Below are 57,671 nucleotides of genomic sequence, written 5' to 3' on the forward strand. Positions count from 1 at the left end.
GGGGGGGTTGGGGGGGGGGGGGGGGGGGCCCGGGCGCCCCCCCCCCCGCCCCCCCCCACCGCCGATCGGCCCGTCGCGTCGCTCGCGAGCGGGGAGTTCGGCGCGCGTACCGCGATGTGTCACATGTGAGACACCCCCCCTTCCCTGACACTCGGTCCTCTTGGAACACTCTGCTGACCGTGGTTCGCCCACAGCCCCTCACAAGACGGCACAGCAGAGTCCCCCAATATCGCGAGCTTCCCCACACCCGAAGAGGTCCTCAGACTCATGCCTGAACTCAATCGGCGGCGTTTCCTCCAGATCGCCGGCGCCACCGCGGGTGCCTCCGCACTGTCGAGCAGCATCGCCCGCGCCGCCGCCATCCCCGCCAAGCGCCGCTCCGGTTCCATCAACGACATCGAGCATGTCGTGGTGCTGATGCAGGAGAACCGTTCCTTCGACCACTACTTCGGCACGATGAAGGGCGTACGCGGCTTCGGCGACCCGCGCCCGGTGACGCTGCCCAGCGGCAAGCCGGTGTGGAACCAGCCGGACGGCGGCAAGGAGGTGCTGCCCTTCCACCCGGATGCCGAGGACCTCGGCATGCAGTTCATCGCCGGCCTCGACCACGACTGGGCGGGCGGCCACAAGGCGTTCCACAACGGCGCCTACGACCAGTGGGTGCCGGCCAAGAGCGAGCGCACCATGGCGTACCTCAAGCGGCAGGACATCCCGTTCCACTACGCGCTCGCCGACGCCTTCACGATCTGCGACGCCTACCACTGCTCGTTCATCGGCGCCACCGACCCCAACCGCTACTACATGCTGTCGGGGCACGTGGGCAACGACGGCAAGGGCGGCGGTCCGGTCCTGGGCAACCAGGAGCTCGGATACGACTGGACGACCTACGCCGAGCGCCTGGAGGCGGCCGGGATCTCCTGGAAGGTCTACCAGGACATCGGTGACGGCCTGGACGCGGCCGGCAAGTGGGGCTGGATCGACGACGCCTACCGCGGCAACTACGGCGACAACTCGCTGCTCTTCTTCAACAAGTACCGCAACGCCAAGCCCGGCGAGCCGCTCTACGACAAGGCGCGCACCGGCACCAACGCCAAGGCCGGCGACGGCTACTTCGACCTCCTCAAGGCCGATGTGAAGGCCGGCAAGCTGCCGCAGGTCTCCTACATAGCCGCCCCCGAGGCCTTCTCGGAGCACCCCAACTGGCCGGTGAACTACGGCGCCTGGTACATCTCGCAGGTCCTGGACGCGCTGACGTCCAACCCCGAGGTGTGGAGCCGGACCGCCCTGTTCATCACCTACGACGAGAACGACGGCTACTTCGACCACATCGTCCCGCCGTACGTGCCGTCCTCGGCGGCGCAGGGCCTGTCCACCGTGGACACCGCCCTGGACTACTTCCCGGGCAACGCCTCGTACTCCGCCGGGCACTACGGCCTGGGCCAGCGCGTGCCGATGATCGTCGTCTCGCCGTGGAGCACCGGCGGCTTCGTGAACTCCGAGGTCTTCGACCACACGTCGATCATCCGGTTCATGGAGCGGCGGTTCGGCGTGCAGGAGCCGAACATCTCGCCGTGGCGGCGCGCGATCTGCGGCGACCTCACCTCCGCCTTCGACTTCAGCGGCAAGGACACCGACCCCGCCCGGCTCCCGGACACCGACGGCTACCAGCCGCCGGACCACGAGCGGCACCCCGACTACCTCCCCAAGCCGCCCGCCGACCCCGCCCTGCCCAAGCAGGAGGCCGGCTCGCGCCCCGCGCGGCCGCTGCCGTACGCCCCGCTGGTCGACGGCTCCGCGGACCCGGCGGCCGGGAAGTTCACCCTCACCTTCAGCGCGGGTGACGCGGCCGGCGCGTGCTTCCACGTCCGGTCGGGCAACCGCACCGACGGGCCCTGGACGTACACCACGGAGAAGGGCAAGAAGATCTCCGACACCTGGAACACCCAGTACTCCAAGGGCGCCTACGACCTGTCGGTGTTCGGCCCGAACGGCTTCCTGCGGACCTTCCAGGGCCCCGGCAAGACCGCCGGCCCCGAGGTGACGGCGCGCCACGACAAGGCGAGCGGCAACCTCAGGCTGACCCTGAAGAACGCCGGCGGCGCCGACTGCAACCTCACCGTCACCCATGCCTACGGCGGTGCCAAGGAGACGTTCAAGGTGCGCGCCGGCGCCACCGTCGAGCACACCGTGGACCTGCGGGCGAGCAAGCGCTGGTACGACCTGACCGTGGTGTCCGACACCGACCGCACGTTCCTGCGGCGCCTTGCGGGGCACGTGGAGACCGGCGCGGTCGGCGTGAGCGACCCGGCGATCATCACCGGCTGACCACCGGCCGCCCCGGGCCCCGGCCCCGCTCCCCGACAGAAGACGCCGGTCGACGGCGTCTCCCCGGGGCGCGGGGCCGGGGCCCGCGCGCTGTGCCGACTCGGCCGCCCTTGTGAACGGGCACCCACGGCCGCGCGCGACTTGCGTTGAAGCGCGCTCCAGCTCCTAGCGTGAAGCCACACGTCGAGCAAGGAGACGAAGGGAAGACCGTGCGCTACACACTGTTCGGCAGGACCGGTCTGCGGGTGAGCGAGCTGAGCCTGGGGACCATGACCTTCGGCGAGGAGTGGGGGTGGGGTGCCGCCAAGGACACCAGCCGCCGCATCCTGGACGCCTACGCGGACGCCGGCGGCAACTTCGTCGACACGGCCAACAACTACACCGACGGCACGGCGGAGCGGATTCTGGGGGAGCTGCTCGAAGGCCGCCGGGACAGCTTCGTGCTGGCGTCCAAGTACACCTGCGCGACCCGCAAGGGCGAGGTCAACGCGGCGGGCAACCACCGCAAGAACCTGGTCCGTTCGGTGGAGGAGAGCCTTGCGCGGCTGCGCACCGACCACCTCGACGTGCTGTGGGTGCACGCACGGGACAACTTCACCCCGGTCGAGGAGGTCATGCGGGCACTGGACGACCTGGTGCGCTCCGGCAAGGTGAGCTACGTCGGCGTCTCCGACTGGCCGGCCTGGGAGATCGCGCAGGCCAACACCCTCGCCGAACTGCGCGGCTGGACCGCGTTCGCGGGCTCGCAGCTGCGCTACAACCTGCTGGAGCGCACGCCGGAGCGGGAACTGCTGCCGCAGGCCCGCGCCTTCGACCTGGCCGTGCTGGCCTGGGCGCCGCTCGCGGCCGGCCGGCTCACCGGCAAGTACCGCCGTGGCCAGACGGGCCGGCTGGACACCGCCGGGAGCGTCGCGCAGGACCACAACCCGGAGGAGACCGTCACCGCGGTGCTGGAGATCGCCGAGCAGGGCGGCTGGAGCCCGGCGCAGGTGGCACTGGCGTGGCTGCGCAGCCGGCCCGGCAACGTCATCCCCATCATCGGCGCCACCAAGGAGAGCCAGCTCGCCGACAACCTCGCGAGTGTCGACGTCGAGCTGGACGCCGACGCGCTGGCGCGGCTCGACGCGGTGAGCGCGGTGCCGCTGGGCTTCCCGCACGACTTCCTGCGGGAACCGGGCATCATCGAGAACGTCTACGGCGACCGCTGGGCCGACGTCGACGACCGGCGCTCCACGTACCGCCGGACGACGATCGAGGTCCGCTGACCGGTGCCGTGTGCCGGGGCGGACACGACACACGCCGCCGCCCGGACGACCGGGCGGCGGCGTGTGCGGGGGAGAGCCGTGGGGCCTACTTCAGCGCGCTGCGCTGCTGCCACTGCTGCCAGGTCTCCTGCCAGACCTCCAGGCCGTTGCCGACGTCGGTCTTGTTGGGGTTGCTGGTGCCCTTCACCTCGACCGTGGAGCCGATCGTCAGGAAGTCGTAGACCTTCTTGGCGTCCGCGGTGGTCATGCCGAAGCAGCCGTGGCTGTTGTTGACCACACCGATCTGCTTGTTCCACGGGGCGGAGTGCAGGAAGGTCCCGGAGGCGGTGAGGTGGGTGACCCACTTCGAGTCCAGCATCCACTCGTCGCCGTGGCCGATGGTGGAGGAGTCCATCGTCTCGGCCGCGTTCTTGCTGCGTACGGTGTGCACCCCGCCGCGCGTCGGGTCCTGCGGGGAGCCCGCGGAGCCGGAGATGGTGCCGACGTTCTTGCCGTTCTCGTACATCGTCAGGGTGTGCGAGGGAACGTCGATGACGGCCTTGTGGTCGGCGCCGATCTTGAATCCGAAGTTGTAGTCCCGGGCGAACCAGCCGCCGTCGGCGCCGGAATCGATACCGCCCAGGGCGCCCTTGACGGAGACCTTGGTGCCGGCCGGCCAGTAGTCCTTGGGGCGCCAGTCGATCCGGTTCTTGCCGCTCCAGTCCTTGACCCAGCCCCAGGAGCCCTCGACCTTCGGCTGGGTGGTGACCTTCAGCGCCTTCTCGATCTCGGCGCGCTTGCTCTCGGCCACCGGGTGGTCGAAGAGGATCGATATCGGCATTCCGGTGCCGACGGTCTGCCCGCCGCCCGGGGTGTTGGTGAGCTTGTTGACCTTGTCGGCCTGCTCGGTGGTGAAGACCGCGGTGGCGGCGGACTCCTTGCCCGCCTCCGACTTCGCCTTGGTCTTGACGGTGTAGGTGGTCTGCGGCCTGACCTTGCCGTCCGACGTCCATGACCTGCCGTCACCGGCCAGCCGTCCGGTGACCTCGCCGCCCTTGTCGTCCTTGACCTCGACCGAGGAGAGCTTTCCGCGGTCCGCCCGGACGGATATCGGCGAGCCGAGCTTGGCCGACTTGGTGCCCGCGGCCGGGGTGACGGTCACCTTGGCCGCCGGCTCGTCCGCCTTCGACGATTCGGCACCGCCCCCGCACGCGGTCAGCAGGCCGGCCGCCGCTATCAGGGCGGGTATCAACCGGGCGGGGTGGCGACGGAGCGCGGCATGCACTGGGGACCCTCCAAAGCAGAACGACTGGCGTTGGCGGGGCCCGGCCCTGTGAGGGCCTAACCGTCAAAGGCTGCCAATGCACCCGCCGCATATGCAGAGGGGCTGTCCGCTGTGGTGGTTGTCCGGTGCACCGAATATTCAGGACACGTTTCGGTATCGAAGATGTCCGGTCCGGTATCGAAGCTGCGCGATCCGGTGTCGAAGGTGTGCGACGCGGGGCGCCGGGGGTGCGTCAGGTCGCCGGCGCGGTCCCTTCGGAGTGGGGCTCACCGCCGGGGGACCCGTTGCTGCCGGGGGTCCCCTCGCCCGGTTGCTCGACGTGGGGCGAGGTGTCCCCGGTGGTGCCGCCGGGGGGCGGCTCGGTCGTCCCGCCGGTGGTGCCGGTCCCTCCGTTGGTGCCGGTCCCGCCGGTGGTCTCCGTCCCGGGGCCGGTGTCCGGCGTACCGGGTTCCGATGTCGCGGTGCCGGTCTCCCCGGTGGTGCTCTCGGTCGGCGGGGAGGACTCGGTCGACGGGGACTCGGCGGTGGGGCCGCTGGGGGTCTCGGAGGGCGGGGCGGTCGGACGGTCCCCGGTGGGGCCCTCGGCGCCCTTGGGGCGCTTGAACCACTTGCCCGTCTTCGGGTCGCACAGGGTGAAGGAGCGGACCGTCCTCTTCGAGGGCTTCACGACGACCGCGTTGGAGGGCTGGTAGCCGGCCCACTTCTGACCGACCGTCCTCGCCCCCGTGAGGGCCTTCGGCTTCGTCAGCGGGTTCCCGCACTTGCAGCGCACCCGCGGCACTCCGTACGAGTCGACCAGGACCGCGGTGCCGGCCTGCAGCACCGACTGGAAGGGGTAGGCCTTGTCGTCCTTGTAGCCGTGGTTGGTGACCCGGGTGTCGTAGCGCAGCTGTACCGGCGTCAGCGACCGCAGATAGGCCGGGATGTTCTCCGGGGCCTGGCCCACGACGGCGGCGAACGCCCGGTTCTTCGCGGGGACGCTGCCCAGGTACCTGATCTGCTTCTCGATGTCGCAGCTCGCGCTGTTCTGGGTGCCGCCGTAGAGGCCGGGCATCGCACCCGAGATATTGCTGTTGGTGCCCTTGACCGGCTTTCTGGGGGTCTCGGACGGGGTGGGGCCGGACTCGGTCGCCGTCGACGCCGTGACGGGGTCCCGGCCGGTCGAGCCGGCCGGTTCGGCGAAGATCTCGGCCGTGCCGGCGCCGTCCGGGCGGGTGAGGACGAGGGTCAGGATGACCGCCGCGACCACGGCGGCCGCGATGATCGCGACCCGGGGCGCGGACCGCCACCAGGGGCCGCCGCCCCCGGGCTCGCCGCCACCACCGCCGCCACCGCCACCGCCCTTGCCGGGACCGCGGGGCGGGGGAGGCGGGCCCCCGGCCTCGGTCCGGGGCTGCGGCGTGTCCACCCGTGTCGGCTCGTGCGGGGTGTCGGACGGGGTGTCGGACGGGGTGAGCGGGCCAGCCGGCGGCCCGGTCGGGCGACTGTCGGGCGACGGTGGCGATGTCACGGGTCCCTCTTCCGGCGCGTGCGGGCCATCCGGCCAAGCGAATTGCCCTAGTTTGTCGATGTCCACACCATTGTGTGCTCCGGCCCGGCACTCTCCGCAAGCGGGGCGGTACGCGGCGTGCTTACGGTGGTGGGTGCCTGCGCCACATGCCGTGGCCGCGGCATCCGCAGCGAAAGGTCAGGAGAGAGCGTGAGCCAGTCGCGAGGCCCCGCGTCCACCGTTCCCCCCGGCCCGGTGCACACCCCTGGCGTACCGCCGGCCGTACGCGCCTGGGCCGAGGCGCTGGGCGCGGCCGTGGCGGGCATCGCCGCCATGCTCGTGGTCGCCGCGCTCGGCCTGTGGGCGGCCGGCGCGGCGGACCTGCCCGGCGGGGCGTTCCCGTCGGTGGTCGCGGCCACGGTCCTGAGCGCCGCCGGCGGCTCGGTCACCCTGGCCGGCGATGCCGGGATCATCGGCGAGGCGCAGGCCACCCTCGACGTCGTACCGCTGTCGGTCACCCTGGCCGGTGCGCTGGTGACCGGGGCCGTCTTCCTGCTGCCGCTGCGCCACCGAGCGGTCGCCGGCACCCGGGAGCTGCTCGGCCGGATCGCCCGTACGGTGGTGTGCTGGCTGGTGCTCCTGCTGCTCCTCACGCTCGCGGCCCGGCACGACTTCCAGATCTCGGTGGGCAACGACCTCGTCGACCAGATCGGCGCCGAGCTGGGCAGCACCCCCACCGTCGGTTTCGCCGCCAATGTGCCGGCGACGCTCGGCTTCGGGCTCTTGTGGGTACTGGCGGTGCTCGTGCTGACCTTCCTCGTCTCGCGCCGGGCGCCGCTCTCCTCCCGGCTGCTGCACTTCCAGGACTCCGTACGGCCGCCGGCCTTCGCGATGCTGCTGACGCTGCTGATCTACGTGGTGATCGGGCTGATCATCGGCATCGTCGAGCTGATCACCAAGGACCGTCCGGCCGAGACCCTGGCGGTGCTCCTCCTCGGGCTGCCGAACCTGACCTGGATGGCGCTGGGCCTGGGGGCCGGAGGCGGCTGGGTGGGGCATGCCGACAAGGCCATCGGGCTGCCGCTGCCGCACGCCCTGGACCAGGTGCTGCGCGCCCGGGGGCAGCGGACCCTCGACGTCGGCGCGATCGCCCAGCACGACGGTCGCGCCTGGCTGCTGGTGGCGCTGGCGGCCGTGGTGCTGCTGACCGCCGCCTTCACCGCGGCGGTCCGCTCCCCGGCCCGGCTGCCGGCCTGGCGGCACGCCGTGGAGCTGGCCGTGGCGCTGGCCCTGACCCTCCTCGTCGTCGGACTGCTCACCCGGATCGACGCCCACTACGGGCTCTCGCTGATCGGGGTCGGCGACCTCGGCGGCAACCTGGGCGGCGAGGTCACCGTGTATCCGCAACTCTGGCGGCTGGTGGGGGTGGGCGCCGCCTGGGGGCTGGTCACCGGCTTCCTCGGCAGCCTGCTGGCCCGGGGCGTACGGCACCCGGGCGAGGTGCCCGAGCCCTGAGGAACCGCCGGCCGGCGGCTAGGGCGTGTCCGATGGGTCATGGCCGGGTCCGCGGTGCCTGGCACGGCACCTCGCGGCGTTGCCGAAACGTCCCGAGAGCTCCGCTATCGAGACGCTCCGGCGCCTTGCGATGCAGCTCGGCATCCAAAGGAGCACATGAGGAGCCGAGACGGAGTTCGCGCAGCGAACGCAGTGCACCAGACGCCGCGGCCTTTCCGACCCTGACCCATCGGACACCCCCTAGCGCCGGCTGCTGTGGAACACCGGGGCCGCCCAGGCCGGAGGGCGCGGCGGTCCGGTCCTCACGGCGGCCTCCCGCAGCGCCGCCACAAAGCCCCGGCAGGTCTCGTAGCGGTCCTCGGGCGCCTTGGCCAGGGACTTGGCGAACACCGCGTCGACGTCCGGCGGCAGATCGGGACGCCGGTCGGTCAGGGCCGGCGGCTGGCGGTTCTGATGCGCCCACAGCAGGGCCAGGATGTCGTCGCACCTGAACGGCGGCGACCCGGTCAGCATCTCGAAGTGCACACAGGCCAGGCTGTAGATGTCGCACCGGCCGTCCACCGGGCCGCCCGAGACCTGCTCGGGCGCCACGTACTCCGGCGTGCCGACGACCTGCCCGATGGTGGTGACCCCGGACAGCGACATCGCCCGCTTCGTCAGCCCGAAGTCGGTCAGATAGGCGTGCTCGGGACTGTCGTAGTCGGTGCCCTGGGCGATCAGGATGTTGCCCGGCTTGACGTCCCGGTGCACCAGGCCGTGGGCATGGGCGGCGTCCAGCGCCGAGGCCACCTGGAGGCCGATCCGGCACGAGGTCTCCACGGAGAGCGAGCCGTCGCGATCGAGCAGCGCCGCCAGATCCAGCCCCTCGACGTACCGCATCGCGATGTAGAGCAGCCCCTCGGCCTCCCCGGCGTCGAAGACCGGCACGATGTGCGGGTGCTCCAGCCGGGCGGCGACCTGCGACTCGCGCTCGAAGCGCTTACGGAAGGTGTCGTCCCGGGCCCGCTCCGGCGCCAGCAGCTTGATCGCGACGATGCGCCCGAGACGCACGTCCTGCGCCCGGTAGACCACTCCCATCCCGCCCCGGCCGATCTCGTCCTGGAGCAGGTATCCGGCGATCCGGTGCCCGCGCAGCCCGGAGGAGTCCGGGGCGGTGGAGCGCTCCCGGTTGCGGTCGGCCGGCTCGCCGTTCACCGTGACTCCGGGTACTCCTGACCGGACGCGGGCCCCGGCCGCTCCCCGGAGTCCCTCGACGTCGGTCCCGAACTCACCGCGCACGTCTGCATCGACACCCCGTCGCAGTAGCACCACCGCTCGTGCCGGACGTCGTAGAGCCAGACCGCTTCGCCGTCCACGACCACGCCCAGCCGGGTGCCGCGGGTCCGCTCGGCGAAGGACTCGCGGTCGAGCTGCCCGGCGGCCAGCTCCTCGACCAGCCGCCGGTACCTGCCCAGTTCGTCCTCCGCCGTGCCCAGCAGCGACCGGGGGTCCGCGGTCCGGGCGGCGGGCTGCGCGGCGGCCGGCGGCTCGCGCGGCACGGTCAGCAACAGCCGGCCGTCGACCCAGGCCGACCAGCCGTTGGAGCACAGCGCCAGCGCCCAGTCGCCGCGCCGGTCGACGACCTGGACGGGCAGCAGCGGGTCGAGCGGGGAGCTGGGCAGGGTCGAGTCCGGGGCGGACCAGGTCGCCATGCCCTCCGGCGGAACGACATGGCTGGGGAGGAAATCCGGCGCGGTCACAGGCGGCTCCTCGGTGCTAGGTGCGCATGATCTCGGGTTCGTGCCGCCGCAGCAGCTTGGTCACCACGAAGCCGAGGACCAGCGAGAGGACGATCATCATGCCCATGTTGAGCAGCCAGACCCCCGGCGTGTGCCGGAACAGCGGGTCCGAGGCGCCCTGCGGCATCAGATGGCGCAGATCGATGGTGCCCGCCATGGCGCCGAGCGCCCATCGGGACGGCACCAGCCATGCCAGCTGCTCCAGCACCGGTACGCCGTTCAGCTCCAGCAGCGCACCGCAGAACACGACCTGAATGATCGCGAGGAGGACCAGCAGCGGCATGGTGACCTCCTCCTTGCGCACCAGGGCGGACACGAACAGGCCGAGCATCATGGCGGTGAACGCCAACAGCGCCACCGCGAGAGTGATTTCGATCAGTGGCGGCAGCAACACTCCTTTGCCGCCCGGCGCGTTCAGCTTGACCCCAATCAGCGCCACCAAGGTCAGCACCACGGCCTGGACGACCGTGATCAGGCCCAGGACCAGCACCTTGGACATCAGATACGCCGAGCGGGACAGGCCGACGGCTCTCTCCCGCTGATAGATCGTCCGCTCCTTGACCAGCTCCCTGACCGCGTTGGCGGCGCCGGTCAGCACCGCCCCGACGCACAGGATCAGCAGGGCGTTGATCGCCGAATCGCCGGTGAGCGCGGACCCGGCCAGCGCATGCGCCATCGCGCCCATCACGAACGGCAGCGCGACCATGATGATCAGGAACGTCCGGTCGGCGGTCAGCGCCGCCGCGTACCTGCGGACCAGGGTGCTCAGCTGCGCGCCCCAGCTCTGTGCCTTGTGCGCCTCCACCGGGCCCGTCGGCGCCTCCGGGGCGCGCGGGGGCTGGTGGGAGTCCATGGCGATATAGCGCCGGTGCTGCGGCGAGGCACGGTACTCGTCCGCCCAGGCCCGGCCCCGGTCGTTCTCGAAGGCCTCGAAGGCCTCGGGCCACTGCGCGTAACCGAAGTAGGGCAGCGCCTCCGAGGGGGGTCCGTAGAAGGCGATCGTCCCGCCGGGCGCCAGCACCAGCAGCCGGTCGCAGACGTCCAGGCTCAGCACGCTGTGGGTGACGACGATGACGGTGCGGCCGTCGTCCGCCAGGCCGCGCAGCATATGCATCACCGAGCGGTCCATACCGGGATCGAGGCCGGAGGTCGGTTCGTCGAGGAAGAGCAGCGAGGGCTTGGTCAGCAGCTCCAGCGCCACGCTCACCCGCTTGCGCTGGCCGCCGGAGAGGCTGTGGATGGGCTGGTCGACCCGCTGGTCGAGGCCCAGTTCGTGGATCACCTCGTCGACCCGCGCCTGCCGCTCGGCCTTCGCGGTGTCCTCCGGGAAGCGCAGTTGCGCGGCGTAGCCGAGGGCACGCCGCACGGTGAGCTGCAGATGCAGGATGTCGTCCTGCGGTACGAGTCCGATGCGCTGGCGCAGCTCGGCGTAGTCGCGGTAGAGGTCACGGCCGTCGTAGAGCACCGTTCCCTCGTCCGCGGGGCGCAGTCCGGTCAGCGCGTTGAGCAGCGTCGACTTGCCCGCGCCGCTGGGCCCGACCACGGCGAGCAGCGACTTCTCACCCACCGGGAAGGACACCCGGTTCAGCAGCGTCTTGCTGCCCTTGTCCACCCGGACGCTCAGGTCCTGCACGTCCAGCGACACCTCGCCGGTGTCGGTGAACTCCTGCAGCTCGTCGCCGACGAGGGCGAACGCGGTGTGGCCGACGCCGACGATGTCGCCGGGGGCCATCGGGGCCCGCTGCACCGGCTGGCCGTTGAGGTAGGTGCCGTTGTGGCTGCCCAGGTCGACGATCTCGAAGCCTTCGGGGCCCGCCCGCAGTTCGGCGTGCCGACGGGAGACCGAGAGGTCGTCGATGACCAGGTCGTTGTCGGGCGAGCGGCCGATCCGGGTGGTCCGGGCGGCCGGGATCGGGCGGATGGAGGTGGGGTGGCGGAAGGTATGGGTGCCGGCGGGGTGGGAGACGGCGGACGGCCGGTCGACCCGGCTCGGCCGCGGCACTCCGGAGAGCACCGCGCACGGCCCGTCGGCGGGGTTGCCGAACCGGATCACGCTGCCCGGCCCGACCCCGGACTCCTGTACGCGGCGTCCGTCGGCGAAGGTGCCGTTCGTGCTGCCTTCGTCCTGCACCATCCAGTGGCCGGCCTCGGCCCGCAGGACCGCGTGGTGCCAGGAGACCCTGGCGTCGTCCAGTACGACCTCGCTCTGCGGGTCCCGCCCCACGTGGTAGACGCGTCCGGGGCTCATCACCTGGGTGCCGCCGTCGGACTCGACGACGAGTTCAGGCGCGGTGGACGCGTCCGGCCGCTCAGCCATACCAGGATTTTACGGCGGCCGGGCCCGCCTCGCCTGTTCGCGAACCGGCGGCACGGCACACAAAGTCCCTGCCCAAAACGGCATTTCGGGGTATGACCGCCCCTTATGCGAGCGAATACGACCGGTTACTCGCGAGAAAGGGCGCAGGTCAACTAAGGTGAGCAATTCGATTAGTCGAACCTGTTAAATTCCATGGAAATACCGGAGTTTGCCGCGCTGATCGAAGGAAGTCCTGTCGAACCAGGACGCAAAGTGCAGAACAGGGCTACGTGGTGTCGGCAACACCGCTAAACGTCGGCTTTGTAGGACCCAGCCGGCCCGTCCGTCGTCCCGGACACGACGGCGCCGGTCCCTTCTTATTCACCTACCTCTAGAAGGCAAGGCAGAGATGGCACGAGTCTCCCGACAAGACCCCCCGCAGTTCCCCGGCCAGCGGGCGCACCCCGTCGACGAGGTCCTTCCCGTCGGCAAACTCACCCTCTACGGCTTTCAGCACGTCCTCGCCTTCTACGCGGGAGCGGTGATCGTCCCGATCGTCCTCGGGAACGCCCTGGGCCTGTCCCGTGAGGAACTCGTCTACCTGATCAACGCCGACCTGCTGACCTGCGGTGTCGCCTCGATCATCCAGGCCCTCGGCGTCTGGAAGATCGGCGCCAGGCTGCCCCTGGTCCAGGGCGTGACCTTCACCGCGGTCTCGCCGATGATCGCCATCGGGCTGGGGGCGGGCGGCGGCACCGCCGGGCTGCTCGTCGTCTACGGCGCGGTGATCACGGCGGGCATAGCGACCTTCCTGTTCGCGCCCTTCTTCAGCAAGCTGGTGAAGTACTTCCCGCCGATCGTCATCGGCACGATCCTCACCGTCATCGGCCTCACCCTCATCCCGCAGGGCCTGCAGGACGCGGCCGGCGGCGCGCAGTTGAAGGGGCACCCCGAGTACGGCGACACCAAGAACCTGCTGTACGCGCTGGGCACCCTGCTGTTCATCCTGCTCGTCGTCCGGCTCGGGAAGTCGTACCTGAGCAGCCTCGCCGTACTGCTCGGCCTGGTCGCCGGCACCGCGGTCGCCTGGGCCCTCGGCGACGCGGACTTCAGCGCGGTGGGCAGCGCCGACTGGTTCGGCGTCAGCACGCCGTTCCATTACGGAATGCCCAAGTTCGAGGTGTTCCCGATCATCGCCATGGTCGTCGTCATGCTGATCACGATGGTGGAGACCACCGGAGACGTCTACGCCATCGGGGAGATCACGCGCAAGAAGGTCGACAACACCACCGTCGCCAACGCGCTGCGCGCCGACGGCGTCGCCACCGTCCTCGGCGGCGTCTTCAACTCCTTCCCCTATGTGGCCTTCGCCGAGAACATCGGCCTGGTGCGGATGTCGAAGGTGATGAGCCGCTTCGTGGTGGTCGCGGCCGGCGGCTTCATGATCCTCATGGGGCTGCTACCCAAGGCGGGCAGCGTGGTGGCCGCGATCCCGCACCCGGTGCTCGGTGGTGCCGCGATCGCGATGTTCGGCATGGTCGCCGCGGTCGGCATCCAGATCCTGGGCAAGGTCGATCTGCGCGAGGAGCGCAACGCCCTGATCCTGGCGGTCAGCCTCGCCGCCGCGCTGCTGCCGGGCGTGGTCACGCCGTTCTTCGAGCGGATGCCGGAGGACGTCCGTGCGGTCCTCAACAGCGGGATCACGCTGGGCAGCCTGACCGCCGTCCTGCTGAACCTCTTCTTCAACGTCTTCACCGGCCGCAAGTCGATGGAGATCGACTGGGACGAGATCGAGGACGACGAGCCGGTGGAGGCGCACCAGCCGACCGGTGCGCACGAGCCGGCGGAGCCGTACGGCCGGCCGGGTCCGCACCAGCCGCAGGGTGCCTACGGCCCGCCGGCGCCGCAGCACCCCCAGGGCGGCGGTTACCAGGCGCAGGCCCCGCACGACCCGCAGGGCCCGCCCTGGGGGACCCCCGCCCGCTGAGTCCGCCGACGGCCGCGGGCGGGGAGGGAACCGGAAATCCGGTCCCTCCCCGCCCGCTCGCCTGCCGCCGCCGTCCCCGCCGGTGCCGTCAGTGCGTGGTCACGGTGTTGAAGGGCGGTGCCTCGCCCGCCTCGCCGATCAGCTCCCAGAAGTGGTCGGCGAGCCTGCGCAGATACGCCGAGCGCTCGGCCGCGACCTCCTTGAGCCGGGAGTCGTCGTTCCGCGCCACCACATGCCCCATGTAGCGCTCGGAGAACTCCGCGAACTCCGCGTGCATCGTGCGCAGCGCGTCGCTCACCCGGGTCTTGTTCAGCGTGGTGATCTCGGTGACCGCTCCGACATGCGCCTTCCAGCGCCCGTCGATGGCCGCCCGGATGTGTCCGGCCAGTTCGTCGTCCCGGCCCATCACCCCGATCAGCTTGCGCAGTGACAGCCCCAGCGCCTCCACCAGCGCCTTGGTCTGCCGGTAGTCGCCGCTCCACTGCTGTGCCGACTCGGCCGCCCAGTACCGGGCCGGGTCCATGCCGATCAGCTGCGCCAGCCGTTCCACGCTCAACTGGCGGGCCATCCGGTGTTCGGCGAGCGTCCGCGGCTCGATGCCCATCAGCACGGTCGGCGGGCACCACAGGACGTCGGCGAGGACGAACAGCTGCGGCTCGGTCGGTGCCTGGGAGCCGTACTCCCAGGCCTCGATCAGCTCGGGACGGACCGGCGCGCCGCACGCCGTCATGGCCTGGGCGACCTGAGCCGTACTCAGGCCCACCCGGGCCCGCGCGGATCTGGCCTCGGCGGGAGAGAAGGGAGTGCTGTACACGTACGGGACACCTCGCTGCACCCTTCGTTCGAGGGGTGCTTGGGGGGCGGGGGGCTGGAGGAACCTCCAGGGGCGGGCAGATTAACAGATGGTCCATACGTACGAAGCTCCAGTTCCCTTGGAGTCCAAGGTTCCGGGTCCGACGGACGGGCGGGCGCGAGAGATGTGCACTATCTGTCCTATTTCGCTCATCAACTCACTTACTGGGTATAGCCGATGCCTCGGTGCTTACCGGGCGGTAGCGCGTCACGAGATCGCCCGGACGGCGCTCTGTAATGAGAGCGTTACGTGGATGAGGGGGTGGTGTCACAGTGATCCCCGAGGCTGGCGTTGCCGACCGACCCCGTCCCGCGGAGCCGGCCGGCGGCACACCGACATCCGGTCCTCCCCCCACAATCCGATCAGGATGGGACCCCCTCATATGCGATCAGTGCTCGAACGCGTCTGTGCGTTCCCCAGCTTGGAGCCTGCCTTAGCGGCCCGCCGCCGCTCCCCCGTCCGTCCCGCGGAGAGACGGACGCCGAGAGCGACCGAGGCGTCGCGCCCGCGATGCAGCTGACGGCCACGCGGCCGGCGGCCGGCTGACGGCCGAAGGTCCGGAAAACGCCGCTTACCCGGCGACCGGATCCGCTTTCGCATGTCTCCTTGCACGAAAGGACATTCCCAGGTGCTCACTTCGCACCACGGCAACACCCAGGGCTCACCCCTGGCCCTGCTCGACGACGGGGACCGCGCCCCGCACGACTGCGCCGACCACAACCGCGACGGCGGGCACGTACTGGTCGTCGGCGCTCCGGGACCGCGCCTGGAGCGGCTCACCCGGACCCTGCGCGCCACCGGCCACGAGGTCAGCCACGCCCCGCCCGGCGAGGTCGACCGGCGCATGGGGCAGGCGCACCCGGACGCCGTCGTCGCCCTCGACGACCACGGCGCACCCCACGAGAGCGGCCTCGCGGTGATCCGCGAGGTCCGAACCGCCTCCGCGGGGCGGGCGCTGCCGCTGCTCATGGTCACCGACACTCCGGAGCCGTCCGGCGTGGTGGACATGCTGCGCCACGGCGCCGACGACTGCATACCCGAGGCCTTCGATCCGGGGGAGCTGTCCGCCCGTATCGAGGCCAAACTCCGCCGGGTGCCCGTACCGGTCGAGAGCCTGCCGCGCGATCCGCGCACCGGGCTCTACTCCCATCCGCACTTCCTGGACGAACTCGACCGCGAGCTGCAGCGCCCCGAAGCCGCTCGGCACGGCGGCGTGCTCGCCGTGGTCTCGGTGGCCGAGATGGCCGCCCTGGAAGCCCGGCTGGGGCAGCGGGTACGCCGGGAGGTCGCCGAGCGGCTGGCGGGTCTGGCCGAGCGGCTCGGCAGCTTCTGCGACCGGCTCGGCTGGGACGACGACGGCCATCTGCTGATGCTGCTGCCCGGCGTCGACGAGGAGACCGCCCGCCGGGGCCTGGAGCGGTTCGCCGCCACCGTGGCCGGCACCCGCTTCATCGTCGCCGACGAGAACGTCCGCCTCACCCCGGCCATCGGCTGGCTGCCGCTGACCGGATGCGCCGACGGCACCGAGGCCGTCGAGCAGGCCCGGGACGCCGTACAGGAGGCGCTGCGCCACCGGGATCTGCGGCCGGTGCGGTACGCGCCCTGGATGCGCGGCGCACCGCACCGCCACCGGCGCCGGCCGCTGAGCGCGCTGCTGCGTCCCGCCCTGTCGGCGCTCTCCCCGGTCCTGGCGCTGCTGATCGGGGTGGCCGTGCCGTTCCTGCTCTACCAGCAGACGTACGCGCTGGGCTGGGACCTGGGCTCGGCCATGTACTGGGTGGTGGTGGCCGGACTGGTGCTGTCCGCGCTGCTGATCGTGCTGGAGTGCCTCTTCTCGCTCGACGCCGGGGGCCGCCCCGAGCGCCCCGGGGCGCCGTACCCGCCGGCCAGCGCCGTCATCGCCGCCTATCTGCCCAATGAGGCCGCGACCATCGTCGACACGGTCGAGTCGTTCCTGCGGCTGGACTACCCCGACGAGTTGGAGATCGTGCTGGCGTACAACACGCCGCACCCGCTGCCCGTCGAGGACACCCTGCGCGAGATCGCCGCCCGCGACCCGCGGCTGGTGCTGCTGCCGGTCGCCGGCTCCACCTCCAAGGCGCAGAACATCAACGCCGCGGTCACCCGCGTCCGCGGCGAGTTCGTCGGCATCTTCGACGCCGACCACCACCCCGCCCCGACCGCCTTCAAGGACGCCTGGCACTGGCTGTCCAACGGCTACGACGTCGTCCAGGGCCACTGCGTGATACGCAACGGCGAGAGCTCCCGGGTCGCCGAACTGGTCGCGGTGGAGTTCGAGGCGATCTACGCGGTCAGCCACCCGGGCCGCACCCGGCTCTACGGATTCGGTGTCTTCGGCGGCTCGAACGGCTTCTGGCGCACCGACCTGCTCGCCCGCACCCGGATGCACGGCTCGATGCTGACCGAGGACATCGACTCCACGCTGCGCGCACTGGGCGAGGGCGCCCGGTTCGCCGTCGACCGCACCCTGATCTCCCGGGAACTCGCGCCCACCACCCTGAAGGCGCTGTGGAACCAGCGCTCCCGCTGGGCACAGGGGTGGCTGCAGGTCTCGCTCAAGCACCTGTGGCGCGGGCTGCGTTCACCGGTGTTCACGGCACGTCAGAAGCTCGGCCTGTTCGTCCTGCTGGGCTGGCGCGAGGTGCAGCCCTGGCTGACGCTGCAGATCCTGCCGATCCTGCTGTACTCGGCCTGGCGGGCCGGCGGTCTGCACAAGCTGGACTGGGCCGTGCCGGTGTGCGTACTGGCCGTGCTGTTCACCATGGCGGCCGGTCCCGTGCAGGCGCTCTTCGCCTGGCGGCTCGCGGTCCCCGAACTGCGCGCCCGCCGCCGGTGGTTCTGGTCGTACCTCCTCGTCTCGACCTTCTTCTACAGCCACTTCAAGAACATGGTGGCCCGCCAGGCCCATCTGAAGGAGGCGTTGGGCGACCGGCAGTGGCGGGTCACGCCGCGGGCCGCCGCCAAGGCGGTGGCCCGCCGATGAGCGCCGAAGCCGCCCCCGCCCGCGCCCGCGCGAGCGCCATCGACGGCTTCCGCGGGCTCGCCGCGCTGAGCACCGTCGTCTTCCACGTCTGGCAGCAGTACTTCCGCTACGACTCCGAGGGCGCCCACCCGCCGGTCGACGACCCGGCGCTCGGCGCGGTGCTGTCCCTCGAAGTGATCGACCTGTTCTTCGTGCTGTCCGCGTATCTGCTGACGCTGTCGTACGCGCGGGCCGCGATCGACGGGCGCTCGACGAAGCCCGCGCGGCTGTTCCTCTTCCGGCGGACGATCCGGATCCTGCCGCTGTACGTCCTGGCGGTCCTGGTCGTCTGGGCGATGCGCAACCCGACCCTGCCCGGCGACTGGCGGGACCTGGTCGAGCACCTCACCTTCACCCATGTCTTCGACCAGCAGCGGATCTTCTACACTCTGGGCCCCACCTGGTCGCTCTCGCTGGAGGTGCTGTTCTACCTCCTGCTGGTGGCGCTCGGGCCGCTGGCCGTGCGCGCCTGCCGGCCGCTGCGGCGGCGCGGCAGCCGGGTGGCGGTGTGCGCGGCGGGGTGCGGGGTGCTGTTCGCCGCGCCGCTCGCCTGGATCGCCGTCGCCCACTACGTGTTCGGCGTGCCGCACACGGACTGGGTGGTGTACTTCGGCCCGCAGGCCCGGTTCGGCGGCTTCGCGGCCGGGATGGGACTGGCCGTGGCGGTGGTCGCGCTCGGCGACCGGGGCCGGCTCGGTCCGCGTACCGCGCTGCCGCTGGCCGGGCTGGGGCTGGCCGGGCTGTTCGCCCTCTCCCTGGACTCCGGACCGGAGAACTTCACCTTCACCTTCTACCACCCGCTCGCCTCGCTGCTGTGGGCCGGGCTGGTCTTCGGCACCGTCCACGTACGGCAGCAGACCCGCTGGCACCGGATGCTGACGGCCCGTTGGATCACCGCCGTCGGGCTGGTCAGCTACTCGCTCTTCATCTGGCACGAGCCGGTGATGCTCCAGCTCCACAAGGCCGGGCTGCTGCCCGTCGGCCAGGCCGGCTTCCCGTCGGCCGTGCTGATCGTCTTCGCGGTGGCGCTGCCCGCGGCGGCGGCGAGCTACTGGCTCGTCGAATACCCGGCGAGCCTGCTCGGCCGCCTCAAGGACCACCGCGGGCGGCCGCGCGAGTTCTACCCGGAGCCCGCCGCCCGCTGACCGTCCTGGAGTCCGTCCGACCCTTCGCCGGGGACCCGCACCGTGCGCGCCGGGTCCCCGGCGAAGATCTTGTCGAGGTGGTAGTCGAGGGTGCGGCGTACGTCGTCCAGCGTGCGGCGGCGGTGCAGCACGTCGCCGCCGAGCCCGATCGCCCCGGAGACCAGCAGATCGGCCTCGCGCCAGGCGTCGAGGCCGGGCGCGGTCCGCCCGGCGTCCTGTGCCGCCCCGATGAGGTCGGCCACCAGCCGTTCCAGGGGCTGTTCGGCGGTGAGGAACACCTCGGCCAGCGCGGGATCGGTCAGGCTCCGGGCGTAGTAGGCGGCGAACACCCGTAGCGCGGTGGCACGTTGGGCATCCACCGGAAGGAACTCCTCCAGCACCGCGCGCAGCAGGGCGCGCGGGTCGGCGGGGTCGTGGGGGACCCGGGAGCGGGCGATCCGCGCGTTCTCCTCATGGAGCATGTGCAGTGCGGTGACCAGGAGATGGTGCTTGCTCTCGAAGTGGTACTGCACCGCGCGCAGCGACACACCGGCCTCGGCCGCCACCTCCCGCAGGCTCGCGGCGTGCAGTCCCCGCTCGGCGGCGATCCGCCACAGCGCCTCGGCCACCTGCCGGCGCCGGCGGGCCCGGGCGCCGGTCACCGCCGGTCGCTCGGCTGCCGGAGCCGGCGTCTGCTTGCGCCGCCGGTAGGCCTTCGCCTGGCAGCCGCGCGAGCAGTACAGCGCCGGCCGGCCGCGCCGGGGAGGGGGCAGCGCCGCACGGCACATCCGGCACACCGGCCCGGCCGCCGGCTTCTTTTCGTCACGCATCATTCCCCTTTCCCGCACCTGAAATTGTGTGACGAAAAGCGAATTCACCAGTGAATAACCCGTCAGTCGTCACTTTCTCGATGATACGTTCGTAACGTCCTGAGGGCGCGCAATTACCGATGCGCAAGGCGACAGGAAATCCGACGCGCAATGCGGCGCGGAACTCTACGAGGGGACTTCGGGGACACAGATGAAGTACGACATCTTGCAGGGCATCGGCGCCGTGGTGATGGTGCTCTTCGCACAGGGCGCCATCCGGCTGCTCGTCGACCACGACGACACCGGCCTCCTGGGCGGGCTCGGCGGCGGCTTCGGCGGCGCGCTCACCGCCCATCTGGCGCTGGTCGCCGTGGGCGTGCTGCTGACCGGCTGGTCGCACTCCAAGGCCAAGGCGCTGGGCCGACGCGGCTGAACCCGCCCGGCGGGCCGGCCGGGCGGGTTCAGTGGTGCGGGTGGCCGTCAGCCGACGTGGATGCGCGGGCGCCGGGCGAGATCGGGCTCGGCGCGGCGCAGGACCTCGCGGGTGACCGGGGCGACCTCGCCGTCGCCGAAGACCAGGAACCGCAGCAGATGGCTGAACGGGTGGCCCTCGGTCCAGTTGAAGTAGGCGTGCGGCACCTGCCCGGTGTGCTCGCGCAGCTGCATCAGCACGGCGGCGATGGTGTTGGCCACACCGGCACCCTCCACCCGCAGGATCTGCGCCCCGTACCGCTCCTCGCCCTGGACGTGCAGATTGCTGGTGAAGTCCGAGGAATCCCGGACGGTCACCTCCAGGAAAAGCACCGGACGGCCGTCGGGGATATGGGTCTCCTCGCGCTGGCTGTACTCCTTCTCCCGGTACTCCGCCGCGTCCCGCTCATCGGGCTCGTTGGCGATCACCCGCAGCGGCCCGGCCGCCGTCGCGGCCTCGATCAGGCGCACCGCGGTCTCGTCGAAGTCGACCTCCGTGGCGCGCAGTTCGAAGGCGCGGTGGACGCGGGAGGCGAACGAGGTCAGCAGGATGCCGAGAATGAACAGCAGCGCGATCTTCAGGCCGTCGGGCCGCTCGATGACATTGGTGACCAGGGTGTAGCCGAACACCACGGTGATGGCGCCGAATCCGATGGTGGCCGCCCGCAGCCGACGGTGGCGGGCGGCGACGGTGGAGGCGAAGGACGCCGACAGCATCAGCACCAGCACACCGGTCGCGTACGCCCCGCTCTGCTCGTCGACGCTGGCGTCGAAGACGACGGTGACGCCGAAGGCGATCGCCAGGAAGATCAGCACCAGCGGGCGTACCGCCTGGGTCCACTCCGGGGCCATGCCGTAGCGCGGCAGATAGCGCGGTACGAGGTTCAGCAGTCCGGCCATCGCCGAGGCGCCGGCGAACCAGAGGATGGCGATGGTGGAGATGTCGTAGACGGTGCCGAACGCCTCGCCCAGGTGCTCGTGCGCCAGATAGGCCAGGGCACGGCCGTTGGCCGAGCCGCCCGTCTCGAACTCCTTCTGCGGTATCAGCAGGGTGGTGGCCAGGCTCGACAGCAGCAGGAAGCAGCTCATGATCAGGGCCGCGGTGGTCAGCAGCCTGCGGGTGCCGCGGATCCGGCCCGCCGGCCGCGCGTCGGTGTCGGTGGCCTCGCCCCGGACCTGCGGCATGACGGCGACACCGGTCTCGAAGCCGGACATGCCCAGCGCCAGCTTGGGGAAGACCAGCAGCGCCACCCCCGCGATCGCCAGCGGTGAGGAGTGCTGGGCGCTCATCGCGCTCCACCAGTCGCCGACCACGACGGGGTGCGAGAGCACCTGCCAGGCCGAGGTGGCCAGCACGACGACGTTGAGCACCAGGTAGGTCCCGACGAGTCCGACGGCGATGCCGATCGCCTCCCGGAAGCCCTTGAGGAAGACCGCGCCCAGGGCCGCCAGCAGCACCAGCGTGATCCACAGGTTGGCGCCGTGCAGCGCTTGCGGAGCGAACGGGTTCTCCACCACGTGCGCCGAGGCGTCCGCGGCCGACAGCGTCATGGTGATCACGAAGTCCGTGGCGGCGAACCCGAGCAGCACCAGGACCAGCAGCTTCCCCGCCCACCAGGGCAGCAGCCGCTCCAGCATGGCGATCGAGCCCTCACCGTTGGGGCTCTCCTTGGCGACCCGGCGGTAGACGGGCAGGGCGCCGAGCAGGGTCAGCGCGATCAGCACGAGGGTGGCGAACGGCGAGAGCACTCCGGCCGCCAGCGCCGCGATGCCCGGCTGGTAGCCCAGGGTCGAGAAGTAGTCGACGCCCGTGAGGCACATGACGCGCCACCAGGAGTGCCCCTTGTGCTCGGCCGGCGGGGTGCCGTGCGGCCCGGAGTGACGGGCGGTGCGACTGCTCAGTCCGTCCAGCAGCCAGCCGCGCCACCGCTGGGCGGCGGGGACGGCAGGCGCGGGGTCCGCCTGTGTGGGGGTGGTCATGCGGATGCGTCCTGCCGTTCGTCGATCGCGGGTTCGGGCTGCCTTCGGCAACGAGCAGCGAGTATGCAACACCGTGCGCCCGGCGATCCGGCCCGCCCCGCGCCCGGCGACATCGGCGCCGCCGGCCCCGGGCGTCAAGGCCGTGTCAGAATCCGGCCGTAGTGCGTACGTACCGCGTCAACAGACGCCACCGCGGCGCTCGGACACCGCCGGGGCGCGCAGACTGACGGCAGGGCCCAGGCCCTACGGCAGGAGGTGCTTCCCATGGCTGCGCTTCACCCCCCGACGCCGCTCCGGCGCCCGCGCATCGTGCACATCGCCGGTTTTCCGCGCGCCGCGCTGCGCCCTCCGCGCGTCGCCCACCGGGCGCCGCCCACCCGCACCCTCGCCGGCGACCTCGCCGTGCCGCTCGGCGCCGTCGGCGCGGCGCTGCTGGCGGCCGCCCTGCTGCTGACCGGCCAGACGCCGCACACCGCCGTGGCGCTCGCCGTCTTCACCGTGCTGACCGTGGCCGTCTCCGCGCTGGCCAGACCGCTGCTGGTGCCCGCCGTCGCCCTGGTGTGCTGGCTGTTCTACGACGGCTTCGTGCTCAACCGGAGCGCGGACCTGGCCTTCCAACAGCCCGACCGGACGGGCCTGCTGGTGCTGCTGCTCGCCGGCCTCGCGGGCGCGGGCTGCGCGGCCGCCGTACGCGCGGTCCGCCGGCAGGCGGCGGCCGGCACCGGCCCCGACCCCGGCCGCTGAGTGGAGCCGCCGCACACGCGGCTCGGTGGCCAAGGAGGTGAAGCCAGGCAGGCGGCAGGGGAGGCCGGAGGCAGGGAGGTCAGTGGCAGTGGCATTGGCAGCGGCACCGGTGGTGGTGCCGGCGCCGGGCGGCGCACCGCCCGCGGCGGGCCGCCCGACGCGCTCTGCCCGACGCGCTCATGAGCCCCAGGCCGATCCCCAGCATCCAGGTGTCCTTGGCCATCGGCACCCCGTCCGGGGTCGGTCGCAGACTGCCCGGCTCCCGCATCCCGGGGACCCGCAGATACAGGCCGACCAGCCCGCCGGCGAACCCGGTCAGCGCCAGCCCGGCCAGCCGGGTCGGCACGAACGGCACGAGCAGCGCGCTGCCCACCGCGACCTCCGTGCAGGCCAGCAGCCGGGTGAACCGCTCGGCCGGAATCCTCTCCAGGAACGGATACGCCGTACGGGCCATCGCGTGCACGCCCTCGGCGGTCGCCCGGTCCGCCCGCAGCTTCGTCAGCCCGGTGTTCAGGATGAACGCGCCGGTGGCCAGTCGCGGGGCCACATCACGGGCTTGGGGCAGCGGCACCATCGAGCCTCCAGATCGGGTCGTCGGCCCCTTCACCGACCCTAGGACCACCGGGGTGGATCCGCTCGGGCTGTTCCACCGGAAGCGGCCCGGCCACCGGCGCCGGGCCCGCCTCACCTCGTGGGCACGTCGTCCCACTGGTCGAGGATGTCGTCCACCGACTCCGGGCCGGCTTCCGGTCCACCGCCGTCCAGGGTCTGCTCGGTCCAGATGACCTTGCCGCCCGGGGCGTAGCGGGTGCCCCAGCGCTCGGCGAACTGGGCGACGAGGAACAGGCCGCGGCCGCCCTCGTCGGTGGTCGCGGCCCGGCGCAGATGCGGCGAGGCGCTGGTGCCGTCGGAGACCTCGCAGATCAGGGCGCGGTCGTGCAGCAGCCGGACCCGGATGGGCTGGGCGCCGTAGCGGATGGCGTTGGTGATCAGCTCGCTGAGGATCAGCTCGGTGGTGAACGCGATCGCCTCCAGCCCCCAGGACTCCAGCCTGCGCAGGCAGGCGGACCGGATGGGGGCGACGGCCGCCGGGTCCGAGGGCACCTCCCATTCCGCGACCCGCGCGGGGTCCAGCAGCCGGGTGCGGGCCACCAGCAGGGCGATGTCGTCGCTGGGGTGCTCGGGCAGCACGGCCTCCAGGACCGCCGTACAGGTCTGCTCCGGGGTGCGGTCCGCCCCGGAGGCCAGAGCGGTGCGCAGCAGCTCCAGGCCGGTGTCGATATCGCGGTCGCGGTCCTCGACCAGCCCGTCCGTGTACAGCACCAGCCGGGAGCCCTCGGCCAGGGTGAGCTCCGCGGTCTCCACCGGCACGCTGCCGCCCAGGCCCAGGGGCGGCGAGACCGGCACCTCGGGGAAGGTGACGGTGCCGTCGGGGCGGATCAGGGCCGGCCCCGGATGGCCCGCCCTGGCCACGGTGACCCGGCCACCGACCGGGTCGTAGATGGCGTACAGGCAGGTCGCGCCGGTGATCCCGGTACGGCTGCCCTCCGGGCGGACGCCCTCGCCCTGGCTGCTGACGCCCGGCCAGAAGGCCTCGTCGTCCGCCGGGTTCCCCTCGCCCGCGGCCCCGCCGGCCGCCCGCGCCTCGTCGGTGTCGATATGGCTGACCAGTTCGTCCAGGTGGTTGACCAGCTCGTCGGGCGGCAGGTCGAGCGCGGAGAAGTTGTGCACCGCGGTACGCAGCCGGCCCATGGTGGCGGCGGCGTGCAGACCGTGTCCGACGACGTCGCCGACGACCAGTGCGACCCGGGCGCCGGGCAGCGGGATGACGTCGAACCAGTCGCCGCCGACGCCGGCCTGTGCGGGCAGATAGCGGTGCGCCACCTCCAGGGCGGTCTGCGCGGGCAGGGCCTGCGGCAGCAGGCTGCGCTGCAGGGTGACGGCGAGGGTGTGCTCGCGGGTGTAGCGGCGGGCGTTGTCGATCGAGACCGCGGCCCGCGCGGCCAGCTCCTCGGCGAAGGACAGATCCTCCTCCGTGAAGTCGCCGGAGGCCGCGGACCGCCAGAAGTTGGCCAGTCCCAGCACCACCCCGCGCGCCTGCAACGGGACGGCGATCACCGAGCGGATGCCGATGTCCAGGATCCGCTGGGTGGCCGTCGGATCCTGCCCCCGCCACTCGTCGGAGCCGCCCATGTCGTCGACGAGGACCGGGTGGCCGCTGTCCAGACTCGACGCCATCGGCGTGCCGGGCGGGAATCTGATGACCTCGCCGACCTGGTAGACGGGCGAGTCCTCGGTGACGCCCCGGACCGCCATCCGCCGCAGATCGGTAGCCGATCCGCTCTCCGGCTCGTCCCCGCGCAGCACCGGCTCCAGCAGCTCGACGGTGACGACGTCGGCGAACCGGGGGACCGCGACATCGGCCAGCTCCTGGGAGGTCTGCGACACATCCAGCGTGGTGCCGATGCCCAGCCCCGCGTCGTAGATCAGTTTCAGCCGCTCCTGGGCCACCGCCGCCGCGCCGGAGACCGCCCGCAGTTCGGTGGTGTCCCGCAGCGTCACCGCGCACCCGGCCGGGCCGCCGTAGGGGGCGGTCGGCCGGACGTTGACGGCGAGCAGCCGGTCGCCCGCCAGATGCACCTCGTCGGTCACCTCCCGGCCGGAGGTCAGCAGCGCGCTCAGCCGGGGCTCCAGGCCCAGGCCGGCGACCGGGAGCCGGTCGGCCACCGCGCTCTCGGGCAGACCGAGCAGCCGCCGTGCCTCGTCGTTGGCCAGCAGCAGCCGCCCCTCGCTGCTGATGATCAGCACGCCCTCCCGTACCGCGTGCAGCACCGCGTCGTGGTGGTCGTACATCCGCCGCATCTCGGCCGGGTACAGCCCGTGGGTCTGCCGCCGCAGCCGGCGGTTGATCAGCACCGCCCCGCCGGTGACCAGCAGCAGCGCCGCGGCCGCGAAGCCGAGCAGCAGCGGCAGCTGGTCGACCACCCGCTCGTCGGTCCGCTGGATGCGGATGCCGACGGACACCAGCCCGGCGACCGCGTGGTCCCGATCGACGACCGGCACCACGGTGTTCACCGCGGGGCCGAGGGCCGAGGGGACGGTGGAGGTGAACGCCTTGCCGTGCAGGGCCGGCTGGAAGGAGCCGCCGACGACATGCTTGCCGATCAGGCGCGGGTCCGGGTGGGTCCAGCGGATGCCGTCGGGACGGAACGCGACGATGTAGTCGACGCCGGAGCCCTTCCGCGCGGCCTCCGCCTGGGGCTGCAACACCGCGCTGGGGTCGGCGGACTTCATGGCGGCGAGGGTGCCCGGCGCGTGCGCGAAGATCTCGGCCCCGACGACCGAGCGCTGACGGGCCTCCTGTGTGAGCGCGCCCTGTGCCTGGAAGACCAGGGCCAGCACGGCCGCGACGACCAGCAGCACCACAAGGGCGAGCTGCAACACGAACACCTGGCCGGCGACGCTGTGCGCCTCCAGCAGCGAGCGGAGGGGTTGCCGGGGGGAGGGCGACGACCGCCGTGGGGCGTCACCCTCTCGCCGGAATTTTTCCGTCATGCCCCATATTTAGCATTCTGATGCACTGTGGGGTGATCAGCTGCGGCGGCGTTGTGCCGCCGCTTCAGGGGCGGCCGCCGGTCGATTCCCCATGGCTCCGGCCGGATTCCACCCCTCGTCCGACGTCCGGCGTCCTGGGCGCCCCAGGCCCTATTGAGCGATGCTTAGCGGCTCCCTATGCTCGGCAGCCATCGTTGCACCGTCCCTCGATGCACCGCCCCTCGATGCACCGCGTGATACGAGCCGCAGCCCGCCAGGAGCCCGGATGAGCTTCAATCTCGCGACCGCTCTGCGTGAATCCCGCCGATCCCACCCGGACAAGCCCCTGTGCCACATCGGGGAGCTGACCGTCAGTTACGCCCAGGCCGACCAGGCGTCCGGCCGCATCGCGGCCACCCTGCGCGCCCTGGGCCTCGGTCCCGGCGCCAGGGTCGCCGTCCAACTGCCCAACGTGCCGCAGTTCCTGTTCGCCTACTTCGGCATCCTCAAGGCCGGACTGGTCATGGTCCCGCTCAACCCGCTGCTGAAGGCCCCCGAGATCGCCTACCAGCTCCGCGACGCCGGCGCCCGACTCCTCGTCACCTTCGAGGAGTTCGCCGACCAGGCCGTCAAGGGCGCCGAGCTCGCCGACGGCGTCGCCACCTACGTCGTCCCCCTGCCCGGCAGCGACCGGACGATCGCCGGCACCCGCCCCTACGAGGAGCTGTACGCCGCGGACGACACCGGCGAGATCGCACCGACCGGCTCGGACGACACCGCCGTCCTGCTCTACACCAGCGGGACCACCGGTCGCCCCAAGGGCGCCGAGCTGACCCACTTCCAGCTCTATATGAACTGCACCGTCACCGGAGAGGTGTTCGGCTACCGCCCCGATGACGTCGCCCTCGCCGTCCTGCCGCTCTTCCATGTCTTCGGCCTCTCCGGCGTCCTCAACATGGCCGTACGTCATGGGGGGACCCTCGCCCTCGTGCCGCGCTTCGAGTCCGCGACGGTCCTCGACGCCCTCGAACGGCACCGCTGCACGATCTTCGCCGGCGTCCCCACCATGTACACCGCCCTGCTGCAGGCCGACATCGCCGGCCGGGACCTCGGCGCGCTGCGGATCGGCGTCTGCGGCGGCGCGCCACTGCCCGGCGAGGTCCTCCGCGCCTTCGAGGAGAAGTTCGCCGGCGTGGCCATCCTGGAGGGCTACGGCCTGTCGGAGACGGCCAGCACCACGACCTTCAACATCAGCACCGAGCAGCGCAGGGTGCTCTCCATCGGCAAGCCGATCTGGGGCGTGGAGGTCCGCATCGTCGACGACACCGGTGCCGTACTCCCACCGGGCCCCGACCACGTCGGCGAGATCCTCGTCCGCGGCCACAACGTGATGAAGGGCTACCACGGGCGGCCCGAGGAGACCGCCGAGGCGCTGCGCGGCGGCTGGCTGCACACCGGAGACCTCGGCCACCAGGACGACGACGGCTACTTCTTCGTCGTCGACCGCAAGAAGGACCTGGTCATCCGCGGTGGCTACAACGTCTACCCGCGCGAGGTCGAGGAGGTCCTGCACACCCATCCCGCCGTCGCCGAGGCCGCGGTCGTCGGCCGCCCCGACGACCGGCTCGGCGAGGAGGTCGTCGCCGTCGTCAGCCTCACCCCCGGCGCGCGGGCCACCCCCGAGGACCTCACCGCGCACTGCCGGCAGCAGTTGGCCGCCTACAAGTACCCGCGCGAGATCCGGATCGTCGACGAGCTGCCCAAGGGGCCCACGGGCAAGATCCTCAAGAAGGAGCTGCGCGCCCGCCTGGCGGCCCCCTGACGCGGCGGCGGCCCCGAGCGGGCCGCCCGGCGCCTCACACCGCCTGCGCCGGGCCGAGTTGGCGGTCGATGCGGCCGATCAGTTCGGCGCGGCGCAGCCGCAGTTCGGCCGGGGCGCAGGTGAGGGCGATGCGGTGCGCCTCGACCAGCGGGCCGAGTTCCGGGGGCGGCTCGACCACACCGGCGAAGAGCGGCGCCATCAAGGCCGCCGTCGGCGCCTGCACCGGCCCGTCGCCCGGGAGCGCCGGGGTGGGCGGCGTCGGACCGGCCTGGCCGTGCAGCATACGGGCGGTGAGGATGGCCGCCTCCCAGACGCGCATGCTCTCCAACCGCACATGGGAGGCCAGTTCGTCCCGCAGCGCGCACAGGTCGCTCCAGGCCTGCTCGTGCTCGCGCAGGGCCCGGCCGGTCCGCCCCACCAGCCAGGCGTACGTCATCCGGGTGCGCAGCAGACCGCGGCGGGCCTCGGCGGCGCTGTCCGCGTACGGGTTGTGCGCCACGACCTTCATGGCCACCGCGGTGATCGCGAGCACCAGCATCAGCACCGCGACCCAGCCGGGCGCGTACCGGGCGCCCTCGATCGCTCCCTCCTCCACTCCGGTGTCGCGGGCCCGCAGCACCGCCCACACGGTGACGGTGAACAGCACGGCGGCCAGGTAGAGACCGGGCAGGGTGAGCGAGCCGAGCAGCGCGAGCACGGGGCGGCGCTCGCGGAGCGCGTGCAGCCGTTCGCGTATCCGGTGCAGCGGGGCCGCGACGGCGTGCCCGGACAGCATCAGGGCCAGGGCCAGCACGACACCCGGCAGGAAGGAGACCGTCTGCTCGATCAGCGAGACGTCCTCCTCGCTGACGGTGAGGTACTGGAAGACCCGCATGAAGTACCACGCGTCGAACACGGCCATCGCACCGATGACCGGCCAGCGCAGCACCCGGATCCACATCTCGCGGCGGCGCCGGTCGTGGGCCCCGTCCGCCACATGGCGGGCCTCGACCGCCTCGTGGGCCGTCCGGGCCGTCCGGACGGAAGCGGCGGCCTCGAAGCGGGCCAGGGAGTGGAGCGTCTCCTCGGTTCTGGCGTGGGCGTCGATGGTGCGGGCCCGTGCGGCGGCGAGTTGCTCGCGGTTGTGGCCGACGAGTTCGGCGACCTCGCGGGCCGCGCGCAGCAGCATCCGCATCTCACCGTTGTCCAGGTGCTCGGGCTCCCGTTCGGGGCCCTGCTCGGCGCCCTTCACCAGGTGCCGGATGTCGCATCCGCACCCGTGGTGACAGGGGATGCCTCGATGGTTGTGGGACATGGACGAGTCCTTTGCTTCAAGAGCCGGGTTGCGTAGGGGAGTGAGGTGGCGGCCCGGGAGCCGGTCAGCGGCGCACCGTCACGGCGACCTCCACCCGGCGGTTGCAGGCCATGGCCGCGTAGTCCGGTACGCCGTCGCGGTATTCGGGGGTGCAGCTGGGCCGGTCGTCGGAGTAGCCGCGCACCGAGGCGACGGCGATCCTTCGCTGGACGAGCGCGGACCGGACGGCCTTCGCGCGGGCCAGGGAGAGCTGCCGGCCGTGCTGTTCGGTGCCGCGCGAGTCGGTGTGCCCGAAGACGGCGACGGACAGCGGGTGCAGCTCCCTCACCCGGCGTGCGACGTCGTCGAGCGTGCTGCGGGCCGCCGCGGACAGCTCCGCGCTGTCGGTCGCGAACAGGACGGAGCCGGGGAGGGTGAGGGTGGTGACCCGGCCGGCCGGCCGCTCCGAGACAGCGGGGAAGGTCACCTCGGGCTCGGCCCGGCCGGCCTTCTTCCCGGCCCCGGTGTGCTGTCCCGCCGCGTGGGACCGGGCGGTGGCGGCCACCTTGCACCGCGCGGCCCCCGAGGCCTGGCACAGCCGGGTCCACAGCGAGGTGAGCCAGGCGGTCTGCGGCGAGGACGGGGCCTGGCCCCGGGCGGTGCGGCCGATGCCGACCAGGCTCACCTCGGCGCCCTTCAGGTCGGGGAGTTCGCCCGCCGTGCGGCAGCGCCGCACCATGGCCTCGATCTCCGGCACGCCGTCGAATCCGGCGGAGCGCAGGTCGGCGCAGCCGGTGTTCGCCAGTCCGTCGGTCGCCATGACGATCCGGCGACGGCCGCCCGGGGCGAGCTGGTCGGCGGCCGCGGCGAGGGCGCCGAGCACGTCCGTACGATCGGCGCTCGGCTCCGCGGCGGACAGCTGCCGCAGCCGCTTCTCCAGGCAGCCGCGCCGGGCGTCGCGCCGGTCCTCCTTCAGCGTCTCGTTGCCCTTCGCCGGTGTGACGGAGACCCGGTCCACCTGCCAGTCCACGGTGGCCCGGGTGCCGTCGAAGCCGGCGACGGAGAGCAGCCCGCCCTCCAGCTCCGGCAGTGCGAGCCCCGGGGCGGCCAGCAGGGTGGCCGCCCAGTCCGGCACCCGGGCCGTCGACGCGGTGGCCTTGTCGGGCCGGGTGGAGGAGCTGCGGTCCACGAGCACGACGGTCTGCTCGCGGGCGCTGCCCGCGTCGTCGGAGACACCGGTCAGCCAGGTACAGGGCCGTGCCGTGGGCATGTCGAAGGCGCCGCAGCCGCTGCCCGCCAGGACGGCGGTCATGGTCAGGGCCAGGGCGACGAGGCGGCGGGGGGATATGTGCGTCAGGGTCATTACCGGGTTCTCCAAAAGTGAGCGGAATCCGCATTTGTGACTGTTGTCGGGCCACACCAGGGGAGTTACTGGGAGCCTTCGACCACCCGGCGCCAGGAGGCCTCCGTGTCCAGCTCCGTTCCCCCAGCCCCCCGCACCGCCGGAGGTTCCGGCGAGAACGAGGGCGGTGCCGCCGGCCTCCGGTCGGGGCTGGCCGTCTACACCTCGCTCCAGGCGTCGGCCCAGTTCGCCGACACGAAGGTCGGCATCCTCGGGGCCGTCCAGGTGGCGCTGGCGGCCACCGCGATCCCGCAGGGCGGCGTGGTGCGGGAGGCCTGGGGGCGCGGCGGCCCCGGAGCCTGGGTGGCGGTCGCCCTGCTCGTGCTGCATGTGGCCGCGTTCCTGCCGGCCGTGTACTGCGTCGTCCAGGCGCTCCGCCCCCGGCTGGGGCCGCCGCCCGCCCCGAACAGGTTCAGCCTGCCGCTGCTGGCCGCCGCCGACGGCAGCCCCCCGCCACCGGACGAGGACAGCGAGCGGGCGGAGATCTGGCAGCTGATCCCGGTACTGGCCCGGGTGGTGATGGCCAAGCACCGGTACATCGCCCGGGGGGTGGTCTGGACGGGGCTGATGGCTGTGGCCGCCGGGCTCTCCTTCCTCGCCGGTCCGCTGCTGGCCTGAGCCGCCCCGCGGCCGCTCAGGCCCGGGCCGGCCGCGGCAGCGGCTCGGCCGGCCCCTCGCCGGAGCCGTCCTCGCCCGGCAGGGCCAGCCCGAAGACCCGCATCGCATGGCCGAGTTGCTGCTCGTTCTTCGCGACGAACTCGAAGAGATCGCGCGCCTCGTACTCCTTGTGCTGCCGCCCCAGGAGCTTGACGTACCGGTCGAACTGCTCCTGGCGCAGCCGGAACATGCTGCCGACCTCGGTGGCGGCCTTGTCCGGCTGCTCCGCCAGCAGCACCGCCCAGGGCGTGAGCCAGGAACTGGTCTCGTCGTCGTGCCGCACCCCGGCCAGACCGCCGGCCAGGAACTCCCGCCACTGCTCGGCGACCTCGCCCAGCAGCCGCACCTGCAGCGCGGACTTGGCGTAGCGGTGCTCGATCTCCTGCATCTCCAGTGCCGCCCTGCGCTGCTGCTCCAGGACCTCGGGCGCGGGCTTGAGGATCGCCGTGGTGCGGCACCTGACCAGCCCGTTCTCGAAGCACTCGCCCTCGCGCAGGGCGTCGTTGACGGCGCGCTCCGCCTCCTCCACATGGAACGGCGCGTACCGGCCGGCGATGTCCCGGACCCGCTCGTTGAGCAGCTGCGGCATGCGCGCGCGGTAGCCGTCGATGGCGCGCTCCAGCGTGCCCGGGTCCAGCCGTCCCTCGGCGCACCAGTCGCAGCGGATCTCGACCTGGAAGTCGAATCCTCCGCCGCGGGCCGGGGTTTTGAACGACACGGTGGATTCCTGGTGCGCCACCTTCAGCTCCGGGACGTTCACCTCCGCGGACTCGAAGAGCGGGGCGGCGGCCTGCGGTTCGCGCCCGAGGAGGGCGCGCAGCCAGGTGAGCGGGCCGCGACGCGAGGTGCTGGTCATATCGACCACCTTTCGGTGACAAGAGAAGCGATGTGCGCGGCCGCGTCGACACCGACGCCCTGGTGCTCCCACAGCCGCAGGTAGAAGAGGAACCGCTCGCGCAGGCGGTCCGAGGGGTCGCCGGTGTCGGGCGGCAGCTCGGCGACGAACTCCGCCAGCGCGGTGTCCAGCCCCGGCTCGTCCGCGGTCCGCTCCACCCACAGCCGCAGGGTGTCCCAGCCCCGCCGCCAGATGGCGAGGTCGCGGCTGAGCAGCACGTTCCGGGTCAGCCGCAGCAGGTGCCCGCGCGGGACCGGCTCCTTGAGGAAGCCGGTGACCGCCAGCTCGCCGCGGAACCGGCTGAGCTGCTGAAGACACATGGCGGCGTCGTCGCGCAGCCGGTAGTGCGGTGAGAGCGACCAGTCGGCCAGCCGCTCCAGGGTCTGGATCCGCGACCCCGCGGCGTAGATCTCATGGATGGCGGCGCGCACGCTCTTCATCTGCGTCTGCGCGATCTGCTCCAGATTGCCCAGCGCCTCGGCGGGGAACAGCACGCCGATCTGGGTGCCGTACGCCGCCTCGGCGCAGGCCTGGTAGTCGCGCCTGCGGGACCAGTTGCGCAGCAGCCGCCGCACCCGGGGCGCGAGCATGTCGTCGTTCGCCGCCCGTTCCAGTGCCCACGCCGCGGCGAACCGCCGCCGGGCGGCGTGCTCCCCCTTGTCGGTCGCCCAGCGGACGAGCGGCTCCTCCTGGATGTAGGTCCAGTCGAAGGTGGCCAGCAGACCGACGGTCTGGGCCGCCGCGACCCGGATGTCCTCCTCGCCCCGGATCACCAGGCCGTCCAGCCACTCCAGCAACGGCCGGCGGGCCCCGCTGTGGTCGTGCCACAGCACCTCCAGCACGGCCTCGCCGAGACCGCGCTGACGGACCCGCACCCGGCACTCCGGATGCCGGTCCCCGACGGGGTTGCCCTCACGGTCGGTGAACTCCACGTCGGAGTCGTCCAGCCAGTCCTTCAGGCTCTCCTGGAAGAGCGGCATCTCCGGTACGGAGGACGGCGAGCGCACGCCGTGCAGCAGCTCCGCCAGCCGATGGGACTCCCGGCTGACCCGGCTCAACGGCGTCCCGTCGAGCACCACACAGGCCAGCAGGAACGCCCGGGACCACAGGGAGACCGGTGCCCCGCCGTCCCCGGACGGCGCCGGCGGACGCAGCAGCCGCTCCGCCCTGGCGCGCAGCCGGGCGTTCAGCCCCTGGACGATCCGGTCGGTGTCGTGGCCGTCCCGCTCACCCTGCGCCAACTGGCGGGCCAGGCGCGCGATCTCCGCCATGGACGTGCGTCCGCGCAACTCCTCGGCCAGGGCCTCGTGCTCCAGGAGCTTCCGGCAGCCCTCCGGCCGGTCGTCGAGCAGGACCGTCAGATGCCGCGAAAGCACCTCGAACCGCAGGTCCTCCGTGTTCGGGTGCTCGACGACATGGTCGTCGAGCCCGTCGACCGGCACCTGGTCGTCGACGATGATCACCAGCGGGGAGCGCCGGTAGGTCTCCGCGCGCAGGCGGTTGAGGAGCTGCCCGCGCAGCGCGGACGCCCAGGGCCTGCCGTCACCTTCGACGACATGGCCCCGGCCCGGCTGGAGGCCGCCGGGGCGGAGGTCCTTGTTCAGCAGCCGCTTGAGGTCGGCCTCCGGGTCCAGGTACACGACATCGGCGTCCATCACCTCCTGCGCGGTCAGCAGCGCCGTGGTGCAGCGCCCGGAACCGGGCGCCCCGCGCAGCACCGCGACACCGTGGAGCGTCAGCAGCTTGCGCAGCTCGCCGTGCGAGCGGGGCTCCACGTACAGCTCCCGCAGCCGGTCGAGGTCGGCCCCCGGGACCCGTCCGTCGACCGGGACGGCCTGCGGAGCGGTGCCGTGGTAGTGGTTGATCGTCCCGGCGGCGTCCCCGGCGCCGAAGCCGACGACCCCGCCCGACACGAACGGCGCGCGCAGGCCCTGCCGGCGCAGCCGGCGGATGTGGTCGGCCTGCTCGGCGAGCTCCTCCTCGGACCGGTCCTGCGGCCCCCGTCTCTCCTCGTCGTCGAATGCGCCGGACGGATCCGCGAACCCGTCGTCCACCGGCTCCTCCACGGGCTCGTCGGCGGAGCCAGTGGTGTCGTCCACCGCCTGACCCTCCCTCACCGGTAGTACTTCTTCTCGATGGTGTTGGCCGCGTCACCGCTTCCGAAGTGGACGACGCCGCCGTCGATCCGCCCCACGTGGTGGGTGGGCGCGGGCCCGCTTCCACTCGTGGCACCGTCCGGTTCCGGGTCGGCGACCAGCGGCCGCACCTCCTCGGGGCCGTGCTCCGGTACGTGGATCCAGCCGTAGCCGCTGAACTCCTTCTGCCGGATGTGCGCGCTGACGTACCGCTGCGGATCCAGGCCCTGCCCCCGCAGCCGCACGACGTCCTGGTAGAGCCGGTCGGAGACGATGACCACGAGGTCGGTCGAGTCCATGACCTCCAGCACCCGCTTCAGCTGGGGCGCGTTCAGATACCGGGCCACGGCTATCGGGGCGGGGCCGGAGTACCCGAGTGCGGCGGTGCGGGCCACGCCGATGTCGATCGCCAGCCGGAGCCGCATCCGGTCCCCTTCGGCGCGGTTGGCGTTGCGCTCGCCCAGCTGGACGGCCAGGTGCCGGACGAAGTCGCCCAGCACCACCGCCTCCGGGGTGTCCGGAGGCAGTACGGCGAACTCCTGGTCCCCCTGAGGCTGGCGGGACCAGGTCGTACGGTCGAGGCCACTGAGTACGGCCGCCTCCTCCAGCACCTGGACCAGGTCGGCCTGAACGGCTTCCTGGCTCGGAGTGTCGAGGCGGCTGTACTTCTCCACATCGGCCGCCATGCACAGATGGCGGGTGATGATCTCCTGAGCGTGCGGCTGCGGTTGGGACTGGGCGGGGGGCTGCGATGTCATGGGCTCTCGCCACCTGTCTGCCGTAGTTGACCGAGGTCGGGCGTCAACTGTGCGGCCGGAGGCGGGAAACACCGAGTGGGTCGTAGAAATACGGTTTTCGGCCGTAGTGGCGGGCGTTACGGAACGGCCGGGCCCATCCGGGCGACCTCCCGCAGCCGGCTCAGGTCGAGCACGGTGGTGCGCCGGTACCCCGTGGTGATCAGGCCGTCCTTGCGCAGGTCGGCGAGCGCCTTGTGGATCGTGACCTCCGCGGAACCGGTGAGCGCGGCCAGCTCGGGCTGGGTGAGGTCCACGCCGATGACCAGTCCACGCGGCACCGGATGGCCGTAGGAGCCCGCCAGCTCCGCGAGGACCCGGGCGAGCCGGACCTTGACGGGATAGCCGCCGAACTCGATGCGCCGGCGGTTCGCCCAGCGCAGCCGCTGGGCGACGATCCCCGCGATGGTCAGCGCCGCCTCGGGATGGGTACCGAGGAAGAACCGCAGGTCGGACTCGCGGACGATGCTGGCGACCACCTCTCCGCAGGCGGTGACCGTGGCCGACCTCGGCGCGTCGTCCATGGCCGCCATCTCGCCGACGATGTCGCCGCCCACACGGATGGCCAGCAGCGCCTCATGGCCGTTGTCCAAGCGCGCGGTGACCTTCACGAAGCCGGAGCGCAGCAGCACGACATGGTGGGAGCGGTCGCCCTCGCGTATCAGGATCTCCTGCGGCAGATAGCGGCAGCGGGTACCGAGCCGGAGCAGCTCGGAGCGCACGGCTTCCGACATACCGCCGAGGAAACTGCGGACGGGCCACTCCTCCCGACCCTGGGTTTCGAACTGTGTCGTCAAGGGCGTTCCTCTTCTCCTCAGCTGCCGCCGCGATTCGTCCGATCCGTACGAATCATCTGACACAGAAGAGCAGTTGGGAGAGCACCAGGGCAGAGAGTGCGCATGGCCGACTTGATGCGCTGGGCGCACGCTGGGGCGCACAGCGGATCACGAAAGCGCCGGGTGCCGACTCACCCCGGAAGCGGCTTCCGGAGGCCCGGATTCAGCAGGCGAGCAGGCATGTCCTGCACGACACGACACCGCTGGAGAAACACGACACGAAACCGCTGGAAAAAGGGTTGGCGCTGCTCCCGGCCGCTGCTCTACGCTCGGGATGTTCTTGACGGCGGCCCGGGGCTGCCGTCGTTCGGCCGTTGAGGAATCCCGGAGGTGAGTACTGGTGACTGTCATTGCGGTGGGCGCTGCCCGCATTCAGAAGGCCATCACTCTCATCCCCGCGGTCTCCGGCTGACTTCACCTCACTTCACTGTATTTCTTCGTGCGTTGCGCAGTGCGCGTCGCACGTGGTGCGCTGCGCACCTGGCCGGGGCCGCTTCTTCTCGAAGGGTCATCCCGTTGTTCGAGTTCAACCTTTCCGCTGCGCACCCGCTGACCGGCTACGGCTGGGACGAGGGGTTCGCGGAGAGCTTCACCCCCTTCGCCGGGCAGGGGTTCGTGCCCGGCCGGATCGTCCGCGTGGACCGCGGGCGGGTGGACGCCGTCGTGGCCGAGGGGGCCGGTGTGCGTACGGTGCTCGCCGACACCGCGCTGGTGGCGACCAGTGACCCCCTGCGGGTGCCGTGCACCGGCGACTGGGCCGTCATCGACCTGGAGAACGGCCGGGTGGGCGACCATATCGACGGTGTGGTGCGGGCGTTGCTGCCGCGGCGCACGTCGTTCGTGCGGTCGGCCTCGTCCAAGCGTTCCGACGGGCAGGTCCTGGCCGCGAACGTCGATCACGCGGTGATCGCGGTGTCGCTGACCGACGTGCTGGATCTCGGGCGTATCGAACGGTTCGTCTCGCTGGCCTGGGAGAGCGGTGCCGAGCCGCTCGTGGCGCTGACCAAGGCGGATCTGGCCGGGGAGCCGGACGGGCTGGCGCACCTCGTGGCGGACGTCGAGTCGGTGGCGCCCGGTGTGCAGGTGCTGGCGGTCAGTTCGGCGACCGGGGAGGGGCTGGAGGTGCTGTCCGCCGTGCTCTCCGGGGGGACGTCCGTGCTGCTGGGGCGGTCCGGCGCGGGCAAGTCCACGCTGGCCAACGCCCTGGTCGGCGAGGACGTGCAGGTCGTCCAGGCGATCCGCGACCGGGACGGCAAGGGGCGGCACACCACGACCACCCGGGATCTGCATGCGCTGCCCGGCGGCGGGGTGCTGATCGATACGCCCGGCCTGCGCGGCGTCGGGATGTGGGACGCGCAGGGCGGGCTCGCCCGGACCTTCGCGGACGTCGAGGAACTGGCCGAGGAGTGCCGCTTCCAGGACTGCGCCCATCAGGCCGAGCCCGGCTGCGCCGTACAAGAGGCGGTGGAACACGGGGAGCTGCCCGTTCGGCGGCTGGAGAGCTACCGGAAGCTGCTGCGCGAGAACCAGCGCATCGTGGCGAAGACGGACGCCCGGCTGCGCGCCGAGATCCGGCGGGACTGGAAGCAGAAGCAGGCGCTGGGGCGGCACATGGGCGAGCGGAAGCGGGGAGCGCGGAGGTGAGGTGAGCGGCCTCCCGCTGTCGCCTTCGGGGGCCGGCCGGTGTGGGCCGGCCCCCGAACGCCCTGTCCGATTTCCGCCAGTCACGGCGCCGGGCGCGGCGGACACTGGGGGTGTGATGGACGATGAGGCCAGGTACGAAGCGGTGTCCAGTCGGGACGGGCGGTTCGACGGGGAGTTCTTCTTCGCCGTGGTGACGACCGGTATCTACTGCCGGCCCAGTTGCCCGGCGGTCACGCCCAAGCGGGTGAACGTGCGGTTCTTCCCGTCGGCGGCCGCCGCCCAGACGGCGGGGTTCCGGGCCTGCCGCCGGTGCCGGCCGGACGCCGTGCCCGGTTCCGCGGAGTGGAACGTGCGGGCCGATCTGGTGGGCCGGGCCATGCGGTTCATCTGGGACGGCGTGGTCGACCGGGAGGGCGTCGGCGGGCTCGCCCGGCGGCTGGGCTACAGCCCGCGTCAGGTGCAGCGGCAGCTGACGGCCGAGCTCGGCGCCGGACCGGTGGCGCTGGCCCGGGCCCGCCGGGCGTACACCGCGCGGGTGCTGCTGCAGACCACCCGGCTGCCGGTCACCGAGCTGGCGTTCGCGGCCGGCTTCGCCAGCATCCGCCAGTTCAACGACACGATGCGGGAGATCTACGCGGGGACGCCGAGCGAGCTGCGGGCCGCGGTCGGGCGCGGGCGCGGCAGCGGCGGAGCAGGAGCCGGTGCCGGGGCCGGGGCGGAGCCCGGGAGCCTCGCGGCGCTCGGCGGCATTCCGCTGCGGCTCGCCCACCGCGGGCCGTACGCGGCGGCCGAGGTCTTCGACTTCCTGCAGGTACGGGCGGTACCGGGGGTCGAGGAGGTACGCGGCGACCGCGGCTCGCGTACGTACCGCCGCACGCTGCGGCTCGACCACGGCAGTGGGATCGCCGAGGTCGACGAGCCCGCCGGGCCGCGCGGACGGCACCGGCCGCCGGCCGGCCTGGTGTGCCCGGCCGCGCGGGGGACGGACGGCGGATGGCTGGAGTGCCGGCTGCGGCTGACCGACCTGCGGGACCTGCCGACGGCCGTCCAACGCATGCGCCGGCTGTTCGACCTGGACGCCGATCCGTACGCCGTCGCCGAGCGGCTCGGACCGGATCCGCTGCTCGGCCCGCTGGTGACCGCGCGCCCGGGGCTGCGTGCGCCCGGTGCCGCGGACCCCGAGGAGCTGGCGGTACGGATCGTGCTCGGTGGTGCGCCGACGCGCGCCGCCGCTCTGGTGCGGGCGTACGGAAAGCCGCTGGACGCGGCGGACGGCGGCCTCACCCACCTCTTCCCGACGCCCGCGGAGCTGACGGACGGGCAGGTCGCGGAGCCGGTGCGGACCCTGTGCGCGGCGTTCGCCGACGGGGTGGTCGTGCTGGACGCGGGCGCCGACCGGGACGCGGCCGAGCGGACGCTGGCCGCGCTGCCCGGGGTCGGCCCGCGCGCGGCCGCGTACATCAGGATGCGGGCCCTGGGGGACCCGGATGTGGGGACCGGGGCGGCGCGGGAGCGGGTGGGGGCGGGGGCGGCCGCGGCGTGGCGGCCCTGGGGGGCGTACGCCCTGCACCATCTGTGGAGCGCCGGGCTGCTCCCGGTGGGTGAGCTGCCGGGAGGCGGGGCACCGGGGGGCGCGGAGCCGGACGCGGTGCCCGAGCCGGCCGGGTACGCCGCCGTCCGGGCCGGGTGACCCCTCGCCACCGGTCTACGGCGGCCCGCGGCCCTCGGCGCCCGTCCCTCAGCCCACGACCACCGCCCCGGTCCACGCCCCGACCACCAGCAGACAGGCGAACAGCTCGATCAGCACGCTCAGCCCGATGGCGCGCATGGCTCTGCGGGTCGAGGCCCAGGCGTCGCCGTGGCCACCGAGCCGGACCCGTTCCAGCAGGTAGAGGCCGCCGATCGCGCCCAGCGGGCCGCCGATGACCGGGACCACGAAGAAGCCCACGATGCCGGCCGTGCCGGCCAGGAACAGTGTGCGGTACGGCGTGCCCGCGGCCCGCAGATCGCGGGCCGGCAGCAGCCATTTCACCGCCTGGTTGAGGAGCAGGAGGGCGGTGGCGCCGAACAGCACCGCCCAGGCCGCGGTGGTCGTCTCGGTCAGCGCCCACCACAGCACACCGGCCCATACGATCAGCGGCCCCGGGATGCCGGGTACCAGTACGCCGAGCAGTCCGAGCAGCATGACCGCCCCCACCGCGACCAACTGCCAGGCACTCATGCGCCGGCCGCACCCCCCGTGACGGGCCGTACCTCGCGCTCTCTCATGGCCCCAGCCTGCCGGACGCGGCCCCGAAGCGCTTGCCGGGGGTACGCACGCCCGTGCGCGCCCTGTTTCGGCGACCACCGCCCAGGAACAATACGGCCCATGACTCAGCAGGGGGCACGACGCGGCCAGGAGGACGACTGGTGGCGGCAGTTGTACGGGGAGGGCACGGCTGCTGAAGCCCCGGGGCGCGGCGCCGTGGACGATGCGGGTCCGGCCGACGCCTCGGACACCCTCGACGACCGGGTGGAGTCGGCGCTGCGGACGGTCGGGGCACCGGGGTGGACGGTCCCGCCCGCGCGGTCCGAACCACCCGCGCGGTCCGAACCACCCGCGCGGTCCGAACCACCCGCGAGGACGCTCCCGCCGCCGCCCGCACCCGCCGCGCCGATCCCGCTCCGGGCCACCGGCCCGGGACCGCGGCCACCCGCCCCCACGTGGGGCGTGCCGTCGTCGCCCGCCGCCGAGCCGGTCGCGCTGCCCGCCGCCGACCCCGGCGCGCTCGACGAACTGGTGCCCGACACCGTGCTGGACGGCGCCCAGTACGGCTCGCTGACCCTGCGTGCCGCCTCGCAGCGCGGCGCCTCGGCCCGCTACCGCGGTGAGGCACGCCGCGACGCGCTGCTCACCGCCCGCTTCGGCACCGGCCGGCACACCCTGATCCTGGTGGCCGTCGCCACCGGACTGCCGGCCGTCGAGGGCGCCCACCGCGCCGCGCACGACGCCTGCGCCTGGATCGGCGGCGCGGTGGGCCGCAGTTGCACCCGACTGGCCCAGGACATCCGTACGGACCATCGCGGCGCGCTCGTCTCCGGCCTGCAGCGGCTCACCGACCGTACCTACGGCAAACTGCGCGCCCGGGCGCTGGACCGGGGATCCGCGCCGGAGAACTACACGGCGGCCCTGCGGTGCCTGCTGCTGCCCGCCGACCCGGAGTGCCGTACCAGGGTGTTCTTCGGCGCCGGCGCGGGCGGACTGTTCCGGCTGCGCGACGGCGCCTGGCAGGACCTGGAGCCGGCCGCGACCAGCCGGCCGGAGCCCTTCCGCTTCCGTGCGGAGTTCGGCCGTCCGGGGGACACCCTGCTGCTGTGCAGCGCCGGCCTGGCGGAACCCCTCCAGCAGGAGCCCGACTTCGCCGCCCGCCTGGCGGCCCAGTGGTCCGCCCCCGAGCCCCCGGGACTGGTCCCCTTCCTCACCACCACCGCACAACTGCGCGCCAGGGGCCATACGAAGGACCGGACGGCGGTCGGCGTCTGGGAGTCGTAGGGCCGCACGGAGCGGGAAGCAGCGCGCGGCCCGCGAGGAGCGCCGGGCCCTCGACACGCACCCTCCGGAGGCGCGACCGGGCCCCGCGTGGGTTGATGGGAGGGACCCGGGAGCCGAGCCCCGACCCCGCACCCCGCCGAAGGAGCGAGCGCGACATGGCGAAGCAGACCGTGGCCGAGCAGTTCGTGGACATCCTGTCGCGGGCGGGGGTGCGGCGGCTCTACGGGGTCGTCGGCGACAGCCTGAACCCGGTGGTGGACGCCGTCCGCCGGCACTCCGCGATCGACTGGATCCAGGTCCGGCACGAGGAGGTCGCGGCCTTCGCCGCCGGCGCGGAGGCGCAGCTCACCGGCGTGCTCGCGGCCTGCGCCGGCTCCTGCGGCCCGGGCAACCTCCACCTGATCAACGGCCTCTTCGACGCGCACCGCTCCATGGCCCCGGTCCTCGCCCTGGCCTCGCACATCCCCTCCAGCGAGATCGGCACGAGCTTCTTCCAGGAGACCCACCCCGACCGGCTGTTCACCGAGTGCAGCCACTACAGCGAACTGATCTCCAACGCCCGGCAGATGCCGCGGGTGCTGCAGACAGCGATCCAGCACGCCATCGGGCGAAGCGGCGTCGCGGTGGTCTCCCTCCCCGGTGACATCGCCGCCGAGCAGGCCCCCGAGCGCGCCATCGAGCACGCCCTGGTCACCGCGCGCCCCTCGGTACGTCCCGGAGACGCCGAGATCGACAAGCTGGCCCGCATGGTCGACGAGGCGGGCACCGTCACGCTGTTCTGCGGCAGCGGCACGGCGGGTGCGCACTCCGAGGTGATGGAGTTCGCGGAGCGGGTGAAGTCCCCGGTCGGGCACGCGCTGCGCGGCAAGGAGTGGATCCAGTACGACAACCCCTACGACGTCGGCATGAGCGGGCTGCTGGGCTACGGCGCGGCCTACGAGGCCACCCATGGATGCGATCTGCTGATCCTGCTCGGCACGGACTTCCCGTACAACGCGTTCCTGCCCGACGACGTCAAGATCGTCCAGGTCGACGTCCGGCCCGAACACCTGGGCCGCCGCTCCCAGCTCGACCTCGCCGTGTGGGGCGATGTCCGCGAGACGCTGCGCTGTCTGATCCCCAAGGTCCGGCTCAAGACCGACCGCAGGTTCCTGGACCGGATGCTGAACAAGCACGCGGACGCGCTGGAGGGCGTGGTCAAGGCCTACACCCGCAAGGTGGAGAAGCGCACCCCGATCCACCCCGAGTTCGTCGCCGCCGTCCTGGACGAGGAGGCCGCCGACGACGCGGTCTTCACCGTCGACACGGGCATGTGCAACGTCTGGGCGGCCCGCTACCTCACCCCCAACGGGCGCCGCCGGGTGATCGGCTCGTTCAGTCACGGCTCGATGGCCAACGCCCTGCCGCAGGCGATCGGCGCCCAGTTCCTCGACCGCGGGCGGCAGGTCGTCTCGATGTCCGGCGACGGCGGATTCGCCATGCTGATGGGCGACTTCCTCACCCTGGTCCAGTACGACCTGCCGGTGAAGGTCGTACTGTTCAACAACTCGGCGCTGGCCATGGTGGAGTTGGAGATGCTGGTCTCGGGCCTGCCGTCGTACGGCACGACCAACCGCAACCCCGACTTCGCGGCCATCGCCCGTGCGGCCGGCGCGCACGGCGTGCGGGTGGAGAAGCCCAAGCAGCTGCGCGGTGCGCTGCGCGAGGCCTTCGCGCACGAGGGGCCGGCGCTGGTCGACGTCGTCACCGATCCGCACGCGCTGTCCATCCCCCCGAAGATCAGCGCGGAGATGGTGTCCGGCTTCGCGCTGTCGGCCGGGAAGATGGTGCTGGACGGCGGGGTCGGCCGGATGCTGCAGATGGCCCGTTCCAACCTGCGCAACATCCCCCGGATGTAGGGCGTCTGCCCACGTCAGTCGTGGGCCGGGGGGTGGGGGCGGAGCCGTAGCGTCAGGATCTGGAAGGGGCGCAGGTCGAGCGTCACGTCCGAGGTCGGTCCCGCCTCCTCGTCGTGCAGGGGGCGCTCCAACAGGTCGGTCACGGTGACGCGTTCGAGCGGGAAGCCGGGGGAGAGCGTGCCGGTGGCGCGGCCGCCGCGGGACTCGTACAGCCGCACCACGACATCCCCGCTGCGGTCCTCGGCGAGCTTGACCGACTCGACGGTGAGGGCCGGGTGGTCGACGCGGATCAGCGGCGGGACGGGCGGGGCGGTGGTGGCGGTGCGGAGCGGGAGGTTGAGGGCCAGGCCCTCGGCGACCGCCTCACCGGCCCCGGCGCCCGGCAGCAGCGCGTAGGTGAAGCGGTGGTGGCCCTGGTCGGTCTCGGGGTCGGGGCTGCGCGGCGCGCGCAGCAGGGTCAGCCGGACGGTGGTGCCCAGGCCCTCCGGGTGCGGGGTGCGGGTGACGTCATGGCCGTACGTCGAGTCGTTGAGCAGGGCGATGCCGTAGCCGGGCTCGGCGACCGACAGCCAGCGGTGGGCGCAGATCTCGAAGCGGGCGGCGTCCCAGCTGGTGTTGGTGTGGGTGGGGCGGTGGACATGCCCGAACTGGATCTCGGCGGTGGACCGTTCGGCGTGCACGTCGAGGGGGAACGCGGCCTTGAGGACCTTCTCCGACTCGTGCCAGTCGATGTCGGTGCGGATGTCCAGACGGCGCGAGCCGGCCCGCAGGATCAGCTCCTGGGTGCCGCGGGACGCGCCGAACGCCCTGGTCACCCGGACCGTGGCGGACAGCGGCCCGGACGCCAGCAGCTCGACGGACTCGGCGTCGGTCAGATCGGTGTGCCGGTTGCGGTAGTGCCGGTCCAGGTCCCAGGCGTCGTACTGGTTGGGGTGGTCGGGGTGCAGCTGCAGCAGATTGCCGCGCGCGCCCGGCGCCAGGACCTCCCGCCCGGCGTGCAGATCGCGTACGGAGGTCAGCAGGCCGTCGGTGTCGACGCGGACGCGGAGGAAGCCGTTGTCGAGGGTGATGGTGCCGTGGGTGTCGGTGCTCGCCCGGACGGGAGGGGGCGGCGGGGTGGGGGAGTCGGGGCCGGGCGGGCGGAGCGGAGCGGATCCGAGCGCGGGTACGTGCACCGCGACGGCGGTCGGCCCGCCCGGCCCCGGGCCCGCTGCCCGGGCCGGCAGTTCGACGATCTCGTCCCGGTCGTAGGGCGAGGCGTTGAACACCGTCGGCGGCCAGGTCGCCTCCTCGGGTCCGCCCAGCGCCCCGATCGCGGCCTCGGTGAGCGCGATCAGCTCCGCCTCGACCGCCGCGTAGGTGTCGCGGGCCTCGCGGTGCACCCAGGCGATGGACGAGCCGGGCAGGATGTCGTGGAACTGGTGCAGCAGAACGGTCTTCCAGAGGCGGTCGAGGGCGTCGTACGGGTACGGGTGGCCCGCGCGCACCGCCGCCGTCGCCGCCCACAACTCGGCCTCCCGCAGCAGGTGCTCGCACCGCCGGTTGCCCTGCTTGGTCTTCGCCTGGGAGGTGTACGTACCGCGGTGGAACTCCAGATACAGCTCGCCCGACCAGACCGGCGCCGCCGCCCCGTACTCCTCGTGGGCGGACGCGAAGAACCGGGCCGGCGCTTCGATCTCGACGCGGGGCGAGCCCTCCAGGGAGCGCAGCCGGCGGGCCCGCTCCAGCATCTCGCGGGTCGGGCCGCCGCCGCCGTCGCCCCAGCCGAAGGGGACCAGGGACCGGGTGGCGCGACCCTTGTCGGCGAAGTTCCGTTCGGCGTGGGCGAGTTCGCGGGCGTGGAACTGGGAGTTGTAGGTGTCGACCGGCGGGAAGTGGGTGAAGACGCGGGTGCCGTCGATGCCCTCCCACCAGAAGGTGTGGTGCGGCATCCGGTCGGTCTGGTTCCACGACAGCTTCTGGGTGAGGAACCACTGCACGCCGGCCAGCCGGGCCAGCTGGGGGAAGGCGGCGGTGTAGCCGAAGGAGTCCGGCAGCCAGATCTCCTCGGTCTCCACCCCCAGCTCCTCCAGGAAGAAGCGTTTGCCGTGGACGAGCTGCCGGGCCAGCGCCTCGCCGCCGGGCATGTTGGCGTCGGACTCCACCCACATCGAGCCGACCGGCGCCCAGTTGCCGGCGCGTACGGCCGCTTTGATGCGCTCCCAGATGTGCGGCTGGTGGTCCCTGACCCAGGCGTACTGCTGCGCCTGGGAGCAGGAGAACAGCAACTCCGGGTACTCCTCGGCGAGTTGGGTGACATTGGCGAAGGTGCGGGACGCCTTGCGCACGGTCTCGCGCAGCGGCCAGAGCCAGGCGGAGTCGATGTGGGCGTGCCCGGTGGCCGACACCCGGTGGGCGCTGGCGGCGGCCGGCCGGCCCAGTACGTCGCCGAGCGCGGCCCGGCCCGCGGCCGCGGTGCCGCCGACGTCGTGCAGATCCAGCGCGTCCAGCATGTCCTCCAGGGCCCGCAGGATCTCGTGCCGGCGCGGACGGTCGGTGGGCAGCTCGTGCATCAGCTCCGACAGCACGTCGATGTCGAGCAGCAGATGCCAGACGTCTTCGTCGAGTACCGCGAGATCCGCCGAGGCGAAGCGGTACAGCGGGCGGTCGGGGGCGGTGCGCACGTCGCCGAGGTCGGTGGGGCGAAAGTCGCGCAGCACCGCCGGGTTCGCGGCGGCCTCCAGCAGCAGCCGCACCTCCTCGCCGCCGCGGGCCGGGGAGGCGACGGGGACATGGCGGTTGCGCGGATGGATGCCCTTGAGGGGCACCCCCTCGGCGTCGTACACCAGGCCCTCCGCCTGGAAGCCCGGCCCGTCGCCGCTGAAGCCGGGGTCGATGACGACCTCCACCCGGCGCCCCGCCCAGTCGTCCGGCACCTCGCCCGCCAGCCGGAACCAGCTCGTCGACCACGGCGGGCCCCACGGTTCGCCGACCGCGAACGGCTCGTACCCGGCCCGCAACGCCTCCTGAACCGGCACGGGTTCTCCCGGCGCATGCCATACGGCGAGCCGCAGCGGCAGCCGCGCGGAGTACTGCGCGGGCCGGACGAACTGCCCCAGCGCCCGCTCCAGGCGCCCCTCCACCAGTAGGCGGTCGTCGTGCACAGCGGCTCCTCACGCTCGTCGTGGACGCATCCGGGCCCGGCCGGACCGACGGCAGGCTCAGGTCAGGCATACCCACCGGAACCCGGCCCGGCGCACCCGGCGCGCGGGTACGGCGAGCGGGCGCCAGGGCGGAAGCATGGCGACTGATCCGATGGGCATGCTGACCGTGAGGCTGTTCGAGACCGGGCGCCGATGTTCGTTGGGGGCGGGGGAGAGAATGCGTCAGCCTGTGCGGCGCGAGGAACGGGACAGACAGCAGGGGAAGACCGAGGGGGTCCGGAGCGGGCCGGTCGCCGCGCGAGCGCCGGGTGTTTTGGAGCGCAAGGTGCGGCATGCGGACCTGCGCGCGGTCGGTGAGGTGCGCCGGGAGCTGCGGCAGTTATTGAGCCGCTGGACCGGCGGCGGCGAGCTCACGGAGGTGGCGACGCTGCTCACCAGCGAATTGGTCACCAACGCCCTGGTGCACGCGGAGGGCGGAGCGGTCGTCACGGCGAGGATCGGCGACCGGCTGCGGGTGGAGGTGCGGGACTGTGCGTCCGGACGCCCCGAGGTGCGCGCGGCGACGGCGGACGGTACGTCCGGCCGGGGGTTGATGCTGGTGCGCTCCTTGGCGGACGCCTGGGGGATACGCACCGAGGGGCTGGGCAAGTGCGTGTGGTTCGAGCTGGGCGGCGGACCGGCCTGACCCGAATGCGGGGGTGTCGGTCGGCGCGGTCCGCCACCGGTCAGCCGAACTGCCGTTCGATCTCGGCGAGTTTCTCCTCGAGGGAGTCCAGACGGGGCAGCGTCTGGGTGTCGTCCTCGGCGGTGAGGTCCACGGCGCGCGGGCCGGCCGAGCCGTCGACGCCGTCGGCGTCAGCGCCCGATACCGCCTTGAGGGCCGGGCGGGAGCGCACGGGCAGTTCTACGGTGGGGAGTGACGGCGGATCACCGGCTATGGCGGAGTCCGGGCCGGCGACCTCCGCGGGGGCCGCCGACGCGGACGTCACTGCCAGTTGCCGGCCGCCGCCCCGGCCAATGCTCCAGGAGCGGTGCCGGTGCTGCCGGTTGATGGCCTTGATGCGGGCCCGGTCGATCTTGCCCTGCTCGCGTCTGCGCAGCCGGCTGAGGTGCTTCTCGCGTCGGTCCTCACGGACCTCCTCGACCGCCTCGTCCAGCGACCGCACGCCTTCCAGCAGCATCAGCGACCAGGCCGCGAAGGTCTCGCGGGGCGCGCGCAGCCAGCGCACGACTCGGATCTGCGGCAGCGGGCGGGGCACCAGGCCCTGCTCGCGCAGCGCCGCCCGCCGGGTCTGCTTGAGCGCCCGGTCGAAGAGGACCGCGGCGGACAGCGACATGCCGGCGAAGAACTGCGGGGCGCCCGCGTGGTCCAGGCCGCGCGGCGCGTGCACCCAGTTGAACCAGGCCGCGGCGCCCGCGAACGTCCACACCAAAAGGCGCGAGCCGAGCGCGGCGTCGCCGTGACTGGCCTCCCGTACGGCCAGGACGGAGCAGAACATCGCCGCGCCGTCGAGCCCGAAGGGCACCAGATACTCCCAGCCCCCGGAGAGGCTGAGGTTTTGCACACCGAAGCCGACCAGCCCGTGGAAGGACAGTGCGGCGGCGACCGCGGCACAGCAGAACAGCAGCAGATAGGAGGCGGAGGCGAAGACGGCCTCCTTGCGGCGGCGGCGCTCCTCGCTGCGCTCCCAGGAGTCGTCGCCGCCCGCCTGGGCGGCGGCGCGCCTGCCGCGTACCACCAGGGCCGCGGCGGCCATGACGGCACCGAGCGCCAGCGCGCCGGGAACCATCCAGTCCAGCGATATGTCCGTGTTTCTCATTGTGGGGATCCCTTGCCTCGGGGTAGGCGATTTCGCGCGACATCCTGGCGGAGTCGGCCCCTCGGACAGGGGGTTTCGGAGCAAGAGAACGCCAAGGAGGTCCGGGGACCGGCGGATCGCGCGTGTCCCGTCGAACTCCCTTGTGGGAGTGGGGAGTCGAGTTCGAATTCGGTGCCCCGAAAGGGGGGTGTGGGGGTCAGCTGGTTGCCGTGAGGCGCGTGATGCGATCCGCGTCGCAGGTACGCGGACAGGTGACGCAGGTGTCCTCGGGGCGCAGTGTGTAGAACATGCAGCAGCTGGCGCGGTCCCGGGTCGGCAGCGCCTCGCCGTTCGGGCCGGTCAGCGTGCGGAACCCGGCGCCGCCCACGTACGGCGCGGTGGCGCCCGGCAGCAGCAGCTCCAGTTCGGCCACCGCCCGCTGCTCCTCGCCCAGCAGGTGCCCCAGGTACCAGAGCCCCTCGACGATCTCGTCGGACGCCATGCCCCACAGCGCCCGCGGCCCGCGCCGCATCCGGGAGCGGAAACCTTCCAGCACGGGTTCGAGGTGCCCGGCCACCGCGGCCCGCACCTCCGCGCGCAGCGCTTCCTCGTCCGCGACGACCCGGGCGCCGGGCAGCGCCGCCGCGGGATCGCCCGGAAGGCACCCGAAGGAGTCGAGGCGTACCGCCATCCGGCCCAGCTCGCGCTGGAAGGAGACGTCCTGCACGGGCAGCACCGGGACCCGGCGGTGCAGGAACCAGGGGACGGTGATCAGCAGGCAGGCCGGCCAGGCGTAGCGGTGCAGCGCGAAGCTGGCGATCACGTCGTCGCGGGCGCGCTGTCCGTAGTCCCGCTGGATCTGGGCGTCGTCCCAGGCGAGGAAGGTGTCGAGGGCCTCACCGCCGGCCGCGAGCCCGGCCGCGCCCACCCAACCGTCGCCGGTGGGCGGGGCGGACTCCCAGGCGGTCACCTGCAGACCGGGGAAGACCTCGAAGAGCCGGGCGTAGGCATCGGCGACGGGGTGGGCGGCGAGTGGGGCGGCGAGGGCAGAAGTCATGCGGGAGACCACCGAATCGCGATCGTTAGCAGGTAAGCCTTACCTTATCCGAAGACTGTACCCGCGCCCGCGGAAAGCCAGTCCTGCCCGCCCGACCGCGCGCGGGGATCCGGCGCCCGGATTTGCACTGCGGCCGAGGCCGCCTATGGTGCTGGGAACGTCAGGAGGGACCGTCATGGAGCAGGGCACCGCGGAGCAGCGGCCGCGCGCACGGGCCTGGGTGCCCGCGCAGCCCGGCTCCGCCGCGCCCCGGCGGCACTCCGTCCGCGGCCAGGTGCTGGCCGCGCTGCGCCAGGCGCTGGCCGGCGGGGAGCTGAACCCCGGCGAGGTCTACTCCGCGCCCGCGCTCGCCGAGCGCTACGGCGTCTCCGCGACCCCGGTCCGTGAGGCGATGCAGCAGCTGGCCGGCGAGGGCGCCGTCGAGGTGGTGCCCAACCGCGGCTTCCGGGTCGCCGAGCGCAGCGCCCGCGACCTCGCCGAGCTGGCAGAGGTCCGCGCCATGCTGGAGGTGCCCGCGATCGTCCGGCTGGCCCGGGCGCTGCCCCCGGAGCGCTGGGAGGAGCTGCGCCCGCTGGCCGCCGCGGGTGTCGCGGCCGCCGCCCGCGGGGACCGGGCGGGCTACGCCGAGGCCGACCACTCCTTCCACCACGCGGTGATCTCGCTCACCGGAAACCGCCGGCTCACCGAGGTCACCGGAGATCTGCTGCGGCGCACCCACTGGGCGGGTCCCGGCGGGCTGCGGCGGCGCACGGCCGAGCTGCTGGCCGACGCCTCCGAGCACACGGCGCTGCTCGACGCCCTGATCGCGCAGGAGTACGTGGTGGCCGAACGGATCGCCCGCGAGCACGTCTCGGCGGCGCGCCACCCGCACTGAACCGGTCCGGAAGCCCCCTCCCCCCGCGCCGCAGTCGGCGGCCCGCTCCGGCGCCACAGCACGCAGACCACCCGTACGGCGTGCGCGTACGGGTGGCCACGAGGCCCGGTGGCCGCGGCTCAGCGCGGCAGCAGCTCCGCCAGGGGGACGGCCGCCACCTCGGCGGCGGGCCGGGACAGGTACAGATCGGCGTGGTAGTAGCCGTCGGACTCCTTGCCCGCGATGGACAGGCCGCGCCCGGCGAGCGCCTCGAACGCCGCCCGGCGCTCATTGCCGTCCGCGAACCGCCGCTGGCGGAACGTGCGTGTGGTGAGTTTCTCCGTCACCAGGCCGGCGCGGGCCAGCAGCGCGGAGACGGGCCGGTAGGACACCTCGCGCAGGACGAACGCGGCGACCCAGGGCGGCGAGGTCATGCAGTCGAAGAGCCGCCCGAAGGTGCGGGCGGTGATGTAGCCGACGCCGCCGGTGACGGTGATCAGATCGGTGCCGGCCAGGGTACGCCGCAGTGCCGGGCTCGGCTCGTCGACTTCGAGGTTCTCCGCGAAGCCGTGGTCGAGCAGGCCGACCGCGCGCGCGTAGTCGACCGCGTTCCCGGCCGCGTCGAGGCCGGTCACCCGCACTGCTTCGTCGCGCCGCCGAGTGGCGAAGAACGTTCGGTCCGCTTCGATGAGTTGGCGGGTCGTCGGGACGTCGGGGCGGTACCGCGTGTAGCGGTTGTAGAGGTCGGCGAGGGACAGCCGGTGGTTCAGCAGGGCCGCGTTGACCCCGTATGAGCAGCACAGGTCCACCACGTTCAGTGGGGGGCGGTCGCTGCGGTGCCGCTGCAGGATCTCGGTCACGGCGCGGAACACCGCCTGCCCGTGGTGCGGAATCTGGTAGTCCAGGGGTTGCAGTGTGGTGAAGTACCGACGGGGATCAGGGCAGTTGTAGATCGCCTCGAAATCCGCCTTGCCCCAGTCGGTTCCGGCGGTCGTCTTGGTCACTCCTGCGGTCATGGATCGCCTCCATACAGGATCTGTGAAGGGGGAGGTCCCGCTGGTCCCGGACCAGCATCCAGTGCCCACCGTCGCGTCACAGTGCGACTTGCGGCCATTCTCGGGGCCTGTGGGGCGTAATGGGGCGGCACTGCCCTCGGGCCTCCGCTCATCGTCCCACCTCCCGGTTCGCTCGGCGCGTCGAAGCCGGGACGGCGGGGGGACCGTCGTGCCCCGGCCGATCCGCAGCGGGGACCGTCGGTTTCCGGCCATTCGACGGAGAACGTGGCATGGCCGACGGCGGGGGGTTGACGGCGAGCAGGTGGCGGCGCCATGACGCGCGCGCACGAACGCGGCCAACCACCCCCGGAGCGGGAGTGGTTGGCCGTGTGGGTGAGCGATCGCCGGCGGCGCGTCAGGTCGCGGCCGCAGCCGTGGACAGATGGTCGGCGAGCCAGGTGGGGACGCCGCCCATGAGGCGGAAGAGCCGGGCGGCCTCGGCGCGCAACCGGACCGCGTCGCCCTCCGGCGCCGCGTCCGCCAGCGCGGCGAGGGCCGGAGCCGTGCCGACGAGGAAGCCCAGTTCCTCGCGGATCCGCAGCGACTCGGCGAAGCCGTGCCGGGCCTCCGTCAGCTCGCCGTCACGCAGCGCGAGTCCTGCCAGGTGGCGCCAGGTGAAGGAGAGCAGCAGGGCGTCGCCCTGCGCGGTGGCGCCGGCGTGTGCGCGGCGGTAGGCGGCGCGGGCCGCGTCCGGGCTGTCGGCGACGTGCTCGGCCATCAGCCCGCGGCGGAAGTCCAGCAGCGGCCGGCCGGCCGCGGTGGGGGCGAGCAGCGCGGCGGCCCGGCCGAGCGCCGAACGTGCCTCGTCGGCCCGGTCCCGTACGCCCAGGACCGTGGCGGCGTACGCGAGGTGGCCGCGTTCGCAGGCCGCGCCGCCCCGCTCGTCGTCGTCACCGGCCAGTGCCTCGGCGGTGCGCAGCGCGTCCTCGGCCTCGGCCCAGCCGGTGGCGGTGAACATGCAGCGCTCCACCAGGAGCGCGGCGCGGCGCAGTGCGGAGGGGGCGTGCCGGACGGAGTGCGGTTCCAGGAGCGCGGCCGCGTCGCACCAGCAGCCGCGGGAGCGCAGCCGCCAAACGGCGCGGTCGAGGGGGTCGTCCCCCTCGACCGTTCTGGCTGCCGGTACTTCCGGTACGGGTGCCGGTCCCGGTACCACCGTCGGCACCGAATCCGCAGAACTGACCGGATCCGTGGATTCCGCGGATCCTGGCATGGCGGTATCCGCCACGTTGCCCTCCCCGAGCGCGCCATTGAGCTGGAAATTGGAAGCCGTGCGCGCATCTCAGCACGAATTCCGCAGCGGGGCCAAGGGGGTGGGTGAATGTTTTCACAATCACTCATGGGGTGGTCGCGGCCGCCCGCGCAGCGCTGATCGGCCGTGCCGCGCCGCGCCGCGTCGGGTGCCCCCTTGCGCGCCGTTGACGCGATGCCGCCCGATCGGATGAACGCGAAGGGCGGATCTCCGCCGTCCGGCGACGGGATCCGCATCGCTCTTCCGCCCGGGGGACGCCCGGGGCGGCGTCCCGCGGGTGCTCAGCTCATCCGCAGCGCGAGGAAGAAGTCGAGCTTGTCCTCCAGCCGGGACAGATCGCGGCCGGTGAGCTGCTCGATCCGGCCCACCCGGTAGCGGAGCGTGTTGACGTGCAGGTGGAGACGGGTGGCGCAGCGGGTCCAGGAGCCGTCGCAGTCCAAGAACGCCTCCAGCGTGGGGATCAGCTCGGCGCGGTGCCGGCGGTCGTAGTCGCGCAGCGGGTCCAGGAGGCGGGCGGTGAAGGCCCGGCGGACGTCGTCCGGCACGAACGGCAGCAGCAGGACGTGCGAGGCCAGCTCCTCGTGCCCGGCGGCGCAGACCCGGCCCGGACGGGCGGCGGCGACCCGGCGGGCGTGCCGGGCCTCCTCCAGGGCGCCGCGCAGCCCCTCCGCCGAGTGCACCGAGGCGCTCACCCCGACCGTCAGCCGCCCGTCGTCCGCCAGACCGCGGCCCAGCGGCTCCTGGACGGCGCGGAGCAGCTCCTCGGCGTGCAGACCGGCCGCCGAGGAGTCCCCGGACTCGTCCGGGACGGGCAGCGGCACCAGCGCCACCGCCTCGTCGCCGGTGTGTGCCACGGCGATCCGGTCGGAGGGCTCCGGACCGAAGGTGCCCGGGTCCACCAGCATCTCCTCCAGCAGCGTCTGCGCCACCGGCCCGCCGGGGACGTCGCCGCCCTCCCACTCGACCCGGGCCACCACGATCTGCCAGTGCGGGGCGGTGCCCAGACCGGGCAGCAGCACCGGGGCCGCCACCCGCAGCCGGGCCGCGATCTCGGCGGGCGGCGCGCCGGTCTGGACCAGCTCCAGCACCTCCTGGGCCAGCCGCCGGCGGACCGTACGGGCGGCGTCGCGCCGGTCGCGTTCCACGGCGATCAGCTGGGTGACGCCGTGCAGCAGGTCCAGGCGCTCCGCTGGCCAGTCCCCGGCGTCCGCCTCGACGGCCAGCAGCCAGTCGCTCAGCAGCGTCTGGCGCAGGTCACGGCCCTCGTAGCGGATCGGGAAGAGCGAGTAGGTGGCGCCGCCGAGGGCGACCCGGTGGGGGCCGCGGCGGCCGGTGCGGGCGGCGGCCAGATGCTCGCCCGCGAGCCGGGCGGCCAGCTCACCGGACAGCTCCGGCCCGGAGTCCGCCAGCGTGGAGCCGGCGATCTGCCGGCCCGTGGGGGAGAGCACCCAGGCCCGCAGGTCCAGGTCGGAGCCCAGCAGGTCCAGCACCACCTCCGGGCCGCCGCCGGCGGGGCCCGAGGTCATCAGGCGGCGGTGGCGGTCCACCACGGCCGCCAGGTCACCGGCCCGCTCGCTGGAGACCTGGCGTACGACGTGCTCGGTGATCGAGGCGAACGAGACCGCCTCCTCGACCGAGAACAGCGGCAGTCGGTGCCGGGCGCAGGCCTGCACGAGGTCGTCCGGGATCGCGCCCAGCTCGGCCTCGCCCGCCGCGAGCCCGGCGACGTTGGCCGCGGCCAGGATGCGGACGAACCGCTCGGAGTCCTCCGGCTCGCGGCGCCAGGCCAGGCCGGTCAGCACCAGCTCCCCGCCGGAGAGGTACCGACTGGGGTCGCGCAGGTCCGTGGTCATCACGCCGCGGACAGTGCGGTCCAGTTCGTCCTCGCCGCCGAGCAGCCGAAGGCCGAGAATGTGGGTGTCCAGGAGTGCGCGGAGCCGCATGACCTCGCCCGCCGTTCTTTGCTGTCTGGTGTTGCCGGTGGAATGCCGCGAGGTTTCAGAGCCTCGTCTTTCGTTCGAATCTACAAGACAGGTGGCTTGGCCAGCCAACCGCTTCATGGTTTCGGTGACTGCACCGGGTGGGGCCGCTGAGCGTTCACTAAGCCCAACGGCGTTAACAAGACATGAACAGCTTGACGGAGACCAGGGCCGGCGCCCGCTCCCCGAGCAACGAATGACCGATTTCGCAGAAGAGGCCAACCATGGACTTCCTTCGCCCCGCCAGCTGGGAGGAGGCGCTCGCCGCTAAGGCCGAGCACCCCACCGCTGTGCCCATCGCGGGCGGTACGGACGTGATGGTCGAGATCAATTTCGACCACCGCCGCCCCGAGTACCTGCTCGACCTGAACCGCATCGGTGACCTGAGCGAGTGGGAGGTCGGAGAGAAGACCGTACGCCTGGGCGCCTCCGTTCCCTACACCCAGATCATGGAGAACCTGCGGGCCGAGCTGCCGGGCCTGGCCCTGGCGTCGCACACGGTCGCCTCCCCGCAGATCCGCAACCGCGGCGGCGTCGGCGGCAACCTCGGCACCGCCTCCCCGGCCGGCGACGCGCACCCCGCGCTGCTCGCCTCCGGCTGCGAGGTCGAGGCCGAGTCCGTGCGCGGCCGCCGCATGATCCCGATCGACGACTTCTACCTCGGCGTCAAGCGCAACGCGCTGGAGCCCGACGAGCTGATCCGCGCGGTGCATCTGCCCAAGGCCGACGGACCGCAGCAGTTCTCCAAGGTCGGCACCCGCAACGCCATGGTCATCGCGGTCTGCGCGTTCGGTATCGCGCTGCACCCCGAGACCCGCACGGTGCGCACCGGCATCGGCTCGGCCGCGCCCACCCCCGTACGGGCCCGCGAGGCGGAGGACTTCCTCGCCGCGGCGCTGGAGGAGGGCGGCTTCTGGGAGTCCGGCGCCCCGATCCCGCCGTCCGTCGCCAAGCAGTTCGCGCAGCTCGCCTCCGGCGCCTGCAACCCGATCGACGATGTGCGCGGCAGCGCCAAGTACCGACGGCACGCGGTCGGCATCATGGCGCGCCGCACCCTCGGCTGGACCTGGGAGTCCTTCCGCGGAAACGAGAGGAGCGCACAGTGCGCGTGACATTCACCGTCAACGGCCGCCAGCAGGAGGCCGACGACGTCTGGGAAGGCGAGAGCCTGCTGTACGTCCTCCGCGAGCGGATGGGCCTGCCGGGTTCGAAGAACGCCTGTGAGCAGGGCGAGTGCGGTTCTTGTACGGTCCGCCTGGACGGCGTGCCGGTGTGCTCCTGCCTCGTCGCCGCCGGCCAGGTCGAGGGTCGCGAGGTGGTGACCGTCGAGGGTCTGGCGGACTTCGCCAAGCAGCGTGCGGAGCACGGGGGCTGCGGCACCGGAGCGTGCGGCACCACCCTCCAGGACGCCCAGCAGTGGTCGGCGCACGGGTCCGACAGCGGGCTCCGCCCGCGGGCAACCGACTCCCAGACCGGCGAGGGTGGCGAACTCTCCCCGATCCAGCAGGCGTTCATCGACGCCGGCGCGGTCCAGTGCGGCTTCTGCACCCCGGGCCTGCTCGTCGCGGCGGACGAGATGCTGGAGCGCAACCCGCAGCCGACCGACGCGGACATCCGCGAGGCGCTGTCCGGCAACCTCTGCCGCTGCACCGGTTACGAGAAGATCCTGGACGCCGTCCGTCTCGCGGCCGCGCGCCAGGACCGTCAAGGACTCCAGGAAGGCGTGGTCTGAGCATGGGATCCACACGTACGACCGGAGCCCCCACCAAGATCACCCAGGGCTCCCAGACCAAGGGCGGCATCGGCGAGTCGACGCTGCGCCCCGACGGCACCCTGAAGGTCACCGGCGAGTTCGCGTACTCCTCGGACATGTGGCACGAGGACATGCTGTGGGGCTTCACGCTCCGCTCCACCGTCGCGCACGCCGAGATCGTCTCCATCGACACCTCCGAGGCGCTGGCCCAGTCCGGCGTCTACGCGGTGCTGACGTACGACGACCTGCCGACCTCGATCAAGAACTACGGCCTGGAGATCCAGGACACCCCGGTGCTCGCGCACGGCAAGGTCCGCCACCACGGTGAGCCGGTGGCCCTGGTCGCGGCCGACCACCCGGAGACGGCGCGACGCGCGGCCGCCAAGATCAAGATCGAGTACAAGGAGCTGCCCGTCGTCACCGACGAGGCCTCCGCGACCGCCGACGGTGCGCCGCTGCTCCACGAGGGCCGCGACGACCACCACGCCGGGCACGTCCCGCACCCCAACATCGTCCACCGCCAGCCGATCGTCCGCGGCAACGCCGACGAGGCCGCCAAGAAGGCCGATGTCATCGTCTCCGGCGAGTACGTCTTCGGCATGCAGGACCAGGCCTTCCTCGGCCCGGAGTCCGGCCTCGCGGTGCCCGCCGAGGACGGCGGGGTGGACCTCTACATCGCCACCCAGTGGCTGCACTCCGACCTGCGCCAGATCGCCCCGGTCCTCGGCCTGCCCGAGGACAAGGTGCGGATGACGCTCTCCGGCGTCGGCGGCGCGTTCGGCGGCCGCGAGGACCTGTCGATGCAGATCCACGCCTGCCTGCTCGCGCTGCGCACGAACAAGCCGGTCAAGATCGTCTACAACCGCTTCGAGTCCTTCTTCGGGCACGTCCACCGGCACCCGGCGAAGCTCTGGTACGAGCACGGCGCCACCAAGGACGGCAAGCTCACGCACATGAAGTGCCGGATCGTGCTGGACGGCGGGGCCTACGCCTCCGCGTCCCCGGCCGTGGTCGGCAACGCCGCCTCGCTGTCGGTGGGCCCGTACGTGATCGACGACGTCGAGATCGAGGCCGTCGCGCTCTACACCAACAACCCGCCCTGTGGCGCGATGCGCGGCTTCGGCGCGGTCCAGGCGTGCTTCGCCTACGAGGCGCAGATGGACAAGCTGGCCGCCAAGCTGGGCATCGACCCGGTCGAGCTGCGCCAGCTCAACGCCATGGAGCAGGGCACGATCATGCCGACCGGGCAGCCGGTCGACTCGCCGGCGCCGGTCGCCGAGATCCTGCGCCGCATCAAGGCCCGCCCGCTGCCGCCCGAGCGCCAGTGGGAGTCCAGCGAGGGCGCCGACGTCCGTCAGCTGCCCGGCGGCCTGTCCAACACCACCCACGGCGAAGGCGTCGTACGCGGCGTCGGCTAC

At 72.6% G+C, this 57,671-nt stretch carries 42 protein-coding genes (1 of these 42 running past the window's edge); 19 read left to right on the top strand and 23 right to left on the bottom strand.

The genetic code is table 11. The features are described 5' to 3' along the window. Window positions 1-267: 267 nt before the first annotated feature. The gene (locus tag ACFWZH_RS27950) at window positions 268-2,325 is read left to right on the top strand and encodes a phosphocholine-specific phospholipase C (RefSeq protein WP_384436952.1); all 2,058 of its coding nucleotides are present in this window, start codon (window positions 268-270) and stop codon (window positions 2,323-2,325) included. 209 nt (window positions 2,326-2,534) lie between these two features. Then, window positions 2,535-3,590 carry an aldo/keto reductase gene (locus ACFWZH_RS27955; protein ID WP_384436955.1) on the top strand — a complete coding sequence of 352 codons (1,056 nt, stop codon included), beginning with the start codon at window positions 2,535-2,537 and terminating at the stop codon, window positions 3,588-3,590. A gap of 85 nt (window positions 3,591-3,675) precedes the next feature. On the opposite strand, the gene ACFWZH_RS27960 is transcribed toward ACFWZH_RS27955, so the two are convergent. Next, window positions 3,676-4,854, bottom strand: coding sequence for an Ig-like domain-containing protein (locus ACFWZH_RS27960; RefSeq protein WP_384436958.1), 1,179 nt, complete (start codon window positions 4,852-4,854; stop codon window positions 3,676-3,678). Between the two features lie 232 nt (window positions 4,855-5,086). Further along, window positions 5,087-6,364: a DUF6777 domain-containing protein gene (locus ACFWZH_RS27965; RefSeq protein WP_384436960.1), complete on the bottom strand. Its 1,278-nt coding sequence runs from the start codon at window positions 6,362-6,364 to the stop codon at window positions 5,087-5,089. A gap of 189 nt (window positions 6,365-6,553) precedes the next feature. Between ACFWZH_RS27965 and ACFWZH_RS27970 the strand changes: the two genes are divergently transcribed. Continuing rightward, on the top strand, window positions 6,554-7,858 hold the full coding sequence (locus tag ACFWZH_RS27970) for a streptophobe family protein (protein ID WP_384436963.1): 1,305 nt from the start codon (window positions 6,554-6,556) through the stop codon (window positions 7,856-7,858). A gap of 240 nt (window positions 7,859-8,098) precedes the next feature. Here ACFWZH_RS27970 and ACFWZH_RS27975 read toward each other — a convergent pair whose 3' ends face one another. The 3 genes from ACFWZH_RS27975 to ACFWZH_RS27985 are packed head-to-tail and all read right to left on the bottom strand — an operon-like array spanning window position 8,099 to window position 11,953. Beyond that, window positions 8,099-9,052: a serine/threonine-protein kinase gene (locus tag ACFWZH_RS27975; RefSeq protein WP_384436966.1), complete on the bottom strand. Its 954-nt coding sequence runs from the start codon at window positions 9,050-9,052 to the stop codon at window positions 8,099-8,101. Next, window positions 9,049-9,597 (bottom strand): hypothetical protein, encoded by a 549-nt coding sequence (locus tag ACFWZH_RS27980; RefSeq protein ID WP_384436969.1) that lies wholly within the window; start codon window positions 9,595-9,597, stop codon window positions 9,049-9,051. The genes ACFWZH_RS27975 and ACFWZH_RS27980 overlap by 4 nt, the downstream gene beginning before the upstream one ends. Before the next feature lie 16 nt (window positions 9,598-9,613). Further along, window positions 9,614-11,953, bottom strand: coding sequence for an FHA domain-containing protein (locus ACFWZH_RS27985; RefSeq protein WP_384436972.1), 2,340 nt, complete (start codon window positions 11,951-11,953; stop codon window positions 9,614-9,616). Window positions 11,954-12,341: 388 nt separating this feature from the next. Here ACFWZH_RS27985 and ACFWZH_RS27990 point away from each other — a divergent pair, with 388 nt between their 5' ends. Continuing rightward, window positions 12,342-13,919, top strand: a complete 1,578-nt coding sequence (locus ACFWZH_RS27990; protein WP_384436975.1) for a solute carrier family 23 protein — start codon at window positions 12,342-12,344, stop codon at window positions 13,917-13,919. 88 nt (window positions 13,920-14,007) lie between these two features. Here the strand turns inward: ACFWZH_RS27990 and ACFWZH_RS27995 are convergent, their stop codons facing one another. Continuing rightward, entirely contained in the window at window positions 14,008-14,733 is a 726-nt protein-coding gene (locus tag ACFWZH_RS27995) for a transcriptional regulator (protein ID WP_384436978.1), read from the bottom strand. Between the two features lie 667 nt (window positions 14,734-15,400). Here ACFWZH_RS27995 and ACFWZH_RS28000 point away from each other — a divergent pair. Further along, complete coding sequence (locus ACFWZH_RS28000) at window positions 15,401-17,776, top strand: glycosyltransferase (protein WP_384436981.1); 2,376 nt, start codon at window positions 15,401-15,403, stop codon at window positions 17,774-17,776. Continuing rightward, on the top strand, window positions 17,773-18,960 hold the full coding sequence (locus ACFWZH_RS28005) for an acyltransferase family protein (RefSeq protein WP_384436984.1): 1,188 nt from the start codon (window positions 17,773-17,775) through the stop codon (window positions 18,958-18,960). The genes ACFWZH_RS28000 and ACFWZH_RS28005 overlap by 4 nt, the downstream gene beginning before the upstream one ends. On the opposite strand, the gene ACFWZH_RS28010 is transcribed toward ACFWZH_RS28005, so the two are convergent. Then, on the bottom strand, window positions 18,936-19,772 hold the full coding sequence (locus ACFWZH_RS28010; protein ID WP_384436987.1) for a TetR/AcrR family transcriptional regulator: 837 nt from the start codon (window positions 19,770-19,772) through the stop codon (window positions 18,936-18,938). The genes ACFWZH_RS28005 and ACFWZH_RS28010 overlap by 25 nt on opposite strands. Before the next feature lie 187 nt (window positions 19,773-19,959). Here ACFWZH_RS28010 and ACFWZH_RS28015 point away from each other — a divergent pair, with 187 nt between their 5' ends. Next, window positions 19,960-20,181 (top strand): hypothetical protein, encoded by a 222-nt coding sequence (locus tag ACFWZH_RS28015; RefSeq protein ID WP_384436989.1) that lies wholly within the window; start codon window positions 19,960-19,962, stop codon window positions 20,179-20,181. 47 nt (window positions 20,182-20,228) lie between these two features. Here ACFWZH_RS28015 and ACFWZH_RS28020 read toward each other — a convergent pair whose 3' ends face one another. Beyond that, the gene (locus tag ACFWZH_RS28020; protein WP_384436992.1) at window positions 20,229-22,199 is read right to left on the bottom strand and encodes an amino acid transporter; all 1,971 of its coding nucleotides are present in this window, start codon (window positions 22,197-22,199) and stop codon (window positions 20,229-20,231) included. Between the two features lie 264 nt (window positions 22,200-22,463). Between ACFWZH_RS28020 and ACFWZH_RS28025 the strand changes: the two genes are divergently transcribed. Beyond that, window positions 22,464-22,943: a DUF4118 domain-containing protein gene (locus tag ACFWZH_RS28025; protein WP_384436995.1), complete on the top strand. Its 480-nt coding sequence runs from the start codon at window positions 22,464-22,466 to the stop codon at window positions 22,941-22,943. A gap of 79 nt (window positions 22,944-23,022) precedes the next feature. Here the strand turns inward: ACFWZH_RS28025 and ACFWZH_RS28030 are convergent, their stop codons facing one another. Both ACFWZH_RS28030 and ACFWZH_RS28035 read right to left on the bottom strand, forming a co-directional pair. Beyond that, entirely contained in the window at window positions 23,023-23,517 is a 495-nt protein-coding gene (locus ACFWZH_RS28030) for a hypothetical protein (RefSeq protein ID WP_384436998.1), read from the bottom strand. A gap of 110 nt (window positions 23,518-23,627) precedes the next feature. Beyond that, window positions 23,628-26,498: a SpoIIE family protein phosphatase gene (locus ACFWZH_RS28035; protein ID WP_384437001.1), complete on the bottom strand. Its 2,871-nt coding sequence runs from the start codon at window positions 26,496-26,498 to the stop codon at window positions 23,628-23,630. Window positions 26,499-26,763: 265 nt separating this feature from the next. On the opposite strand from ACFWZH_RS28035, the gene ACFWZH_RS28040 reads away from it, so the two are divergent. Continuing rightward, window positions 26,764-28,299 carry a long-chain fatty acid--CoA ligase gene (locus ACFWZH_RS28040; RefSeq protein WP_384437003.1) on the top strand — a complete coding sequence of 512 codons (1,536 nt, stop codon included), beginning with the start codon at window positions 26,764-26,766 and terminating at the stop codon, window positions 28,297-28,299. A gap of 34 nt (window positions 28,300-28,333) precedes the next feature. On the opposite strand, the gene ACFWZH_RS28045 is transcribed toward ACFWZH_RS28040, so the two are convergent. Both ACFWZH_RS28045 and ACFWZH_RS28050 read right to left on the bottom strand, forming a co-directional pair. After that, window positions 28,334-29,593 (bottom strand): hypothetical protein, encoded by a 1,260-nt coding sequence (locus tag ACFWZH_RS28045; RefSeq protein WP_384437006.1) that lies wholly within the window; start codon window positions 29,591-29,593, stop codon window positions 28,334-28,336. 64 nt (window positions 29,594-29,657) lie between these two features. Further along, complete coding sequence (locus tag ACFWZH_RS28050) at window positions 29,658-30,935, bottom strand: OmpA family protein (protein WP_384437008.1); 1,278 nt, start codon at window positions 30,933-30,935, stop codon at window positions 29,658-29,660. A 105-nt stretch (window positions 30,936-31,040) separates the two neighbouring features. Between ACFWZH_RS28050 and ACFWZH_RS28055 the strand changes: the two genes are divergently transcribed. Next, window positions 31,041-31,592 carry a hypothetical protein gene (locus tag ACFWZH_RS28055; protein ID WP_384437011.1) on the top strand — a complete coding sequence of 184 codons (552 nt, stop codon included), beginning with the start codon at window positions 31,041-31,043 and terminating at the stop codon, window positions 31,590-31,592. Window positions 31,593-31,608: 16 nt separating this feature from the next. Here the strand turns inward: ACFWZH_RS28055 and ACFWZH_RS28060 are convergent, their stop codons facing one another. From ACFWZH_RS28060 to ACFWZH_RS28075, 4 genes are all read right to left on the bottom strand, one after another. Then, window positions 31,609-32,487 (bottom strand): hypothetical protein, encoded by an 879-nt coding sequence (locus ACFWZH_RS28060; protein ID WP_384437014.1) that lies wholly within the window; start codon window positions 32,485-32,487, stop codon window positions 31,609-31,611. Next, entirely contained in the window at window positions 32,484-34,625 is a 2,142-nt protein-coding gene (locus tag ACFWZH_RS28065; RefSeq protein ID WP_384437017.1) for a hypothetical protein, read from the bottom strand. The genes ACFWZH_RS28060 and ACFWZH_RS28065 overlap by 4 nt, the downstream gene beginning before the upstream one ends. Before the next feature lie 14 nt (window positions 34,626-34,639). Further along, complete coding sequence (locus ACFWZH_RS28070; protein ID WP_384437020.1) at window positions 34,640-35,419, bottom strand: hypothetical protein; 780 nt, start codon at window positions 35,417-35,419, stop codon at window positions 34,640-34,642. 116 nt (window positions 35,420-35,535) lie between these two features. Beyond that, a complete protein-coding gene (locus ACFWZH_RS28075) occupies window positions 35,536-36,252 on the bottom strand; it encodes a Crp/Fnr family transcriptional regulator (RefSeq protein WP_384437023.1) in 717 nt (238 codons plus the stop codon). A 555-nt stretch (window positions 36,253-36,807) separates the two neighbouring features. Here ACFWZH_RS28075 and rsgA point away from each other — a divergent pair. Together rsgA and ACFWZH_RS28085 are read left to right on the top strand one after the other, a co-directional pair. Then, window positions 36,808-37,935: a ribosome small subunit-dependent GTPase A gene (rsgA, locus tag ACFWZH_RS28080; RefSeq protein ID WP_384437026.1), complete on the top strand. Its 1,128-nt coding sequence runs from the start codon at window positions 36,808-36,810 to the stop codon at window positions 37,933-37,935. Window positions 37,936-38,050: 115 nt separating this feature from the next. Then, window positions 38,051-39,625, top strand: coding sequence for a bifunctional transcriptional activator/DNA repair enzyme AdaA (locus tag ACFWZH_RS28085; protein ID WP_384437155.1), 1,575 nt, complete (start codon window positions 38,051-38,053; stop codon window positions 39,623-39,625). Between the two features lie 48 nt (window positions 39,626-39,673). On the opposite strand, the gene ACFWZH_RS28090 is transcribed toward ACFWZH_RS28085, so the two are convergent. Further along, complete coding sequence (locus ACFWZH_RS28090; RefSeq protein ID WP_384437029.1) at window positions 39,674-40,156, bottom strand: DUF456 domain-containing protein; 483 nt, start codon at window positions 40,154-40,156, stop codon at window positions 39,674-39,676. A 147-nt stretch (window positions 40,157-40,303) separates the two neighbouring features. Between ACFWZH_RS28090 and ACFWZH_RS28095 the strand changes: the two genes are divergently transcribed. After that, complete coding sequence (locus tag ACFWZH_RS28095; protein WP_384437032.1) at window positions 40,304-41,467, top strand: protein phosphatase 2C domain-containing protein; 1,164 nt, start codon at window positions 40,304-40,306, stop codon at window positions 41,465-41,467. A gap of 155 nt (window positions 41,468-41,622) precedes the next feature. Next, a complete protein-coding gene (locus ACFWZH_RS28100; RefSeq protein WP_384437035.1) occupies window positions 41,623-43,365 on the top strand; it encodes a pyruvate dehydrogenase in 1,743 nt (580 codons plus the stop codon). Between the two features lie 14 nt (window positions 43,366-43,379). Here ACFWZH_RS28100 and ACFWZH_RS28105 read toward each other — a convergent pair whose 3' ends face one another. Next, entirely contained in the window at window positions 43,380-46,508 is a 3,129-nt protein-coding gene (locus tag ACFWZH_RS28105) for an alpha-mannosidase (protein WP_384437039.1), read from the bottom strand. 325 nt (window positions 46,509-46,833) lie between these two features. On the opposite strand from ACFWZH_RS28105, the gene ACFWZH_RS28110 reads away from it, so the two are divergent. Continuing rightward, the gene (locus tag ACFWZH_RS28110; RefSeq protein WP_384437042.1) at window positions 46,834-47,193 is read left to right on the top strand and encodes an ATP-binding protein; all 360 of its coding nucleotides are present in this window, start codon (window positions 46,834-46,836) and stop codon (window positions 47,191-47,193) included. A 40-nt stretch (window positions 47,194-47,233) separates the two neighbouring features. On the opposite strand, the gene ACFWZH_RS28115 is transcribed toward ACFWZH_RS28110, so the two are convergent. Beyond that, a complete protein-coding gene (locus ACFWZH_RS28115) occupies window positions 47,234-48,328 on the bottom strand; it encodes a DUF2637 domain-containing protein (protein WP_384437045.1) in 1,095 nt (364 codons plus the stop codon). A 196-nt stretch (window positions 48,329-48,524) separates the two neighbouring features. Further along, on the bottom strand, window positions 48,525-49,364 hold the full coding sequence (locus tag ACFWZH_RS28120) for a (2Fe-2S)-binding protein (protein ID WP_384437048.1): 840 nt from the start codon (window positions 49,362-49,364) through the stop codon (window positions 48,525-48,527). A gap of 175 nt (window positions 49,365-49,539) precedes the next feature. On the opposite strand from ACFWZH_RS28120, the gene ACFWZH_RS28125 reads away from it, so the two are divergent. Further along, a complete protein-coding gene (locus ACFWZH_RS28125) occupies window positions 49,540-50,238 on the top strand; it encodes a GntR family transcriptional regulator (RefSeq protein WP_384437051.1) in 699 nt (232 codons plus the stop codon). A gap of 119 nt (window positions 50,239-50,357) precedes the next feature. Here the strand turns inward: ACFWZH_RS28125 and ACFWZH_RS28130 are convergent, their stop codons facing one another. The 3 genes from ACFWZH_RS28130 to ACFWZH_RS28140 all read right to left on the bottom strand — a co-directional run bounded on the left by ACFWZH_RS28130 (window position 50,358) and on the right by ACFWZH_RS28140 (window position 54,464). Beyond that, complete coding sequence (locus ACFWZH_RS28130) at window positions 50,358-51,233, bottom strand: hypothetical protein (protein ID WP_384437054.1); 876 nt, start codon at window positions 51,231-51,233, stop codon at window positions 50,358-50,360. Between the two features lie 394 nt (window positions 51,234-51,627). Continuing rightward, the gene (locus ACFWZH_RS28135) at window positions 51,628-52,482 is read right to left on the bottom strand and encodes a hypothetical protein (protein WP_384437057.1); all 855 of its coding nucleotides are present in this window, start codon (window positions 52,480-52,482) and stop codon (window positions 51,628-51,630) included. A 320-nt stretch (window positions 52,483-52,802) separates the two neighbouring features. Next, window positions 52,803-54,464, bottom strand: coding sequence for a PucR family transcriptional regulator (locus ACFWZH_RS28140; RefSeq protein WP_384437060.1), 1,662 nt, complete (start codon window positions 54,462-54,464; stop codon window positions 52,803-52,805). A 260-nt stretch (window positions 54,465-54,724) separates the two neighbouring features. On the opposite strand from ACFWZH_RS28140, the gene ACFWZH_RS28145 reads away from it, so the two are divergent. The 3 genes in view from ACFWZH_RS28145 to ACFWZH_RS28155 are tightly spaced (at most 2 nt apart) and all read left to right on the top strand, a layout consistent with a single transcriptional unit that may run on beyond the window. Then, the gene (locus ACFWZH_RS28145; protein ID WP_384437063.1) at window positions 54,725-55,612 is read left to right on the top strand and encodes an FAD binding domain-containing protein; all 888 of its coding nucleotides are present in this window, start codon (window positions 54,725-54,727) and stop codon (window positions 55,610-55,612) included. Then, complete coding sequence (locus tag ACFWZH_RS28150; RefSeq protein ID WP_384437066.1) at window positions 55,603-56,232, top strand: (2Fe-2S)-binding protein; 630 nt, start codon at window positions 55,603-55,605, stop codon at window positions 56,230-56,232. Before ACFWZH_RS28145 ends, ACFWZH_RS28150 begins: the two co-directional genes overlap by 10 nt. 2 nt (window positions 56,233-56,234) lie before the next feature. Next, window positions 56,235-57,671, top strand: partial view of a xanthine dehydrogenase family protein molybdopterin-binding subunit gene (locus tag ACFWZH_RS28155; RefSeq protein WP_384437069.1) — the 5' portion only. 954 nt of this gene lie beyond the right edge of the window; 1,437 of the gene's 2,391 nt are visible here — the first part of the coding sequence; the start codon lies at window positions 56,235-56,237; the stop codon falls past the right edge of the window.

Origin of the sequence: Streptomyces sp. NPDC059008 (assembly GCF_042749045.1) — a bacterium.
Lineage (GTDB): Bacteria > Actinomycetota > Actinomycetes > Streptomycetales > Streptomycetaceae > Streptomyces.

Bases quoted from the DNA above. Each gene is read 5' to 3' on its own strand.
- ACFWZH_RS28005 (WP_384436984.1), top strand. From the start codon at position 17,773: ATGAGCGCCGAAGCCGCCCCCGCCCGCGCCCGCGCGAGCGCCATCGAC.
- ACFWZH_RS28095 (WP_384437032.1), top strand. From the start codon at position 40,304: ATGACTCAGCAGGGGGCACGACGCGGCCAGGAGGACGACTGGTGGCGG.
- ACFWZH_RS28120 (WP_384437048.1), bottom strand. From the start codon at position 49,364: ATGACTTCTGCCCTCGCCGCCCCACTCGCCGCCCACCCCGTCGCCGAT.
- ACFWZH_RS28060 (WP_384437014.1), bottom strand. From the start codon at position 32,487: ATGACCAGCACCTCGCGTCGCGGCCCGCTCACCTGGCTGCGCGCCCTC.
- ACFWZH_RS28145 (WP_384437063.1), top strand. From the start codon at position 54,725: ATGGACTTCCTTCGCCCCGCCAGCTGGGAGGAGGCGCTCGCCGCTAAG.
- ACFWZH_RS28040 (WP_384437003.1), top strand. From the start codon at position 26,764: ATGAGCTTCAATCTCGCGACCGCTCTGCGTGAATCCCGCCGATCCCAC.
- ACFWZH_RS28115 (WP_384437045.1), bottom strand. From the start codon at position 48,328: ATGAGAAACACGGACATATCGCTGGACTGGATGGTTCCCGGCGCGCTG.
- ACFWZH_RS28140 (WP_384437060.1), bottom strand. From the start codon at position 54,464: ATGCGGCTCCGCGCACTCCTGGACACCCACATTCTCGGCCTTCGGCTG.
- ACFWZH_RS28035 (WP_384437001.1), bottom strand. From the start codon at position 26,498: ATGACGGAAAAATTCCGGCGAGAGGGTGACGCCCCACGGCGGTCGTCG.
- ACFWZH_RS28070 (WP_384437020.1), bottom strand. From the start codon at position 35,419: ATGACATCGCAGCCCCCCGCCCAGTCCCAACCGCAGCCGCACGCTCAG.
- ACFWZH_RS27950 (WP_384436952.1), top strand. From the start codon at position 268: ATGCCTGAACTCAATCGGCGGCGTTTCCTCCAGATCGCCGGCGCCACC.
- ACFWZH_RS28125 (WP_384437051.1), top strand. From the start codon at position 49,540: ATGGAGCAGGGCACCGCGGAGCAGCGGCCGCGCGCACGGGCCTGGGTG.
- ACFWZH_RS28010 (WP_384436987.1), bottom strand. From the start codon at position 19,772: ATGATGCGTGACGAAAAGAAGCCGGCGGCCGGGCCGGTGTGCCGGATG.
- ACFWZH_RS28130 (WP_384437054.1), bottom strand. From the start codon at position 51,233: ATGACCGCAGGAGTGACCAAGACGACCGCCGGAACCGACTGGGGCAAG.
- ACFWZH_RS28015 (WP_384436989.1), top strand. From the start codon at position 19,960: ATGAAGTACGACATCTTGCAGGGCATCGGCGCCGTGGTGATGGTGCTC.
- ACFWZH_RS28045 (WP_384437006.1), bottom strand. From the start codon at position 29,593: ATGTCCCACAACCATCGAGGCATCCCCTGTCACCACGGGTGCGGATGC.
- ACFWZH_RS28025 (WP_384436995.1), top strand. From the start codon at position 22,464: ATGGCTGCGCTTCACCCCCCGACGCCGCTCCGGCGCCCGCGCATCGTG.
- ACFWZH_RS28090 (WP_384437029.1), bottom strand. From the start codon at position 40,156: ATGAGTGCCTGGCAGTTGGTCGCGGTGGGGGCGGTCATGCTGCTCGGA.
- ACFWZH_RS28085 (WP_384437155.1), top strand. From the start codon at position 38,051: ATGGACGATGAGGCCAGGTACGAAGCGGTGTCCAGTCGGGACGGGCGG.
- ACFWZH_RS28030 (WP_384436998.1), bottom strand. From the start codon at position 23,517: ATGGTGCCGCTGCCCCAAGCCCGTGATGTGGCCCCGCGACTGGCCACC.
- ACFWZH_RS27990 (WP_384436975.1), top strand. From the start codon at position 12,342: ATGGCACGAGTCTCCCGACAAGACCCCCCGCAGTTCCCCGGCCAGCGG.
- ACFWZH_RS28135 (WP_384437057.1), bottom strand. From the start codon at position 52,482: ATGCCAGGATCCGCGGAATCCACGGATCCGGTCAGTTCTGCGGATTCG.
- ACFWZH_RS28100 (WP_384437035.1), top strand. From the start codon at position 41,623: ATGGCGAAGCAGACCGTGGCCGAGCAGTTCGTGGACATCCTGTCGCGG.
- ACFWZH_RS28050 (WP_384437008.1), bottom strand. From the start codon at position 30,935: ATGACCCTGACGCACATATCCCCCCGCCGCCTCGTCGCCCTGGCCCTG.
- ACFWZH_RS28020 (WP_384436992.1), bottom strand. From the start codon at position 22,199: ATGACCACCCCCACACAGGCGGACCCCGCGCCTGCCGTCCCCGCCGCC.
- ACFWZH_RS27985 (WP_384436972.1), bottom strand. From the start codon at position 11,953: ATGGCTGAGCGGCCGGACGCGTCCACCGCGCCTGAACTCGTCGTCGAG.